Raw genomic sequence first — 57,671 nt, forward strand, 5'->3', positions numbered from 1 at the left:
GGGGCTGCTCCTAGTACGAGAGGACCGGAGTGGACGAACCGCTGGTGTTCGGGTTGTGATGCCAATTGCATTGCCCGGTAGCTACGTTCGGAACTGATAACCGCTGAAAGCATCTAAGCGGGAAGCAGGCCTCGAGATGAGTTCTCACTTTGACTTAGAGTCAACTGAAGGGCCGTTGAAGACTACAACGTTGATAGGCGAGATGTGGAAGTGCTGTGAGGCATTAAGCTAACTCGTACTAATTACCCGTGAGGCTTAACCATACAACGCCAAAGTGGTTTATAAGCGACAGAAGTTAATAGACTAAAGTAGACAGAAGAATTTAATCGCTTTTTCCAGATTTATATTAATGAAGGATACTTCATTAATGAACAGAATTTCCTGATGACCATAGCGTTTTGGAACCACCTGACCCCATGCCGAACTCAGAAGTGAAACAAAACAGCGTCGATGATAGTGTGGATTACCCATGTGAAAGTAGAACATCGTCAGGGCCTTATTAAAGAAACCCGTTGCAGCAATGCGACGGGTTTTTTGCTGTTTGGGGCATAGAGATTTGAGATCTAAAAATCTCGCGAGGTAAACTCGCTCCTACCATAGACTCGCTCCCACCACAGTATAAACATGTATCGTGGGAGACGGTTTACCCGCCGATTTGTGAATTCATAATATTCTCTGGGAAAGTATTTATTGATCTCAAATTATCTTACTTTTTAATGTACTGTCCCGGTGGTTTGCCAAAGACTTTTTTAAACGCATTGCTAAATGCGGCGGTAGATTCAAAACCCAAATATTCAGCTGCTTGTTGCTGAGAGTATCCATCTTTCAACAGCTCAATTGCTTTGATAGCTCTTAATTTCTGGCGCCAATCACTGAAGCCCATCATAAAACATTTGTGGAATAAGCGGTTGAGTGTGCGAGTTGATGCGCCGACTTGATCACTCCAGGCCTCCAAGCTTATTTTGCATCCTGGATTTGTATGTAGCTCGGTCACAATGGGTAAGATCCGAGCATCCTGTGCACTTGGAATAAAAAAGTGGCACGTTGTAGCTGATGTTAATCTATCAATAAAGACCGTAATAAATCGCTCTGTTTTTTCATCTAAGTGGTACTCTTCCTGCCAAGTACAGATCTCCAGTATAAATTGCTTCAGTAGTTCATCTACCGCAATTAGCTTCGCTTTATTCCCTAGCAACTCGGTGTATTTATTGTCGATATAGACACTACGAAAATCTCCACCGTAGCGACAATACGTCTCATGTGGAAGGCCCAGAGGTAGCCACAAAGCTTGGTCGGGAGGGATCACGAAAGTGCCTTCAGGAGTTACAATTGTGATGACTCCATTGCTTGTATATGCAAGCTGCCCCCACTCATGTTGGTGCCGTTGAACATGCTCCCACTCCGCTTTTTTTACCGCTCTTGGCAGGATTGGCCGGCCAAGGGTTGGCTTTAAGAAGCGCTTATATTTGGGCTGAATACGCCAAGGAGAAGTTGTCTGTTTTGATAAAGAACTTGGCATAATTATGTATATCAGAAATTAACGTGTGGCCATATTATAGCCATAACTTTTTAATAGTTGTGCTTTATGTGGAGATAATCATGAAGAATGCTTCTCAAGGATGGCAAAGTCCTTTTAATTTCTTAGTGCTCGCTACCGTAGTTATGGCCGTTACATTCGCAGGCTGGATGGCCATGCTCAATAACTTTGCGATTGAAGCCGCAAACTTCAATGGCGCTAATATGGGAATGTTGCAATCCCTGCGTGAGATCCCCGGGTTTTTAGCGTTTACAGCGGTATTTGTTTTATTGGTGTTAAAGGAGCAAACCTTCGCACTGATCAGCTTGTGTTTGCTGTCGCTTGGCGTCGCCATTACCGGCTTGTTGCCTACTATTTATGGTTTGTATGCAACTACAGTGTTAATGTCGATAGGTTTTCACTATTTCGAGACGCTGAATCAATCTCTCAGTTTACAATGGTTCAATAAAGATGAGGCACCGGCCAAACTAGGTATCTTGCTCTCTATTAAATCCATCGCTTCTCTGATCACCTATGCGGTAATATGGCTGGGTTTTAGCTACTTCTCCGCAGACTATCAGTGGATGTATCTGCTTATTGGAGGGGTTGGCTTTATCATTGCGCTATTTATGTTTATCGGCTTTCCAACCTTTGAAATGCATACTACGCAGCATAAAAAGCTCATTTTGAGAAAAGAGTACAGCCTATATTACGCCTTGATTTTCTTCTCGGGTGCGAAACGACAAATATTTATGGTGTTTGCGGGTTTCTTAATGGTGGAAAAATTTGGTTTTGATGTTGCACAGATCACCGCGCTTTATATGTTGAATCATTTGATAAACATATTTATCGCCCCCAAAATTGGTCAAATGATTGGGCATATTGGTGAGCGTAAAACACTGACAATCGAATATGTGGGACTCATTTTTGTATTTATTGGTTATGCATTGGTAGAGTCAGCAAGCTTTGCAGCAGCGCTTTATGTCATCGACCATCTGTTTTTTGCGATGGCCATTGCACTCAAAACTTATTTTCAAAAAATTGCTCGGCCAGAAGATATCGCAGCAACAGCTGGGGTTAGCTTTACTATTAACCATATTGCAGCAGTAGTGATCCCAGCAAGCTTTGGCTTAGTATGGTTATACGATCAATCCTTAGTGTTTTACTTTGGTGCTGCACTTGCGGTGTGCTCATTGGTGTTGAGTCAATTTGTGAATACAGCCAATGTGCAGGAAAAGCTGGCTAAATCCGTGTGATGCTCCAGCATCACACGAATAGTGACATTGCAGTTTAGATACTGCGACCACACCAAACAACACGCCCTGCAATGCCGTGACTGTCGGCATTATCAGCGGTGATCTCCCAGCTCGGGTAATCAGGGTTATCACTGATCACTTTGAGCTGAGAGTGCTTTTGTTGCACTCGCTTAGCCATGAGACCCTCTTCTGTTTGAATGATATAAACCGCATCTTTACTGGGTTGATTCTGTGAAAGGTCAACGAGTACCATGTCGCCGTCTAGCAACGTGGGCTGCATACTATCACCACGGATAGAGACAAAGGCGAGCTTCTCTGAATACACGCCAAGATGGGAGTTTAGCCAACGACGGTTGAGTGCAAACTGCTCGGTAACTTCTTCATGACCAATTACACTGCCCATACCTGCACTGGCCTCAATATCAAGTTTAGGTATGAGGGTAAGTTCATCTTTAAGCTGACCTTGTGGTTTATCTAAGGGTTGTTCACCGGTGAGTAACCAGTTTAGATCAACGGCAAATAGGCTATAAAGGTGCTCAAGATATATCATTGAAGGGCGACTTAAGCCGCGACAAATACGGTAAATATGGGAAGGGGATTTACCTGTTAACTGGGCAAATTGGCGCTTATTGCCGCCTGCAAATTGCTCGACTAAGGTTACAAATCGTCTTGAAAATGCCGTACTCATCTCTTAATTATTCTCTTTATAGCGCCTAAACCCGCAAGCATACTGAGCTAAGCCTTATCTGTACAGTCTCGCTGCACTAGTTGGACATTTTATAAACGAGCATAATCACGGATGAATAAATGGCGTAAAGAGGAGAAGTATTTTCTATTTTCATTAGACTAAGGTCGTAGTGAGTTACGTTGTACGAAATTTGTCCATGCTGGTAGGCTAAGAATCGCAAGTTAACATTTATTTAAACTCGGCACGACTTGCTTTAGCCGACATACAACATGGAAAAAGGTAATGAAATATACAAATTTATTAATTGCACTTCCGCTCTTGGGCGCGATGGAAGTTGCACTGGCGGTTGACTGTAGCAACTTAACACAATGGCAATCACAGCAGGTATATACAGGTGGTGATGCTGTCACCTATCAGTCAGCTAAATACACCGCGAAATGGTGGACACAAAACCAAAACCCAGCGCAAAATTCTAATACTTATGATGTCTGGCAAGCAAACGGCAGTTGTGATCCTGTAACGCCATTGCCCCAGGTTTCGGTCACCTCTCCAAGCAGTAACGCACGAGTGTTAGTGGGTTCATCAGTTAGCCTAGCGGCGGCAGTAAGCCATCCGCAAGGCACGGCAATCGACAGTGTTGAATTCTATCTCGATGGCACGCTTGTCGCCTCTGACAACAGTGCACCTTATGAGGTGATGTGGCAAGCGCAGGGACTAGGTAATCGCGCATTAACTGTCTCTGCAACTGATGTGTCTGGGGCACGAGGAGAATCGAGTGCGGTGAACTTCAGTGTCGTGTCTGACGAGGTTCCTCCTGGCGATCCTAATTTTAAAATTGTCGGCTATTTCCCAAGTTGGCAGGGAGCCGTGAGTGATATTCAGTTGGATAAACTCACCCATATCAATTACTCATTTTTACTACCCAATGCAGATGGCACACTGAGACCGCTTGAAAATTTAAGCAAAATGACAGCGCTAGTAAATTCAGCTCATGCCAACAATGTAAAAGTGGGGATTGCCATTGGTGGCTGGAACGGGGGCGACGACAGTGCATTTGAGACATTCGCTAGTTCACAGCAAGGCAGAGCCCGTTTCGTGCAAGAGGTCATTGCGTTTGTAGAGCAGCATAATCTAGATGGCGTTGATATGGATTGGGAATATCCAGATCCCGGTGCTTCAGCAAATAACTATGCATTACTGATGAAGGAACTAAGCGTTGAGTTACGCGCCAGAGGTAAATTCTTGACGGCAGCTGTGGTGGCGCTTGGCTATACCGGTGGTGGCGTGTTGGAATCTGTATTCCAAGATATCGACTTTTTAAATTTGATGGCGTACGACGCGAACAATACTGATCATGCTTCTATGCAATACGCCAAAGACTCAATAGCTTACTGGCAAGGTCGTGGGCTCAGTAAAGAAAAAACGGTATTAGGCGTACCATTTTATGCAAGACCTACTTGGAAAGCGTATCGCACCTTACTGCAGGAGAACCCTGCCAATGCCTGTCGCGATAGTGATGGTAGCAGCTACTACAATGGTATCCCGACGATCCGCGCAAAAACGCAGTACGCTAAGCTCAATGCCGGTGGCATTATGAATTGGGAGCTATCCCATGACAGTAATGGCCCTGCGTCGCTATTAACAGCGAAATGGGAAGTTGCTAATGGTGTAACACCAAGCTATCAATGTCAGTAAATTATTACTTATAACTCAGCTCGGCGGCGAGTGAGAGCTGGCCGTTGAGCATATAGAGAGTTTGACTGAGAAATAGGCTAACTACATATTTTTATAATATCTAGCCTATATATGGTGGGAAATGATTATAAACAGCGCTCCATCACGCTGCAGGTAACAGCTGGCGAACTTGGACGTTGACACCAGTAATCGTTATTAGTCGTTTCACACATAACGCCGGTTTCTGGTCCTCTACCACCGGCTGCTTGCGGTGTGAGCTTTGCGGCAAGTTGACTTTGTTGATAGTCTAATTGTTTTAGTTTTTTCTTTGCTAGGGTAAGTTTCATATTATTTTCCTTTGAAATAAGAATGTCTTAATAGACTATTTTACCCTACTGTATAGTTTACTAAATGTACAGCCCAAAGCGGTGACTACCCAGCTGCTGGGTAGTCACCTTATGTTTAAAGCGCTTTAAAACGAATAGCAACGCCGCCGCCGGCAGCCAGTTTTAATGTCAGCTTGTCGGCACTTGTTACCTTTTTGCGGTAAATATTCATTTCATACGGGTTTTGTTTCCATTCGGCTTTATTACCGTCCGCGTAGATTTGCGCTTCAAAGGTTTTACCTGACTCAAGGAAATCTAAAGTAATAGGAATTTCTCTCGCTTCCTCATCAGTTACTGCGCCCAAGAACCAATCGTTACCACTATATTGTTTATGCTTGCGCTCCTTTCTGGCAAAGACAACATAGTCACCCACTTCTCCTGCAAGTGCGATACTGTGTTCCCAGTCAGTGGGGACGTCTTTAATAAACTGAAAAGCATCTGGCTTTGCTAAGTAATTTTCTGGCAAATCGGCCGCCATTTGAATTGGACTATAAAGCACAACATAAAGCGCTAATTGTTTGGCGAGGGTGGTTTGTGGGCGGTTGGTTTTATCGCCAAGGCCGTTGAAGCCCATGTCAAAAATACCCGGAGTAAAGTCCATTGGGCCTGCTAACATGCGGGTAAAGGCAAGCATTGGCACATGCTCTGGTGGGTTTGGTGGCGTGCCCCATGCGTTGAACTCTTGCCCTCTTGCCCCTTCTCTCGCAATCCAGTTTGGATAGGTACGACGCAGGCCGGTATCTTTGATTGGTTCATGTGTATTGATACTGATCTTGTGCTTGGCCGCAAGTTTGACGTTGTCTAAGTACTCATTTGCCATAAATTGACCGTCGTGCCATTCGAATCTGGCATTGCCCTTGGCATCAATGCGTTTGATGTTGCCACCATCGGCTACGTAACCGGTTTTAACTTGGCGAACGCCTGCTTTTTCGTAGAGTGCGAAAGCCGCCTCCATTTGATTGCGATAGTTGCTGACGTTACCTGAAGTCTCGTGATGACCAATTAGGCGTGCACCTACTCTTTCTCCGTGCTTGGCTACTTCATCAATATTAAAGTCAGCATAGGCGTCGGTAAAGCTAAAGACATCACCGTTGAAGAACCAGTCGCCATCCCAGCCTATGTTCCAACCTTCAACTAATACTCCATCAAAGCCATTGTCAGCGGCAAAGCTCAAATATTCTTTAGTACGCCCTGTAGTCGCTCCATGCTTCTCGCCGCTGCCCCAGGTATTTTTGTTGATATGCATACCCCACCAAATGCCGATGTATTTACCTGGCTCAACCCAAGATACATCACCGAGCTTATTTGGTTCGTTGAGGTTTAAAATAAGGTGGGAGTTCAACAAGTCGGTGGCTTCATCGCCTATTTGTAGGGTGCGCCAAGGTGTATTGAACTTACCATTGGTTTTGACAGCAACGCCATCTGACCAAGGTGTTAGATCGGCAACAAATGTTCCTGGGCGACGTTGGTTTAAGGTCATGCCCGCATAGTCAATTAGAGCCGCTTCATGGACACTGATATGAACTCCGTCTTGATTCTTTAAGGTAAACGGGGTGTGCACATGTGGGGCATCGTGCAGTGGTGTGGTGTTGTATACATATTCATAGCGATTCCAGCCACGAGCAGGGATCCACCACGCGGTACTTTTATCACTTTGTGCAAAGGCGAACTCGGTCAATTCTCTGGTGATATTAAGCGCTTGATTTTGAGCAACCTCATAGCGAAAGCCGACACCGTCATCAAATACTTTTACACGCACAGTATATTGCGGCGATTTGTCTGTCTGCTTAGCAAAGGTGACAGCAAGCTCATTGTGCTTATCTTGGATCACTCGGGCTTCACCCCAAGGCTGTTGCCAACTGCTATCGACGCTATTACGCTGATGTGTGGTGATACTTAAGCCATCGCGCATCGATGCAGCTGTTGCGAAATCAAAACCAAGTTTAGATGGTTGAATAATGGTTTTGTCGTTAAAGCTGATTTGGTAGGACGGTTGGCTGTTATCATCACTCAAGGTAAAAGTGATTTTGCCATCTGGCGAACTCACAGCTAAAGATGCGGCAAAGCTCGTAGTCGTAAACAAGCTTAATCCGATCAGGGAAAGTGACATGGGGCGCATAGTTTTTCCTTCTTGTTGTCGGCACGAAAATTCGTGTTCTTTTGCACATAAGCTAAGCTTACTGTTGTATGCTAACGTTCACGTAAAAGTTGCATACGTATTCATGCTGTAAATGCGATGAATGTAATAATTATTCCGCTCGGTCTAGTGTAGACAAGCTAAGAAAAATAATAAGGATAGGTTGAACTGCTTATGCTAAACCTAACAATTTTTGGGCGTATTGCTGTTGTGATGGCAATGCTACAAGCCGGTCTAGTCAATGCCCTTGAAGTGCAAATAGTCGATGCTGATAAACAGCCGCTCGCGAATGCCGCGGTGTGGTTGCAAGGAGATAGCTTTGATAACAAAAGAACGATGCTAGATTATAAAATGGAGCAAAAGGATAAGGCGTTTGTGCCACATATTTTGATGGTGCAAGCTGGCACACAAGTCTCGTTTCCAAATTTAGATCCCATTCTGCACCACGTCTATTCGTTCTCTGCTGCAAAGCCATTCGAGCTTAAGTTGTATCGCGATGACCCGAAACAAGTATTATTTGATCAAACCGGTGTGGTTGAGCTTGGCTGCAATATTCACGATTGGATGTTGGGTTATATCGTGGTTGTAGATAGCCCATTATTTGCGGTAACGGATAGCAGCGGCAAAGTATCAATCGACCTAGGTGCCAAGCAAGCCAGCGCACTTAAGCTGAATGTATGGCATGAAAGATTCGAAAATATAGACAAAATAGAACAGCATCCGCTCTCTGCTGTGAACAACACTCAAGCAATTACCTATCAAATTAAGCAAACACTGGTTGCCCCACTTCAGGATTTCTCCGATGGCTTCGATGATTACTAAGCTAAGCGCCGCTCTGGCATTATTCGCGATAGGGAAAGCAGGTGCCGTTGAGATTTCTGGACAAGGACAACTGCAAACGACTTGGCAGCATGATGATAATCGTAAAGCTTGGTATCAGCCTGGGTGGGGCGTTACGCGTTTTGGGAAAGGGGAGTCAGATATTACGCTTAGCCGTGGCGCTATTGATTGGCGTGTAGATTTTGCCAGCGCTTGGTCTTTGCACGGGGTAACACAGTATGTGCCAGACCCAGGTGACAAGCTCGGCTTTACAGAACTGTATTTGCAGTATCGAACACTGCCTAAAAATGGTCGCCGCTTTATTGTTCGAGCGGGCGGCTTTTATCCGAAGTTTTCTATTGAGAACCCAGATATTGGCTGGTCATCACCCTATACATATCAGTATTCGGCCATCAACGCTTGGATAGGTGAGGAAGTGCGAGTATTTGGAGGTGAAGTCGCGATTGAGCAGCCGCAGACGCGTCGTAGCCGCGGTCAGGGATTCAAAGGTGTGTTTGGTGTTTTTAAGGGGAATGATCCGGCTGGCACTTTACTCGCATGGCGAGGTTTTACCGTGCATGATAGGCAGTCGGTGTTTAACGAAAGTCTCCCCTTTGCCGCGGTAGAGTCGTTGAACACACCGCAGCTACAACATCAAGCACAGCATGTTGAACCGTTTTCGGAAGTAGATGGCCGATTTGGTTATTATCTTGGATATCATCGCGAATTTTCAAACCGCAGTGAGATCAATGTCTATTGGTACGATAATAATGGCGATCCAAGTAAGATCAACTACCGAACTGGGCAGTATGCGTGGGACACTAAATTTATTAGTGCAGCTTGGCGTTACAAGTTAACCCCGCAGACGCATATACTTGCACAAGGCATGCTGGGTAATACCGCCATGGGAGTCAATCGCGGCGTCGATAATGACTTTAATAGTTGGTTTTTGCTACTCACACATCAGCGCGATGAGTGGCGCTTTTCCATGCGGGGGGAGCAGTTCAAAGTCATCGATAAAGATGATTGGCAGTTCGACCCAAACCAAAGTGATGGCCATGCACTGACCGCTACAGTGAAGTATCGAATTAATAGCAATTGGCTGGTGGGCGGTGAGTTTTTGAGGCTGACAACCACAGTTGCAAACCGCGAGGCTTTTAATGGTAAACCTAAGCAAAGCGATAATGTGTGGCGACTCAGCGCGGAGTATCGTTTTAATTTATAACAATAAGCGTGACGCTCAAGGTGTCACGCTTATTCATGCCATACGATGCGCTAATCCAGCAGACGATTAATGCCGTTTAATGCTGCAACGCGATAGGCTTCGGCCATTGTTGGATAGTTAAAGGTAGTATTGATAAAGTACTCGATATTATTACCCGTTCCTTTTTGTTCCATAATGGCTTGGCCGATATGGATGATCTCGGATGCACGTTCACCAAAGCAGTGAATACCTAATATCTCTTTGGTTTCTGCATGGAACAAAATTTTCAAGCTACCGACTTCAGTGCCTGTGATCTGTGCACGAGCCAAATGTTTAAACTGGGCACGGCCCACCTCATAGGGAATGCGCGCAGCGGTGAGTTCTTGCTCTGTTTTACCAACAGAGCTCATTTCTGGAATGGTGTAAATGCCGGTTGGGATATCGGTGATCAAACGATCATCACAGGCACCATGCACAATTGCATTGGCCGCAATACGCCCTTGATCGAACGCCGCACTGGCTAGGCTGGGATAGCCAATCACATCTCCTACTGCGAAAATGTTGTCCACTTCAGTTTGATAGTGTTCGTTGACTTTAAGCTGGCCACGGCTATCAGCCTTTAGGCCTACGCTTGCAAGGTTGAGTGTTTCGGTATTACCGGAGCGGCCATTGGCCCATAAAATACAGTCAGCACGTACTTTCTTGCCAGACTGTAGATGCACAATAACCCCTTTGTCATGGGTCTCTACTTTCGCAAACTCTTCGTTATGGCGAATAACAATACCATTATTCCAAAAATGGTAACTGAGTGCGTCAGAGATCTCGGCATCCATAAAGGCCAATAAGCGGTCGCGGGTGTTGATGAGGTCTACCTTTGCGCCAAGTCCTTTAAAGATTGAGGCATATTCACAGCCTATGACCCCCGCGCCGTATATCAATACGCGCTGAGGATTATGCTCAAGGCTTAAAATAGTGTCGCTGTCGTAGACTCGAGGGTGGTTAAAATCAACGCCTGGTGGGCGGTATGGACGCGAGCCTGTGGCTATTACAATGGTTTTAGCGGTGAGTAGCTCTTGTGAACCATCTTGGTGAATGACTTGTACTGTATGCGCGTCAACAAAGCTGGCATCGCCTTGAAATAAGTGAATGCGGTTACGACCATAAAAGCTAGAACGCAATGTTGACTGTTTTGAGATCACATCACTGGCATGGTGCAAAATATCTTGAAAGGTATGGCGCTGCGGGCGCTCAGTAAAACGGTAAAGTGGATTCGCTTTATACTCAATTAAACGACTGACAGAATGGCGAAGCGCTTTTGAGGGAATGGTGCCCCAGTGAACGCAGCCACCGCCAACCGCATGCTGGCGTTCGATAACCGCGACTTTTTTACCACTTTTAGAGAGGTTCATGGCGGCGCCTTCGCCGCCAGGTCCGGTGCCTATAATAATGGCATCGTATTGATAGGATTGTGGAACAGTTTCGGTTTTTTCTGCAGCTTTTTTGCTCACGGCCTCACCCCTTTAGTTATTGAGGCCGCTGAACATTATGCCGTTTTCAGTAGCCTCGAATTTAGTGCAATCCAAGCTTGTTTTTGGCTTTCCCAAGCTTGTTCTAGCTCTTTATATTGTTGCATCAGTGCGGAATGTTCGCACTGTGCAAGTACTGCCTCTTTCTTCGCTTCGAGTACCTGCTTTTGTACAGTACAGTAGTTTTGAAGCTTTTTAAGAAGTAAATCATACTCTTGTTGTAACAATGTAAGCTTATCTTGCGCCAAAGGCAATTTTGCGAGACTGACTTTAGTCTTATTCAACAAGGTCTCCGCTTTGGCTTTTTCAATGCGCTCAACCGGAGTGCGTTTTAGCTTACTGGCAAGGCCCAGTGCTGCAAAAGTGCGGATCAGCCATTTAGTTGGGTCATAGTGATACCAGCGAATACCATTACGGTAGTCGCTGGCAAAAATATGATGAAAGTTATGGTAGCCTTCACCGTAAGTGAATAGAGCTAGCAAACCATTGTCTCGCGCGGTATTTTTTTCGGTGTAAGGACGACTACCCCAAATGTGCGCCAGTGAATTGATAAAGAAAGTAAAATGTTGACTGAGTACGAGTCTGAGCACGCCTGCAAGTAACAACATGCCAAACACATTACCGAGTAATAAACCTAGCACTAACGGGATGCCGATATTCGTAAGTAGCACCAACTTCATATAATGTTTATGTTGCCACATCACGATAGGGTTACGTTGTAAGTCTCTGGCGTTATTATAATCACCGTAAGTCTCGCCTTGATAATCTCTCAGCATCCAACCGATATGGCTATACCAGAAGCCTCGTGTTGCAGCGTACGGATCTTTTACTGGGTCGTCGACTTGGCCGTGGTGCACACGGTGATCGCTACTCCAATGTAATATACTGTTTTGTAACGCGAATGCGCCACCCAACGCAAAAATAACTTGAATCATAGGATGGGCGTCATAGGCTTTATGCGCCCATAAGCGGTGATACCCAGCGGTGATCGACAGACCGGCGTAAAACATACAGGCAACAAAAGCTACCCAGTGGCTGGTGGTATAGCCGTATTCAAAGCCATACCAAGGCACCAAAGTGACCGCAGCTAAAAACGATAAGCTAAAGAACAGTACATTGGTCCATAAAATGGGTGGTTTTTTCATCAATTAATCTCAAAATCTAATTTCAGCGTACAACTGTACGCTAAAATAGTATTTCATTCTTGCTGCGTCAAGGTTTAGACTGCGGTTTATTGTTCTTATTTTTCGAAGCGAATTGGGGAAAGTCCATGGCTGGTGTACGCGCCCAACAAAAACAGAAAACCCGTCAAGCGCTTATCGAAGCGGCATTTAATCAACTAAGTGCTGAGCATAGTTTCTCGAATTTAAGCCTACGTGAAGTCGCAAGAGAGGCGGGTATCGCACCTACTTCTTTTTATCGACATTTTAAGGATATGAACGAGCTCGGGCTGACTATGGTAGATGAAGCGGGTTTAACCTTGCGACAATTAATGCGCCAAGCAAGACGTCGCATCGCTAAAGGTGGTAGCGTGATCAATACTTCTGTGCACACCTTCATGGAATTTATTGAGCAGTCGAGCAACCAGTTTCGTTTATTACTGCGTGAACGTTCGGGTACGTCACCTGCGTTTCGTGCCGCCGTGGCTAGAGAAATCAAACATTTTATCTTAGAGCTTGCTCATTACCTTGAAACAGAAACGGGAGTAGATACCCATCACGCCCACATGCAAGCTGAAGCAATGGTCACCTTAGTATTTAGCTCTGGTGCTGAGGCTTTGGATCAAGACCCCCCACAACGCGCTGAACTGACCGAGCGTTTGAAGTGGCAGTTGCGGTATATCGCAAAAGGTGCCTCTGGTTATGCAAAACATCCAGAACCAATAAAAAAATAGCCTAAATTGGCTATTTTTTTATTGGTAATTAAAATTCAAAAATACCCTGCTCACTTCATATCCTATCTGTGTTCACTTCTGATCTTGAAATGTATTTTCTAAATTTGGCGTTATTGTGATTTTATTTGCCAATAAATCGAGATTTAAACTCTGTTTTTGGGATAATTTATGCTTGATTGTCGCTTTTAAAGCATGTTAAAACATAACCAATTCATCAACAGGAACACTTAGCTCAATGAAAATGACTGTGCGTATTTCACTCTTTCTTAACCTCCTACTGGTAAACCAGAGGGGTGGGGTGTAATTGCGCGAATTGAGCGACATTTACTGTAGACACCCCGCACTTGCGGGGTTTTTTTTGGCTGAGGATAAGGGTATGCAAGATAAAGTCTGGATTTTCGATACAACATTAAGGGACGGTGAGCAGGCGTTAAAAGCCAGCTTAACAGAAGAAGATAAAATACAACTGGCGCATACCATTAGTCGTCTCAATGTGGATGTCATGGAAGTGGGTTTTCCAGTATCAAGTCCGGCTGATTTTCGTGCGGTACAACGCATTGCTGCCGAGGTAAAAGGTCCAGCAATTTGTGGCCTTGCGCGTGCGGTTGGTAAAGATATCGACGCGTGTGGCGAAGCCCTTAAAGGTGCTGAGCAGCGTCGCATTCACACTTTTATTGCAACCAGTCCTCTGCACCTAGAACATAAGTTAAGAATGAGTCTAGATGATGCGACTAACATGGCGATTAAGGCCATTTCTCAAGCCAGAAAGTACACTGATGATGTTGAGTTTTCGTGTGAAGATGCCGGCCGTACGCCACACGCTGATCTGTGTCGTATTGTTGAAGCAGCGATTAATGCCGGTGCATCCACGATTAACTTGCCTGATACCGTAGGTTACGTCACACCAGACGAGTATGCAGCGATGATTTACCATATTCGTAATAATGTGCCTAACATCGACAAAGCCAGACTAAGCGTCCATTGTCACAACGATTTAGGACTTGCGGTGGCAAACTCAATCGCGGCGGTACAAGCCGGTGCAAGACAAATCGAATGTACCATCAATGGTATTGGTGAGCGTGCAGGTAACTGCTCACTAGAGGAAGTGGCGATGATCATGAAGATGCGCCAAGACCACCTAAAAGTGCACACCGATATTCGTAGCGAAGAGATTTATCGCGCGTCGCGCCAAGTTGCTAAAATCTGCAATATGCCGGTGCAGCCAAACAAGGCAATTGTGGGTGAAAATGCCTTTGCACATAGCTCAGGTATTCACCAAGACGGTGTATTAAAAGCACAAAACACCTATGAAATCATGGCACCAGAAACCGTTGGCGTACCGAGTAACCAGTTAAATATGACTTCACGCTCTGGCCGACATGTTATTGAGCATCGTCTTACCGAGCTTGGCTATCAGAAATCGGATTACGATATGGATAGCCTGTATGAAAGCTTCTTGGCGTTAGCCGATCAAAAGGGCACGGTTTACGACTATGACCTTGAAGCGATGATTTATTTCAACCAAATCAAAGATAAAGACGAGCGCTACCAATTACAGTTCGTCAATGCATCTTCTAACTCTCAATCTATCGCGAGCGCGACAGTAGGAATTGCCTTGAATGGTGAGCTTAAGCAAGAAGCGGCAACCGGTAACGGTCCTGTAGAAGCGGCATTTGTAGCCATTGAACGTATCACTGGCATGGCGGTGGAAGTGGTGGAATATAACCTTGATGCGACGGGTAAAGGGGCAAGTTCACTGGGCCAAGTCGATATTATTGCCAAGTTTGATGGTAAGCAATATCACGGTGTGGGACTTGCAGCCGACATTGTTGAAGCGTCAGTGAGAGCCATGATCCGAGTATATAACCTAATTGATAGAGCACAAAAAGTGTCTAGCCTAAAACAACAAAGGAAAGCAGGATGAGTCAAACAAACTACAAAATCGCAGTACTAGCTGGAGATGGAATTGGTCCAGAAGTGATGCAAGCCGCTGAGCTGGTATTAGATAAAGTGGCGACTAAGTTCAACTTTGTTTTAGAAAAATCACCACAAGCGATTGGTGGTGCGGCCATAGACCAATTTGGCGAAGCCTTACCCGCGGCGACATTGGCCGCATGTGAAGCCGCTGATGCGATTCTGTTTGGCTCTGTGGGTGGGCCTAAGTGGGAGCACTTACCGCCAAATGAGCAACCAGAACGGGCATCCTTATTACCGCTTAGAAAGCACTTTCAGCTATTTTGTAATCTGCGTCCTGCGCAGCTATTACCCGCATTGAGCGCTGCCTCTCCGCTACGCAGTGACATTAGCCAGCAAGGTTTTGATATTTTATGCGTCCGTGAGCTTACAGGCGGGATTTATTTTGGCGAAAAAGGTCGCCAAGGTGAGGGCGAAAGCGAGTCAGCGTTTGATACGCAAACCTATTCGCGCAAAGAAATCGAACGCATCGCCCGTTTTGCTTTTGATGCAGCGAGACTTAGAAGCAATCATGTGACGTCTGTAGACAAAGCCAACGTGCTGGCAACCAGTGTACTGTGGCGTGAAGTGGTCAATGAAGTCGCGAAAGAATACCCAGATGTGGCGCTTGATCATATTTATATCGACAACGCTGCGATGCAGTTGGTAAAGCAACCAAGCCAGTTTGATGTGCTACTGTGCGACAACCTGTTCGGTGACATCCTTTCTGATGAATGTGCAATGATCACGGGTTCCATGGGGTTATTACCATCGGCAAGTCTAAATCAATCGGGCTTTGGCTTATATGAGCCAGCAGGCGGCTCAGCACCAGATATCGCCGGGAAAGGGGTGGCAAACCCAATCGCACAAATTTTAAGTGCCGCGCTGATGCTACGTTATTCATTGGGGCAAGACGAAGCGGCACGCGCAATTGAAAAGGCAGTAGCAGAGGCGGTGAAATATGGTGTAGGTACACCGGATATCTATCCTCAAGCAGGGTTTACTACTATGGATGTCGCGCAAGCGATCGTCGACAGGGTTTAATAAAGGTAAGAGCAAGTGGCAAAAACATTATACGATAAAATTTGGCAATCCCATGTGGTTGCTAAATTAAATGAGCAAACCGATCTCTTGTACATTGACCGTCATCTAGTACACGAAGTCACTTCACCGCAGGCATTTGCGGGATTAAGAGAGCAGAACCGTCCGGTAAGATGTCCAGAAAAAACCTTTGCGACAATGGATCATAATGTCTCGACCAAGAGCCGTTCGATTGATGCTGCCAGTGAGGTGAGCAAAAACCAGCTACAGGCGTTGGCACAAAACTGTGAAGAGTTCGGCATTGTACTTTACGATTTAAATTCGATTAACCAAGGCATAGTGCACGTAATGGGACCTGAGCAAGGGATCACTTTGCCGGGTACAACGATTGTATGTGGCGATAGCCATACCTCAACGCATGGTGCATTTGGTGCGCTGGCTCACGGTATTGGTACATCAGAGGTTGAACATGTGCTGGCCACGCAAACATTACAGCAGAAAAAAGCCAAATCGTTAAAAATTCAAGTGAATGGCGTCTTGCGTCCGACCGTGACTGCAAAAGACTTGATCCTCGCTGTGATTGGGCAATTAGGCACAGCTGGTGGCACTGGCTATGTGGCTGAGTTTTGTGGGACGGGGATCGAAGCGCTGTCGATGGAAGCGCGGATGACGCTGTGTAATATGAGTATTGAAATGGGGGCGAAAGCTGGCTTGATCGCACCTGACGAGAAAACCTTTGCGTATTTACGTGGTCGCCCATTTGCACCTCAAGGCGAAGACTTTGATGCTGCGGTGCACTACTGGAAAACCTTGCATAGCGACCCGGATGCTGAATTTGATCGTGTCGTGGAGCTGGATGCTGACAGTGTACAACCTCAAGTAACGTGGGGGACAAGTCCAGAGCAAGTCATTGGTATTAATGACTTAGTACCGAACCCTGACGATGAACCTAATTTAGTCAAAGCGGATGCGATGCGCAGCGCGTTGAAATATATGGGCCTCACAGCAGGACAAAGGCTAAGCGATGCCAAAGTCGACACCGTATTTATTGGCTCTTGCACCAATAGCCGTATTGAAGATTTGCGTGCGGCGGCACAACTGGTGGTGGGTAAGCACGTAGCGGCAGGCGTTGAAGCGCTAATCGTCCCAGGATCTGGATTAGTAAAGCAGCAAGCCGAACAAGAGGGCTTAGCCGATATTTTCAAAGCTGCGGGATTTGAGTGGCGAGAACCGGGCTGCTCTATGTGCTTGGCGATGAACGATGATCGGCTTGGCGCAGAAAAACGCTGTGCATCGACCTCAAACCGTAACTTTGAAGGGCGTCAAGGGCGAGGCGGTCGTACGCATTTGGTGAGTCCAGCAATGGCTGCCGCAGCGGCAATTGCAGGTCACTTTACTGATATTCGAGGAGAGGCGTCATGAGCGTGTTTCATCAGGGCCTAGTTGCGCCATTAGACAAAAACAATGTTGATACAGACCAAATTATTCCCAAGCAGTTTTTAACTTCAACCAGCCGCGACGGGTTTGATAAAGCGCTGTTTTATGATTGGCGCTATCTTGACGATGGCCAGCCAGATCCGAATTTTGTACTTAACTATCGACAATATCGGGGCGCGTCAATCTTGTTAACGCGTGACAACTTTGGTTGTGGCTCGTCTCGTGAGCATGCTCCTTGGGCACTAAAACAATATGGTTTTACCGTGATCTTAGCCGAGAGCTTTGCCGATATCTTTTTTAACAATTGTGGTAATAACCAAATGCTTTGCATTGCGTTACCAGCCAGCACGTTAGATACGCTCTTCGATGCATGTGAGCAACAATCACAAGTGCATTTGAGTATTGACCTAGAAGCGCAGCAGATAAGCGGAGCGGGTATTGCACCAATTGACTTTGAGGTGCGAGAAGACATCAAAGCACGCCTCTTGAGTGGCCTTGACTTTATCGGTGAGACCGAATTATTAAATGCCCAAATTGATGCCTTTGAGCAGCAGCTTGCTACGACAAGACCTTGGCAATAATAGCTGTTTACTCAATTTGGTCGAATAATTTTGCCACAAAGCCAGAAGCTGATTAAGCTCTGGCTTTATTTGTTTTAGGTGTCTCCAATGAAAAAATTAACTTTAGCGCTACTCGCAACCTTGAGCTGCGCAGCCTTCGCGCGTCCTGCCCCGCTGGTTTCCATCCCAAGCCATGATGCATTTTTTGACGCTATTAAAGCGCATTGTGGTAAAGCCTACGAAGGTAAAGTAACGGTGGATAATCAAGGTCCAAGCAGCTTTAGCGATGCGCGTCTTGTGATGCACGTTCGTAAATGTGGCGACGCTGAGCTTCAAGTCCCATTTCATGTAGGAAAAGATGCTTCAAGAACTTGGATCATCACCAAAACAGGGAGTGGTTTGAGCTTAAAGCACGATCACCGCCATGAAGATGGCAGTGACGATGTTTCTACTATGTATGGGGGTCATACCCTAGATGCGGGATTTAATACCGTGCAGTCGTTCCCTGCTGATGAATACTCAAAACAGTTATTTGTCCAACAAGGGATCCCACAATCAATTGGAAATACATGGCAGATGTATATCTATCCAGAGCAGTTTACCTATCGTTTAGTGCGTGAAGGGCGAGAGTTCCGAGTGGACTTTGATTTAACAAAACCGATAACCGCACCAAAAGCGCCCTGGGGATATAATACCAATTGAATTAATTCTCTAATCAATTTGAAGGGTGAAATATAATATTAGCTTCGTTAAAAATTTCTCATTTAGAACAACTAAATAGCAAAATTTTTGCCTTGCCACTAAAGCTATTTCCCCGCTTCAAGATAGATCATTTACTTAATACAACTGGTATAAAGACTAAACCCAGAGCGGGTTACAGAAAAAGATTTATAGCGCTAACAAAAATGTGTGGCTATTTGGCCACACACTTTACGTCTACTGTTAAGTCATTCTGGTAAGGTCTTGGCTCTAATGGCATCTTATCAAAGCCTTGGACGCCACCGAGTAATGTCAATTGTGGGTTACTACCTTGGCATAAGCGTTTGGCATGGCGCAGCAAAAAAACGCTTTGTTGCCTAAAATGCGCATAACTATCTGGCTTAATTGCCAGTCGAAAGTGGTCATCGTTATACGTGGTTTGCTCATAATGTACTTTATGGTCAAAGTCATAAAGTTTTTCAGGTTCGCCTCTTGGAACCGGTGTGTATTGGCACGCTGAGAGCAATGTTACGCTTACAATTAGGGAACTTAGCTTTAATGAATTTAGTCTCAATGATAACTTACGCATAACCATCCTTTTAGTCTGCTACATTACTAGTATATCACATGGGAGTTTAGTCACTTGCTTAACCAACTTAAAAAACTATTTCAAAGTTTGCAGGAGTCGTCACCGAGACAAGAAATCGACTTTAATACCGCGCTTGCTGCATTACTGGTCGAAGTGATGCGAGCGGACGGCAAACTACAACAGTCGGAATTCGATAAAATTGCGGAGTTACTCAAAACACGTTGTGAATTGCCTGAACCACAAGTCAGTGCACTGATAACACAAGCGCAGCAATTGGTGGAACAGGCAGTAGATATGTATTCTTTTGCCAAGCAAGTGAACAATCACACCAGCGACATTGAGCGCATCGAGGTCATTGAGCTGTTGTGGCACGTTGCTTATGCTGATGGTGAGTTAGACAGTCATGAAGACCATATAATTCGGAAAATAGCCGGGCTGTTTTATGTTGCCCACCCTGATTTCATTGCTGCGAAGCTACGAGTACAACAATCAGCTAGTGTATAATCCTCTATTCTAGTGAGCTAAAAACTCCTTTTGGCAGCTGTGTACAGCCTCTTTTATCATAAAGTTAACCAAGGTTGGTGAGATTTTATAAAGCTTCGCAATTTCTTTTTGTTTGAATCGACCAGTACGATAAAAGCTAATGATATTTTGATGGCGAGTTGACAGTTTTTGGATTGTTGAGTCCATGCGTCTATCCAGTTGCGCCGACTCGACTTTGTTTTCGATATCTGAATCTGTGTCTGACATGTACTCTACATGCGTTGCCTCAAGGGCAACTAAGCTTTCTCGACTTTGCTTTCTAAGCATATCGATTGCAATATTCCTAGCCACTTGGAAGCAGAAACTCGTTGTGTTATTGATTTGCGCATTTTGTGTATGTGACATGCTGCTAAGACGGATAAAAGTGTCCTGTAACGCATCTTCGGCAAGATAGGGGCATTTTAAGATACTGTTGAGATACGCGAGTACCTTCCCTTTGTTGTCTGAAATAACGTTAGCCCACTTGATAGCAAACTTGGACACAGATCACACTCCTATGTTAATTATATTTTACCATTGCAAATGAAAACACTTATCATTTGCTGTGCGATCTTATTTTCTGTTATGGGTTCATGTCAAGTTAAATTAATACTTTTACGCAATTTTTTGCACCATATATTAACATTATATTGTCATTACAATTACTGAGAAAGTTGCTAGCAGATTACGGTCAACATGGGCTTTATCTCTACAAGGTGAGCTTGGTGCTCTCTAACAATGGAAGTGGTTAAGTTAACAAAATGAAAACTAACTGTGTGACTGTTCGTTAGGGAGCGGTAATCACAATGTGCTTTGTTGGGTGCTTGGAAAAAAGAGTCGGCTTTGAGCTGCTCTTAATATTGATGGTGTTGGTATGATGTTAAAGGGATATCTGTCTTGTATAAGAGCAACCTGAGCAATCTACTTTTATTAAAATTAACTCACACCGAAAAGTCAGATAAGTTACCCTGTATTTGATAACAATCAAACTCGGTCATGAGCATGAAAGTATTCGAAAAAATTTATCATAGAGCTGCCGAGCGCAAAGGCTCTGAGGCGGCGCTAAAAGCTAAGCTTAACCAACCATTGAGTGCCGAATCACTATTGGCATTAAGTGATGATCAATGGCTAGAAGAATTTACTCGCAAGATTTTCCAGAGCGGGTTTTATTGGGCGGTGGTTGATAATAAGTGGGATGGCTTTAGAGAAGTATTTTGGCAATTCTCAATTGAGAAGTTGCTTATGATGTCACCTGAAATGTATGAGCAACGTAGTCAGGATGAACGGATCATTCGTAATGCTAAAAAGGTAAAAAGTATCGCTGACAATTGCCATATGATTTTTGCAGTGCAACAACAGTATGGTCGCTTTAGTGATTTCGTCGCACACTGGCCTGAAGACAATATCGTAGGTCTGTGGCTGTACTTGAAAAAGCATGGTTCGAGACTCGGTGGGAATACTGGGCCTTACGCACTTCGTGTGTTAGGTAAAGATACGTTTTTACTGAGTAAAGACGTCGAAACGGTGCTACGTGCCGAGAAGATCATAGACGGAGGCTTACAAAGTCAGAAGTCACTGCAATCGGCGCAGCAGTTTTTCAATGAAATGCGTCAATATAGCGGGCTTAGCTTACAAGAGTTAAGCCAAATTGTGTCAATGAGTGTTGGTGATAATATTCGCTAGGCGCTAAAAATAGAGATGATCGCATGGTATTTTTTCAGCCCTATCAGGGTTCTGCTCTGCTCTTTAAGGAGCAACCAGCAAGATTTAATCAGCCCACATTACTACTATCTAATACGCCGTTGCTAGTTAAGCTTGAGCTAAAGGAATACGACACCACAGCGCTTGCTGAGCTGTTAAGTGGTCAGCGCCCTTTAGGCAATATTGAACCTACGAGCTTAGCCTACAGTGGTCATCAGTTTGGGCAATTTAACCCGTTACTTGGTGATGGCCGAGCGCATTTAATTGGCGGGGTGAAGCTCGATGACGGACGTCAATACGACCTGCACTTGAAAGGCTCTGGAGCGACGCGATTTTCTCGCGGTGGTGATGGCTTTTGTGCGCTAGGACCTGCGGTACGTGAGTTTATAATGAGCCAAGCTATGGTTGGCTTGGGGGTTCCAACTACGGAATGCCTAGCTGTTGTAACCACTGGACACCATGTTTATCGTCAAGGTGAAGTACCTGGCGCAGTTGTATGTCGTGTGGCAAAAAGTCATATCCGCATCGGTACCTTGCAATATCTGGCTACACAGCAAGATAAAGATGAGCTATGGAGCCTACTTAACTTGCTGGGCGAGCAATTATTTGAGGGATTTAAAGTTGAGACCGAACAGGATGTACTCGAATTGTTTCGTGAAGTGTGTGAGCAGTTGGTTGACTTAGTCGTCGAGTGGATGCGGGTTGGCTTTATTCATGGCGTGATGAATACCGACAATATTTTACTCAGTGGTGAAACGATAGACTTTGGCCCTTGTGCAATGATGGAAAAGTTTGATTTTAACGCCGTGTTTAGCTCTATCGACCGCCAAGGCCGCTATGCGTTTGGTAATCAGCCAAACATCATGAATTGGAACTGTGCGCGACTTGCCGAGGCCTTATTGGTGTTATGGCAGGATGAGCAAGCGGGAATTGAAGCATTTAGTCAAATTTTGGCGGAGTTTTCTGAATCGTTTAATCGCAAGTACAAAGATATGTGGGCGGCTAAGCTTGGTATTGATGAATGGAGCGACGCAGACGACATTCTCCTTAGTGATTTACTCAAGTTGATGACGGAGCACGAACTAGACTTTACCAATACCTTTGCGGCACTAACTAATAGCTTGCTTGGTCATCCAAACAAAGCTTTATCCGTGCCAACGGAGTTGGAGAGCTGGCAGCGACAATGGGCGCAAAGGCGTGCTCTCGATGACGTTGCGGCTAACTTGATGAGCCAAGCTAACCCGATACTTATCCCCCGTAATGCGTTGGTGGAGGCTGAGATTGCACTATTTAATCGCCAAGGCATGAGCCAAACGCTAGAGGATTGGCTAACTGCGTTGACGTCGCCCTATGATTACAAAGACTATCCTGAATCGTGGATCAGCGCGTCTACACCGGCCCACTATCAAACTTTTTGTGGAACCTAAATGGCAGAACAGCAGCTTTCTTGGCAAGAAATTAAACGTAAAGTCCTTGAGCACAAACGGCCGCTTATTAAGGCACATATCATCGCCTTGTTTGCCGCGTTGGTGAGTGTCCCTATCCCTTTGATGATGCCGTTGCTGGTCGATGAAGTCTTACTAGACACACCAGGTAGAGCAGTGGCTTGGATGAACTCGGTATTGCCCGAGCAATGGCATGGCCCCAGTGGCTATATCGTGGTTATTTTGTTGGCTGTAATAACCATGCGCTTGGCCAGCTTGGTGCTAGGGGTGATGCAGTCACGCCAGTTTACTATTATTGGCAAGGACATTAGTTATCAAATCCGTGAGCGCTTACTTACGCATTTACCTAAAGTTCAACTTAAGGAGTACGAAAGCCAAGGTGGTGCAGCAATTAGCTCTCGCTGTATTACCGATGTGGAAACCTTGGATAAATTTATCAGCCAAACCTTGTCACGCTTTTTAATCGGTTTACTCACAATCATTGGCACTGCGGTGATTTTGCTTTGGATTGATTGGATGTTGGGACTGGTGATCCTGTTGCTCAATCCGGCGGTCATCTATTTTTCTCGGCAGTTTGGCAAACATGTTAAAGAGCTGAAAAAGGAAGAGAATGCTGCATTTGAGGCACTACAAACCTCACTAGTCGAGACGCTAGATGCTATTTCTCAACTAAAAGCCGTTCGTCGAGAGGGTAACTACTTTGCACAAGTTAAAGTAGCTGCCAAAGATCTCAAACATTACGCGGTGCAGTCACAATGGAAAACGGATGCGGTTAACCGCTTAAGTTTTACCGTGTTTTTGGTGGGGTTCGAGTTTTTCCGTGCTGTCGCTATGTTTATGGTGGTGTTTTCTGATTTAACGGTCGGCCAGATATTTGCGGTATTTGGTTACCTTTGGTTCATGATGGGGCCTGTGCAGGAAATTCTTGGTATTCAATATGCGTACTATGGTGCCTCGGCGGCACTTAGTAGGTTAAATCAGGTTTTTAATTTTGCGACAGAAGCACAATATCCCGCTACGAAAACCGTCTTTGATTCATCTCAGGTTGATATCAAATTTGCCAATATAGACTTCGCTTACGTTGCAGAGCAACCCGTGCTCAAACAGGTATCTTTGCATATTCCAGCAGGGAAGAAAGTAGCGTTAGTAGCGGTGTCTGGAGGTGGTAAATCCACTTTGGTGCAATTGCTTTTGGGATTGTATGAAAAACAAGGCGGCGAGATTCATATAAATGACACGCCAGTAGAGCAGATTGGATACGAAGCTGTGCGAGATAATATAGTGACTGTACTGCAGCAGCCGATACTCTTTAATACCAGCATCCGTGAAAATCTAGCAATGGGAAGAGAGGTATCTGACAAAATACTGTGGCAGGCACTCCGAGTTGCAGAGCTAGCCGATACCGTACTTGCGCTAGCCGACAAGTTAGATGCGCAAGTCGGTCGCAACGGGATTAAATTGTCCGGAGGACAGAAGCAAAGGTTAGCCATTGCTAGAATGGTTGTTGCCGATCCTAAAGTGGTGGTGCTGGATGAAGCGACCTCAGCACTTGATATTGAGACTGAGGCAAAAATTCATCGCAATTTACAAGCGTTTTTGGCAGACAGAACGACTTTGATTATTGCACATCGACTGAGCGCAATAAAACAAGCCGACTTAATTTATGTGTTAGATGATGGCGAGGTGTCCCAGTATGGAGAACATAAGGAGTTGTTAAAGGAACAAGGTTTGTACCAAATCTTATTTGGCCATCAAAATTAATTCATAAATAGCAAAAATTCCTTATGTAACGTTAAGTAAACATTAATGGACGAGCTAATATTATCTATGCAACGTAATCAGTAGACGCATTTTCTGGTAGACTATCCGAGTCAATACTCAATGCGTTAACTAACAGAGATGGGAAGGAATGATGAAAATTAAAACTTTGAGCTTACTAGTTGCGATGGCAGTAACAGCCAATGCAAATGCAAACACCACTGAACCTACTGAAGGTGTATATCTTGGTGTATTCGGTGATTACTATGATGCTGACTGGCAAAATCACCGTGATATGGCTGGCTTAGACGTAGAAGAGTCTACTGGTTGGGGTGCTGAAATCGGCTACCGTTTTGATAAATATTGGAGTGGTCGTCTTGAGTATGCAGACATGGATTTTGATCTTGGTGGGATCAGTAATGGTTCACTAGACGCAGAGCGTTATGGTATCGATGGTTTGTATCACTTTGATGGTGGCCCATTCTATGGTCTAGTGGGTATCAAAAAGATGAATCTGGACGTAATTTCAGATAACACTTTTGCTAACGTTGGTGCTGGTGTTCGTCACTACTTCACCGATCACTTGTTCGTGAATGCAGAAGCGGCAGTTTACCAAGGCTTAGAAGCAGGTTTTACTGATGTTGGCGGTAAAATTGGTATCAACTACTCATTCGGTAGCACGGCTAAAACGGAAGAAGTTGCACCTGCTCCGGCACCTGTAGTTGCAGAAGCACCACAAGACAGTGATAAAGACGGTGTAGTGGACAGCGAAGATAAATGTGCCAATACACCAATGACGGATGCTGTTGATGCGTCTGGCTGTACTTTGTACGAGACTAAAGAAGACAAAGTAAGCCTGCTAGTCCGCTTCCCGCATGACGATGCTTCTTTCTCACAGCAATATGTTGATGATATCAACGCGGTTGCTAAGTTCCTGAAAGAGCATAAAAATGCAGATGTTGTGATTGAAGGTCACGCGTCAGCTGTGGGTGATGCGGATTACAACCAGAAGCTTTCTGAGCGCCGCGCGAAAAACGTTGCTGAGAAACTCGTTGATATGGGTGTAGATTCAATGCGTATTACCACGGTTGGTTACGGTGAAGAGCGTTTGAAAAATCCAGCAAACACGCTAAAAGCACATGCGGAAAACCGTCGTGTAGAAGCGCACGTTTCTTCTAAAGAGAAAGTAAAAGTTAAGCGTTAATTTTCAACTTAGCTTATGCAAAAAGGCTCCTTCGGGAGCCTTTTTTAATCCCACCAAGCGTACCTTTTCGCAAAATTAAAATGATTCTCGTTTGACTAATATTCATCAAAATATACTTGTTTCGGTATGCTTATTCATTGTATTTATAGTGACTATAAGGCGAGGTATCGCATGCAAGATTTTCATCTATACTCAAAGACCTTATAATTGTTCATTATATTTTATGGTCAAGGGAATGGTTCAGCCGATTGCATCAATAATCGCAGCCAGATCATTTACTTGTCTGTCCACGTCACCAAGAGGGCAATATTGTGCTTCAAGAATATCGTAAACACGTAGAAGAGCGTGCCGCGCAAGGTATCGTGCCTAAGCCGTTAGACGCGCAGCAAACTGCTGACCTTATCGAATTACTAAAAACTCCACCTGCAGGTGAAGAAGAGTTCATCGTTGATCTATTTATCAATCGTGTACCGCCAGGTGTAGATGATGCCGCTTACGTAAAAGCAGGCTTTTTGGCTGCAGTAGCGAAAGGCGAAGCTGAATCACCACTCATTTCAAAAGAGTATGCAGCTGAACTACTTGGCACTATGCTTGGTGGTTACAACATCGCGCCTATGATCGACCTACTAGACGACGCAGCACTTGCACCTATCGTTGCTAAGGGTTTATCTCATACACTACTGATGTTTGACGCATTCTACGATGTAGAAGAAAAAGCAAAAGCAGGCAATGAGTTTGCTAAGCAAGTGATTGAGTCATGGGCAAATGCAGAATGGTTTCTTGAGAAGCCAGCCGTTGCAGACAAGATTTCAGTGACTGTATTCAAAGTAACGGGTGAGACAAATACAGATGACTTGTCTCCAGCACCAGATGCTTGGTCTCGTCCAGATATCCCATTACACGCACTGGCTATGCTTAAAAACGAGCGTGACGGTATCAACCCTGATAAGCCAGGTGAAGTAGGTCCAATTGCACAACTGGAAGAGCTTAATGGTAAAGGTTTACCGCTAGCGTACGTAGGTGACGTTGTTGGTACAGGCTCATCTCGTAAATCTGCAACTAACTCCGTACTTTGGTTCATGGGTGATGACATTCCATTCGTACCAAACAAGCGCGTTGGCGGTGTGTGTCTAGGTGGTAAAATTGCGCCAATCTTCTTCAATACCATGGAAGATTCAGGTGCACTACCGATTGAGCTTCCAGTTGACGAACTAAATATGGGCGACCAAATCGACATCTTCCCATACGAAGGTGTGGTTAAGCGTCACGGTACTGACGAAGTTATCTCAACGTTCTCACTGAAATCAGACGTAATTCTTGATGAAGTGCGTGCTGGTGGCCGTATTCCATTGATCATCGGTCGTGGTCTAACTGATAAAGCTCGTGCTTCACTAGGCCTAGAAGCTGAAGATATCTTCCGTAAGCCTAAGTTAGTGGCTGATTCTGGTAAAGGCTTTACGCTTGCACAGAAGATGGTTGGTAAAGCATGTAACATGGCAGGTGTACGCCCAGGTCAATACTGTGAGCCAACAATGACAACAGTAGGTTCTCAGGATACTACGGGTCCAATGACGCGTGATGAGCTTAAAGATCTTGCTTGTCTTGGCTTCTCTGCTGACCTTACAATGCAGTCATTCTGTCATACCTCAGCTTATCCTAAGCCAATCGATGTAAACACACACCACACACTTCCTGATTTCATCATGAACCGTGGCGGTGTATCACTACGCCCTGGTGACGGTGTTATCCACTCATGGCTAAACCGTATGCTACTTCCAGATACAGTAGGTACAGGTGGTGACTCACATACTCGTTTCCCGTTAGGTATTTCATTCCCAGCCGGTTCAGGTGCAGTAGCGTTTGCAGCAGCAACGGGCGTAATGCCGTTGGATATGCCTGAGTCAATCCTTGTTCGTTTTAAAGGTGAAATGCAGCCGGGTATCACATTACGTGACCTAGTACACGCTATCCCTTACTATGCAATCCAGCAAGGTCTATTGACGGTTGAGAAAAAAGGTAAGATCAACGAATTCTCTGGTCGCATCCTTGAAATCGAAGGTGTTGAGCATTTAACGGTTGAGCAAGCGTTCGAACTATCTGACGCATCTGCAGAGCGTAGTGCGGCAGGTTGTACTGTTAAGCTTTCACAAGCGTCTATCGAAGAGTACCTAAACTCTAATATCGTGATGCTTAAGTGGATGATCTCTGAAGGCTATGGTGATGTACGTACCATTGAGCGTCGTATCACTAAGATGGAAGAGTGGCTAGCGAATCCTGAGCTAATGACTGCTGACGCGGATGCAGAATACGCGCACACCATTGAGATTGATCTTGCTGATATCAAAGAGCCAATCCTTTGTGCACCAAATGACCCTGATGACGCTCGTCTACTTTCAGCGGTAACTGGTGAGAAGATCGACGAAGTATTCATCGGCTCTTGTATGACTAACATCGGTCACTTCCGTGCAGCTGGTAAACTACTGGATAATTTCGGTGGTCGTCTACCAACGCAACTATGGGTTGCTCCACCAACGAAGATGGACCGCGATCAGTTAACTGACGAAGGTTACTACGGTATTTACGGTCGTGTAGGTGCACGTATCGAAACTCCAGGATGTTCACTATGTATGGGTAACCAGGCACGTGTTGCTGATAAAGCAACGGTTGTTTCTACCTCGACTCGTAACTTCCCTAACCGTTTAGGTACAGGTGCAAACGTATTCCTTGCATCAGCAGAGCTTGCAGCGGTAGCTGCTATTCTTGGTAAACTACCAACACCTGCTGAATATCAAGAGTATGCAGAGAAGATCAATGCAACGGCTGCGGACACTTACCGTTACTTGAACTTCCATAAGATGCCTCAGTACACTAAAAAGGCAGACTCAGTGATCATTCAACAAGCGGTTTAATTACTCGCTCTAGAATACATTGAAAGAAAAAAGCCAGCGCATGCTGGCTTTTTTTATGCACATAAAACGCTCATCTTAAATGGTGTTATCAAGCATTATTTTAAACCTAGATAAGTAATCTATTAAAGTGGCTATAAGTGGGTTTTTATTGCGTTTTGCTTGTTAAAATCCCGTTTTTTTAAACAGTAATTTTCTCTGGTTTTATTAGAATTGTCGGCAAATTCTCATCAATGGGCGAGAGGATCATGACAACAGTAAACAACCAGAATTTATTACAACTACGCTTTTTACCGCAGTCACATATCGACGCAGTTAAGCCTTTCTTCAATCAACTCCCAGATAACCCTTATGCCGATGGTGCATTCAGAAAGCGCCGTTACTCTGTGGTTAAATTCACTGACGGTGAAGTAACATTGCAGCCGACGAAAGCTTTCGTGCAAGACGACTCAATTAATACTTTCCAAGGTAATATTGAGCGTGTTTACGAAAACCTTGAGCAGGACATGTTAAACACCGATGGCTTTAAGCATATGCTTGCTGAATTTAAAGCCATGACGGGAATTGCAGACGATACCAGCATAGAGGTGCATCAGTTTCGCATGTTAGCGATTGAAAGCGATACCCCTCCTGCGCCAGAAGGTGTGCACCAAGATGGCTTTGACCATGTCTGTGTCTGCGGTGTTTCTCACGAAAATATCGCCGGTGGCGAGCTATTGGTATATGAGCACAAAGAAGCTGAGCCCTGTTTCAAAATGGAAATCAAAGATGGTTTATTTGCACTGGTGAATGACCGTGAAGTGTGGCATAACGCAACACCGATGAACAAGCTAGATGCCGAGCAAGTTGGTTATCTAGACTGCTTCGTATTTACAGCCTAAGAGGGTAGTATGGATTTAAATCAAGTGCGTCGTCAGTTCCCTGCGCTTATGCAAAGTATTGGTGGAGCCGCGCCAATTTTCCTTGATGGTCCGGGTGGCTCTCAAGTACCGCAATCCGTGTTGAGCGCGATGTCTGCTTACCTTGGTTATTTTAACTCTAACTTAGGTGGTGCATTTTTCTCAAGCGATAAGACCGTCAGTTTGATGAGTGAAGCGCGCCAAGCGGTTGCGGACTTACTCAATGCGCCAAGTGCAGATCAAATTGTATTTGGTGCCAACATGACTAGCTTAACCTTTAGCTTTAGCCGTGCGCTATCTCGCGAATGGCAAGCAGGTGATGAAGTCATTGTGACCAATGCCGATCACTATTCAAACGTTTCTTCATGGCGTCAAGCTGCCGAAGATAAAGGTGCGACGGTACATGCGGTGCGTATTAATGAAACCGATTGCACGCTTGATCTTGCGCATTTTGAATCACTACTAAATGCCAAGACTAAGTTAGTTGCGGTGACGTATGCATCGAATACAACGGGCTCAATCAACGATATCAAACGCATTGTGGAGCTTGTGCACCAAGTTGGTGCATTGGTATATGTTGATGCTGTGCATTATGCACCTCATGAGCTAATCGATGTACAAGGTTTGGATTGCGACTTCCTTGCGTGCTCTGCTTATAAGTTCTTTGGTCCGCATGTGGGCATTGTTTATGGTAAGCGTGAGCATTTAGAAGGTTTTACTCCGTATAAGGTGGAGCCGGCAAAAGACATTATCCCAGGCCGCTGGGAAACTGGTACGCAGAGTTTCGAAGGACTAGCGGGTGTTGTTGCGGCGATTGACTACATTGCTTCACTTAGCGAGATGAGTGTAGATGCACCACGCCGTGAGAAACTGGTTGAGGCGTTTGCACGCACAAAAGCGCATGAGATGCAGCTTAGCCAGCACTTCTTAACGCGTTTAGCCGAATTTAAAAAGATTAAACTTTTTGGTATCGAGTCACGTGAGCGACTCGCTGAGCGTACACCAACGTTTGCTTTGACATTTGATGGCATCGAGCCACGTACCGTGTCGGAATTCTTAGGTAAAAAGCACATGTGCGTATGGGATGGTAATTTCTACGCCCAAGGGCTTTGCGAGCAGCTAGGGGTGATGGATAAAGGTGGGGTTGTTCGCATCGGTTGTATGCATTACAACACCATAGAAGAACTAGATAGCTTGTTTGATGCATTTAGTGAGTTGTTAGCATAATACAAAGTGGGAGCTACGGCTCCCACTGCTCATTTAGGTTTCTTGCCCTTCAATAAATGCATTGAGCTTAGCAATGCGATGGCTCATACCTTCAATGAGCTTATCTTTGATTTTTTCCCGGATCACATTGGGCAAGCGTGTTAATGCATCTGGGGTTATCGCCAATATGATGCTGTCTTTTAACGCTTGTGCGCTAGTGCTGCGTTCTCGGTTAGTGATAAATGCACCTTCACCTAAAAACTCTCCAGGACCAACTTTACCTAAATCATGGGCCGCATCTTGTTTAAAAATCAAAAACTCACCGCTTAATACAATATACAGGCGATTGTCTTTTTCAAAGCGTTTGAAAGCATGACGCTCTTGTTGCACCAGATATAAGTGACCAAAAGACTCAAGCAATACCTGGCGCTCGGCAAGCGTAAACTCTTTAAAAAACGCTAAGCGATTGATGATCTCTAGTTGTTTAAACAGTGGGACATTTTCAAGTAACTTCATGCAAACTATTCACAAATCAAACTTATTCTTGAATATTGCGTTCTTTTAGCTTTCTGGTCAATGTATTGCGTCCCCAACCTATCTTTAACGCCGCATCTTGCTTATGACCATGACAGGCATTGAGTGCGGATTTGATCAGTCGTGTTTCTAATTGTGCCTGTACATCGGGCCAAATATGGTCTTTTCCTTTACGTAACTCTGAGTCTAACCAAGTTTGGAATGCGTCCAGCCAATTGCCATGCTCTAAGGCGTCAATCTGTTGTGGCTTTTCTAGCTCTTCGGGAAGATCCGCAGGGGTGACAAGTTCACCCGGGGCCATTACCGTTAACCAACGGCAGGTGTTTTCCAATTGTCTAACGTTGCCAGGCCAATGATACGCCTGCATTTTTTGCAGAGCATGTTTGGAGATGATTTTTGGCTCGGCTTTTAGCTCCTTTGCGCTTTTTGCAAGGAAGTGGTCGCACAGGGCGGCGATATCTTCAGGGCGCTCACGTAAGGCTGGAAGTTTTAACCTGACGACATTTAGACGGTGAAACAAGTCTTCACGGAATTTACCTTGCTTGACCAGTGTCTCTAAGTCTTGATGGGTAGCCGCGACGATACGGACATCGACCTTCACACTGTTGTGGCCACCAACCCGATAAAACTCACCATCGGCGAGTACGCGCAATAGGCGAGTTTGTACGTCCAGTGGCATATCACCGATCTCATCTAAAAATAGAGTGCCACCATCGGCTTGCTCAAAGCGGCCACGGCGCATGCTGTCAGCACCGGTAAAAGCGCCTTTTTCATGGCCGAACAACTCAGACTCGACGAGATCTTTGGGGATGGCGGCCATATTGAGCGCGATAAAAGAAGCCTCTTTGCGCGGGCTGTGATTGTGCAGCGCGCCTGCCACAAGCTCTTTACCCGTGCCTGATTCGCCGTTAATCAATACACTCATGCTTGAAGCGGAAAGTTTACCGATGGCGCGGAACACTTCCTGCATCGCTGGGGCTTCACCAATAATGTCGGGGCTATTGGCTTTTTCACTTTGGCGCTTTTGCTTTTTAGTTTGCTGGCCTGCACGAAATGCACGTTGCACAAGGGAAACGGCCTCGTTTAAGTCGAAAGGTTTGGCGAGATATTCAAACGCCCCTTTTTTAAATGCGTTGACCGCAGAATCCAAGTCCGAGTGCGCGGTCATAATGATCACCGGCAAGTTTGGGTAGAGCCCTGCAATTTTATCTAACAAGGCCATGCCATCGATACCTGGCATACGTACATCTGAGATCAGCACTGCGGGTTGCTCATATTCAAGCGCGGTCAATACATCTTGACCACTGGCGAAGCTCTCGGTTTCAAACTCAGCTCGCTTTAATGCCTTTTCTAAAACAAATCGGATTGAAGCGTCATCATCGACTAACCAAACTGATTTCATTGCACGTTTCCTGTTTCGGTGTTGTCAAAGGGAAGGTAGATACTGAACTCAGTGTGTCCTGGCCAACTATCGCATTCGATAAATCCTTGGTGTTGCTCTACCAAAGTTTGCGCGATAGAGAGCCCAAGTCCAGAGCCTCCTTCTTTATTCGTGATCATCGGAAAGAACAATGTCTCTTTTACCTCATCGGCGATCCCTGGACCGTTGTCGCTGATACGGATGAGTAATGCTTTTTTCAATAGTCGCTCACCATGATGAAGACGGTGTTTAATACGCGTTGTTATGGTGATCGTACCGTCATGCTGTAGCGCTTGTTGAGCATTGCGTAGCATATTCAGCAGAACCTGCTGAATTTTGGCTTGATCTATCACGATAGCCGGAATACTGGGATCATAATCTTTTACCAAGGTGATATCGGCATCGCGCTCCAAGGTGGTTAACTTTATCACCGATTCTAACGCCTGATGGATATTACACGGCTCTTTTTGTGGTAACTGATTGGGTCCAAGCAGTTTATCTACCAACTCGCGCAATCTATCTGCTTGCTCAATAATGAGCGTGGCACATTCTTCCCGTTCTTGTTGATCAGTTTCATACTGCAATAATTGCGCCGCACCGCGGATCCCACCAAGTGGATTTTTTATTTCATGGGCAAGACTGCGAATGAGGTTTCGAGCTGCTTGAAATTGGTGCATTTGATTGGATGCTTGGTCATAACGCAGGGCATCATCAACACGGCGACATTCCACTAAAATGAACGCCTCTTCTGCAAGGTAAACTCGTCTGGCATGCAGACTTAGTGTCGCAACACGATTATCTACAAATACCACGTCTACCCTGTGTTGCTGGCAGTCTACACCATCTTGTAGCACGTATTTAGAGAGCCGTGGCAAGTCTATATGATGATGATTAAACACACTATCAACCGCCAGCCCAACAAGCCGTTTAGTGCTGAGTCCCAGTAGTTCACTACTGCTGTAATTGGCATAGTGGATCATTAAATTTTGATCGAGCACTAAAATCGCGGTTGAGAGAGATTGCCAAACTTTATCCAAGTCAATCGAGTTATGTTGATCCATATATGTTCACCGTGCACCAATGTGGTGCAATGAGAATAGCATAGCTTTGCATCCATTGGATTAAATTATTACCTGAGCTCAGAAACTAGGGGTTTTCGAACTCGTATCCTAAACTTGGTATTAATAAAGCATGCCAACTTTAAGGTGCCCACATTATTAATGCTTTGTTTCAAAAAATACATCTAGCTTGTGCTTGCGGGGGGAGCCTTTTTGTCACGTTCTGCATGAGTGGTTGTGACTTTCAAGGCGCTAGGTATGTTACCGAGTATACGGGTTGCTTTCCTCCTCACACCGCTAATTTACATCGGGCTACGAATGGCGAGAAAACCACCCTTACAGGCGTAATGCGGGTCGTTCAACCTAACTGGCGAGATAAATATCTACTGCAAACAAAGGCTGAAGTCTACTATCAAATCCAGGTGGGTGAGCAAAGGTTGTGGATTGAACACAACGAAATGTCGAGTTTGGCCTCCTCAATAGCAGGAGGGATGAGTATGGTGTGTTTGCAACTACTGGTTAAAAGTCAGTGTAGGTAAGCAATATCGCTCTAATTATTCACGGTATTGCGGTGCAAAAAGAACTTATGAGCATCGCTTTGGGCGACTAACATACCTTTTTGATTAAACACTTTCATAACCAAAGAGTGCTCGCCACGATTGATACCACGCAAAGAAAACTGAGTATTACTTTGTTTTGGCCCTGTGGCTGTTCCGTTGAGAAAGAGTTGCACGCTTAGTCCTTGGGTAAATCTTGGCTCTATGGTGCCAGTTACGTATACACTGCCACTATTATCACGGATTGTTTGCTCATGCTCAGGAGAAGTGATTTTAGCTGTATATTGAATCGTTGGTGTTGTATCCGTTTGTTCGAGAATTTTAGTATCAACACTTGGCATGGTTAAAGCGCTGGCGTTGAGTTTGACTTCTTTTGAACCTGGTTGCGGTACATCCGAATAGACCCAATGGCCGTTTTTGTCTTTCCAGCGATAGATTTTTGGATTGGACTCTGCTGCAGCATCAATGCTTGTTAGGGTTAGCGTCATGCTAACCGACATTATAAGAAACCACTGACGCACCACAACTCTCCACAGTAAACTACTGTTCATACTTTAGTATAGTGTTGTTGGAATTGCGAGTTACAAATGAGTAACTCCGATAATAAATTTATTCGAGATATTTAATTTAACCTTTTGAATTAAATTAAAAAAGCCCGTAATTACGGACTTGAGAACACATATGATTAAGAGTGCCAGAAACGCATAATGAGTTTTGGCTCTACAAGCTCAATACCGCGGTACTGAGCGTAGTAGTCTGTTAGCGATTAAACGCTGTAGTACATTTCGAACTCAACTGGGTGAGTTGTCATGTTTAATTTTTCAACTTCTTTCGACTTAAGTGTGATGTACGCATCGATTAGGTCGTCAGTGAATACGCCACCTTGAGTTAAGAACTCACGGTCAGCATCTAGAGAAGCAAGCGCTTCGTCAAGTGATGCTGCAACTGTTGGGATTTCTGCTGCTTCTTCCGCTGGTAGGTCGTACAAATCTTTGTCCATTGCATCGCCAGGGTGGATCTTGTTGCGGATACCGTCAAGACCAGCCATCAACTGCGCTGCGAAAGCTAGGTATGGGTTAGCCGCAGGATCTGGGAAGCGTACTTCGATACGACGACCCTTTTCTGATGGGATCACCGGGATACGGATTGATGCTGAGCGGTTACGTGCTGAGTATGCAAGCATAACTGGCGCTTCAAACCCTGGTACTAGACGCTTATAAGAGTTTGTTGCTGGGTTAGTGAATGCATTGATTGCTTTAGCATGCTTAATGATACCACCAATGTAGTAAAGCGCTTCTTCAGATAGACCGCCGTACTTGTCGCCTGCGAAGATGTTCTTGCCGTCTTTAGCAAGTGATTGGTGGCAATGCATGCCTGAACCGTTATCACCAACGATTGGCTTAGGCATAAAGGTTGCTGTCTTACCGTATAGGTGAGCCATGTTGTGGATAACGTACTTCATCTCTTGGATTTCGTCTGCTTTAGTTACCATAGTATTAAAGCGAGTCGCAATCTCATTTTGACCAGCAGTTGCTACTTCGTGGTGGTGCGCTTCAACAACGTGGCCCATCTCTTCAAGTACTAAACAAGTAGCTGCACGCCAATCATTAGACGAATCTACCGGTGCTACTGGGAAGTAACCACCTTTTACGCCAGGACGGTGACCTGTGTTACCACCTTCGTAGTCTTTGTCTGAGTTCCAAGCCGCTTCTTCAGCATCAATTTTGTACATTGAGCCAGACATGTCAGTTTTAAATTTAACATCGTCAAACAAGAAGAACTCTGGCTCAGGACCGAATAATACGGTGTCTGCAATACCCGTTGAACGCATGAACTCTTCAGCGCGTTTAGCTACTGAACGTGGGTCACGCTCGTAACCTTGGTGTGTGTTTGGTTCAACCACGTCACAACGGACGATAAGGGTTGTTTCTTCTGCGAACGGGTCTAGCTTAGCACTTTCTGCGTCAGGCATAAGTACCATGTCAGATTCGTTGATGCCTTTCCAACCAGCGATAGATGAGCCATCAAACATTTTGCCGTCTTCAAAGAAGTCTTCATCGGCTTGATGATGCGGGATCGATACGTGTTGTTCTTTACCTTTTGTATCTGTGAAACGTAAGTCAACAAATTTTACGTCGTGCTCTTTAATAAAATCTAAAACCGATTGTGACATGTGTCCTCCGACTCGTTGGGTTATTTTTTGCTGCAATGTACTGCAATTGCACCTTGATAAGCGTTAATCGTGCCAATTGTTTAACTGTTTGATTTTTAGTGATTTATTTAAATTCACTGATCTGTGAACGGATGTTTTGCACTAAATTGGTGCGTAAGTGTTCCATGGTGGTGCGTAATATTTTTCCTGACAACGACACTTTCCATTTCTGTTGTAGTTGATATTGATTAAATGCTCAAGGTATCAAGATATCGAATAGCTAAAAATTGCTCGAGTATATTCAGTTGTCTGCACTAATGGTGGTCTGGTATTGAGCAGAAAATTGAAATTAATTTCTAAATTTATAGAAAAAATACATTCTAAATATTGCATATAAAGCACCTTTCTTTAGGTATTTAATCGAAACTTTTCTTTGCTCATTAACTGCTTCTTAGATTAATTTTTACATCTTTTGTTTATATACGCTAACACCAAAGAGCCCGCATTTTATAGGCGACTTTTTGTTCACCATTTATTTGTCTGTATTTAGGTGAATGATACTGCATGTGAGGAAGTTGTATGTACATTATGCAATTTTGTATTTCTCAATTGTGTCCTGTGTGTTAATTGTGTTAATCGAGTTAATTTTTGTTTTGTTTTTTGTGTTGATCGGTTTCATTTTTTGGGTACTATGTACCTGATATTAATAAGTTGAGTCTAATGTTAAAGGGGCTACTTGATGCACTCTAATAGGCTAAATTTTCGTTTGTTACTGTTGATATGCAAGGAAGAAGTAAGGTGTTTTCTCGAGAGTCATTAGCATTAAGATTTGTTATTTTAGTATTTATTCCCCTCATTATAATCATCTCTTATTTTTACTTAGACGAGAGAGAAACTTTACCTCTGGATAATATAACATTAAGCGATAGCGCTTTGAGTAACAAAGTGAGTATCTCTAGAGATAAGTACGGAGTTCCAAATATAAGCGCGAAAAGTGATCATGATGCTTTTTTCGCTATGGGATATGTTCAAGCTCAAGATCGGCTTTGGCAAATGGAGTTACAGCGCCGATTAATTAAAGGTACTTTGAGTGAGGTCTTTGGAGCATCAACAATTGAGCGTGATAAATATATGCGTACTTTGGGGCTTGCTGATGCTGCAAAAGAGGCGCTAAAAAGTTTAGGGAAGCGGGAAAAAGGCATCTTAGTTGCCTTCTCTGAAGGAGTGAATGCGTATATCAGAGATTCTGAAAACCTACCAATTGAGTTTAGGGTTTTTGGTGTCGTTGCTTCAAATTGGTCTCCTGAAGATTCATTAATGGTAGGTAAGCTACTTTCTTACTCTCTGAGTTTTGCTGCTAATTATGAACGCGCCAGAGTACAAGCTGCCGCTAAATTACCAGTGGACTATTTACACTCAATCTATCCAGAGCTTAATGATCAGCAATCTTTATCAGAGGATATATCACGTGTCGCTAAATTGGATGAGACGTTAAGCCAGTTAGCGAGTATCGAAGAAGCTTTATTGCTAGAGCATGGGATTGGAGGCAAATTTGCCGGGAGTAACGCTTGGGCAATTTCTGGGGAGTTAAGTGCTTCGGGCGATGCGATGTTGGCGAATGATCCTCATCTCTCTTTCCAAATGCCTTCATTATGGTATCGAGCGTCTTTGTTAGGCGGCGAAGTAAACGCATCAGGTATGACCATTCCAGGATTGCCTGTAATTGTATTTGGACATAATGCTCATATTGCTTGGGGCGGTACTAACATGCCCGCGGATACGCAAGATTTGGTCATAGTGGACCTTAATCGAGGAGGGAATTCTGCAGGAGAGAAAATTGTTCAAAGGGTAGAGGAGATCGCGGTTAAGGCTGACTTCCCAGCTCAATTTAGAAAAGCCCCAGAGACTATAAAACATACGGTTGCACAATCAAAATATGGGCCTATTCTAGATTATAGTGCTGGCGCGTCTCATGGGTATGCACTGAGATGGACAGCTTTAAATGACAGTGATACTTCTATTTCTGCCTTGATCGACCTGAATTATGCTTCTAATTGGGAAGAGTTCAGGAATGCGCTCCAGCTTCTTATCACGCCGACAATCAATTTTGTTTATGCAGATCGCCTAGGCAATATAGGCCTCAATAGCGCGGGTAAAGTTCCGCTTCGCAAAAAACATTCTGGAGCCATACCTGTTAATCAGTATGAGTTTGAATGGACTGGGTACATTCCTTGGGAAAGTATGCCAACGGAATTCAACCCTAAAAAAGGCTATATCATTAATGCCAACCAAAAACATGTCTCTGAGGATTATCCTTACTTCATTTCTATGGACTGGGCTCCTTCATATAGAGCGGAACGTATAGCATCTCTTATAGAAGGTGAGTTAAAGCGAGGACACAAACTTTCCATCGATACTTTCCGGAGTATTCAAGGTGATGTACTTGACTTAGGAGCGATAGATCTACTCAACCTTCTTAGAAATGACTATCCAAATCTGAAGCCTTTACTTGGTGAACTACTACATTGGGACGGAGATTATAAATCTGACCCTGACGTTGGTGCTATATACCAAGTCATGATCAGAAATTTAAAAGTCAAATTATTCCATTCACAAAGTCTTGCTACACAATTTGGTGGCGGGCTAACCGCATCTAGTCTAACCGACAAACAGTTATTGCTCGCCTTACAAGACCATGAATTATGGTGTTCTGACACTTCAGAAAAATGTACAGATGAAATTAGGGATTCCTATCAAGCGACTTTAGTTGAACTTGAGCGTAAGTTTGGCGCTAGGCCGTGGTCATGGGGAGAGCTTGCGCCGAGAACTTTCGCGCATCAACCCTTTAGTGAAGCGGACTTTTCGAGACGAATTTTTGAGCGGCAGATCACTGGAGCTGGTTCATTAGATACCGTGAATGCCGCCGGTTATCGGTTTGATAGTGCTGATGGATATGAGCAGATATTTGGTGCTGGGTTTCGCCAAATTATGGTGTCGAGTAAGCAGGAAGGGTTTAAGTCTTGGTACATCAATTCAACGGGTCAGTCCGGCAATATCATGAGCCCACACTATGATGACATGATCGACTTATATGAAAGTAATCAATTAGTTACTGAAACACCGCAATAAATATAATAATTAATAAAAAGGAATTGTAATGAGGTTACTCTCCGAATTAGGAAAGACGGCGCCTAACTCTGTCTTTATTTCACTGTTGAGCGGCGCGATCGCAGGCCTTATCTACGCGTCGCTAGTTCCAGTTATTCTAATCGCAATTGAAGAGTTTAGCTATGTATTAGACGGCACCGCAGATTTTGTTGAGGTGCTGGGCGTGCAAATAGCACATCCAAATTTAGCGCTGTTATTTTTAGGTATTTGCGCTGCGATTTTTATTTTGCAATCAGTGTCAATGATTGCATTACAAAAGTCAGCATTAATGCTTGCGAGTAATATCCGAAAAAGATTGTTTGAAAAGATTCTAGGGGCTCCAATCGAGAACCTTGAATCAGTTGGAACTTCTAAATTACTCGTTGTATTAAGTACAGATATCAGTCGAATTATGATGGGGGCGCAAGCAGTTCCTGGTCTGTTAGTCAGTTCAGTTATTTTGTTAGGTGTATTTTTATATATCTACTTTTTAAGTATGGGGGCATTTCTATTTTTATTGGTTTGTTTAGTTGTTTCAGTTATTACCTATCAAATTCCTATCATCTATTCCATGAGGTTTTTTAATAAATCAAGACAAGAAACAGATGAACTTCAAAAATCATTTCGCTCTTTACTAATGGGAGCGAAAGAGTTGAAAGTTAATAATGTTAAGCGAGAGTCATTTATTAAAAATGAGTTGCTTAAAGCTGAAAATGAAATGCGTGAAACACTTACTAAAACGTATAACTATACAATCTTTGCTGAAAACTATGGGATGCTATTAACCTATCTAATTATCGCCGTTTTGGTTTTCTCTTTTGTTAATTACTACTCGATTGGTCATGGTGAATTACTGGGTATAGTTATGGTTCTGCTATATATATCCGGCCCAATTCGATGGATATTGCAATCAATAGCTCCAATTTATAGAGCTAATGCGTCATATAATAAAGTAGATCTGATTCTTGCATCTTTGTCTAAGGAGGTAGAGAGTGAATTAACCCCGGTTAGTAACTGGGAAAAAGTAACTTTCGATAATACTTGCTTTTCTTATAAAAAATCTAATTTTGAAGTTGGCCCAATTTCTTTTAGTTGTAGACGCGGAGAAATAACTTTTATTGTTGGAGGGAATGGCTCGGGTAAATCAACCTTCTGTAAGGTCGCTACACTTCATTATAGGGCAACATCAGGAAATATTATCTTTGATGATGTGAAAGTTGATGAAAGCAATATTGATAGTTATCGCCAGTCAATAAGTGTTATCTATAGTGATTATCACTTATTTGAAAAGCTGCATGGAATTGATTTAGAAAATAGTGATGTTATAGATGAAATTAATTATTGGTTAGTGAAGCTTAACCTCGATGAGAAGGTGTTTTTAGAAGGAGATGGATTCTCTACTTTAGAACTTTCAGATGGTCAAAAAAGAAGGTTAGCATTAATAGCTAGTATTGTAGAAGATAAAGATTTTTATTTATTTGATGAATGGGCTGCAGATCAAGATCCTCAATTTAGAGAGATTTTTTACAAAGAAATCCTACCTATTTTAAAGTCAAGAAATAAGTTGATTATAGTTATAACTCATGATGATAGATATTATAACTTATCAGATCAGCTCGTTCATTTAGATAAAGGAGAGGTTCAGCTAAGTGCTTCAAGGTTAAATTATGGCGAGGCTAAGGCTGAAAAATCAAATTTTAAAAACTCAGAAAATAATAAGGATAACGCATATGAGGTTTGATTTTTCTCTAGCGCAGAAGGATGTTTACTTCGATCAGCTACATTGTATTGGTAATGCTAAATATAATATTGGTGGATATGTTGATATAAGCTCGGCAAATGTCACATCTTTATTAGAAGCAAGTGATCAGGTTATAGCAAGTAACCCTATGTTTAGTTTGACTATTGAGCATGAGCATGATGGTCCCAAAGCAAGATTTGATAACGCTTTACATATTAAGTCTACGGTGGTTGATTATAGAGACGCTATTGAACCGATTAAGTCAGCGCAGGAGCTTGTGAAAGAAATATTTTCTCAGCCCTTTGATCTTAAGGGAAGATGCCTCTACAAAACTTATATCATTCAACTGACAGATCAAAGGATCTGGTTTGTAGGTGTAGCGCATCATTTGCTGATTGATGGCTGGGGGTTTGCGCTATGGGCTGAGGCACTTTCAAAAGCTTATGAATCAAAAGAATATCAGGTTAATGAGCACGCGCAGCAAAACTATTTTGAACAAGACTCAGTATACTTGGAGTCAGAACGGTATCAGAAAGATAAGGAATTTTGGAAGTCTTACTTGCATTGTTCTAAAAGGAATATACTTATTCCAAATAGGAAATTGGAATCGAAAAGCTCAAGTGAGAGAGTTGTTTTTTCAGTAGCGCGAGATAAGTATGAAAGCTTATTTTCAAACAAAGGGTTTCTAGCTAAGTCCCCTGGTACTGTATTTTTGTCTCTTGTTTTTATAATGTTCTCTAGACTATATAGAGAGCGTAATTTTAATGTAGGGTTACCAGCTCACAATCGAAAATCAGCGAAACAAAAGAATGATATAGCTCTATATACAAGTGTTAGCCCTATATCGCTAGCTTATACATCAGACACCTCATTTGATCAGTTTCTTAGCTATGTAGCTTCTGAGCAAAAAAAAATATATCGACATCAGAAATACCCAATTGGTCATATTGTTTCTGATATGGGCCCTGAAGCAAGAAGTGGTCTCTATGATGTGTGTGTGAACTTCTTAAAATTAAATAATAGTTGTCGCTTTGCTAAAGCGCATGCATCTTACCATTATATCGAAAACCCTTTCCAAACTACTCCTTTTAACTTAACCATTTGGGACAATGGAGAAGTGCAGCCTGTTGAACTACAGGTGGATTATCACATGGGGTACTTTTCAAAAGAGGAAATTGCACAGCTTTTAGAAATACTTTTTTCTCTTCTAGAACAAGTTTCAAATAATCCAGAGGTAAAACTCTCTGAATTAATGCTTACATCTGAGAAAAATAAATCGTTATCTCTGTCCGACACTGGACTTGATGAGGAAATACAACCATTTATTACCTTATTTTTGGAGCAAGTGCGGAAATCTCCGAATACCGTAGCTGTGTCGTGTCAAAACAGAGAACTTACTTATGAAGCCTTAGATCTTTCTTCAACGCGGCTTGCATTGAGATTCAAGGAAATCGGGGTCAAAGCCGGTGATCTCGTAGGGCTAATGCTTCATCGCTCAGAAAGAATGGTGGAAGCGATTGTAGCGCTGAGTAAAATTGGAGCTGGTTTTGTGCCGATGGATCCGAGCTATCCAGTTAGCCGCCTAAAGCATATGGCACATGACAGTAATATTTCATTGCTTGTCATCGATAGTGATTTCTCTGAGTTAGCATTTGAGCTAACAGATAAGATTTATATTGTAGAGTCACTTTGTGAAAATACCGCTGTTGAAATTGGCTCGACTACCGTAGCCAAAAACGATAGCACTGCTTATGTTATATATACCTCGGGCTCTACAGGTACGCCAAAAGGCGTTGAAATTTCGAATCTATCTTTGGCTAACTTTTTGCTCTCAATGAGGAAAAAACCAGGAATCAGCCATGGAGATAGATTATTAGCCGTCACTCCATTTAGTTTTGATATATCTATTTTAGAACTATTACTTCCGTTAATAAGTGGAGCGACGGTCAAAGTATTTCCTTCACGTATAACCCATGATCTGCAAGGTTTGGTTGATGAAATTAACAAACCTGATACCAGCATCGTACAGATGACTCCTAGCGCATGGAAGTTGGTATTAGCTTCTGGCTGGCAAGGTAAACCTAGCTTAAAGGCGCTTGTGGGAGGAGAAGCTCTGCCACAGCATTTAGCAACTGAGCTAACAAGCAAGGTTGATGCGCTTTGGAATATGTATGGGCCAACTGAAACAACAATTTGGTCAAGCTGTATCCGAGTGGAAGAGAGTTGGAGTGTAAATTCAATAGGCCATCCAATCGCTAATACACAGATGGCAATTCTAGATAGCCAGCATAGCTTCATGCCTGTGGGTTGGACGGGTGAGTTATACATCAGTGGTAAGGGGTTGGCAAAAGGCTACTTTAATCAACCTGAGCTAACTGCTAGTCGCTTCATTAGTTGTAATGGAGAGCGTTGGTATAATACGGGAGATTTAGCGAAAATACAGGCAGATGGTAGTGTTGAATTTGTAGGACGAATAGATACTCAAGTTAAATTCCAAGGGTACAGAATAGAACTAGGTGAAATAGAGTCAATACTGAAAAAGTTACCGAATATCTCTGACGCAGTTGTTCTAATCAAGACATCTGACTCTGGTCATCAGTGTTTATGTGCTTACTATATCTCTGAAAATGATGAGTTATCCTCTGAACATTTGAGAGCCGCCGCTTCTGAATACCTTCCATTACATATGCTTCCAAGCCATTGGCAAGCACTTAAAGCGTTTCCTTTAACACCAAGTGGCAAACTAGATAGTAAGTCGCTTTCACTACCTTCGAGTTTTGCACAAGTAAGCACAACTGAAAATGAAGATCGTTTGATACAGGAGCTGGCAGCCGTTATTTGCCATCACCTTCAGATACCTCACCTTGATGCAGAGACAAACTTTTTTGATGCAGGAGCAAGATCCCAAGAAATGGTTGAGCTTGTGCCAAAGTTGAATGAAGCATTGAGTTTGTCACTAACTGTTGTCGATATGTTTAGTTATCCCTCACTTAACGCGCTGGCTCAAGTCATTGATGCCTCTGCGACCCGCAACTCCGAGGCAAAAAGCCGAACAGAGCAACTTCAATCAGGCAAATCAAGGCTTCAAAGAAGATTGAATACAAGGAAACAAGTCAATGAGTACTAATCAAAATTATCATGGTGCTGAAATCGCAGTCATAGGTATGTCTTCGCGATTCCCCAAAGTGAACTCGACACAAGAGTTTTGGCAATTGTTGCGAGAAGGCCGGTGTGGATTGTCAACATTCTCTTCTGAAGAGTTAGAGCGTGCAGGTGTGGATAGTGAGCTGATATCGCAAGACTCTTATGTTCCAGTTAAGGGGGTTGTGGAAAATGCGATGGCCTTCGACGCAGAGTTTTTTGGATATAGTGAGCGTGAAGCTATTTTAATGGATCCTCAATTGAGGCTCTATCATGAGACTGCTTGGCAAGCTCTTGAAGATGCTGGTTGTGGGAGAGAGACGTTAAATGAGAGGTTGCTGGGCGTTTTTGGTGGAGCTTCAGCAAACCCATTATGGACAGCTCAATTTAGCCAAGCCGCTTCTGAAGGTGGTGCACAAGCTTACGAGATAATTAATCTCGTTAGTCGAGACTTTTTTAATACTCGTTTGGCATACAAGTTCAATCTAAATGGCCCTGCTGTGACTGTACAGTCAGCTTGTTCAACAGGCTTAGTTGCAATTCACCAAGCTTGTCAAAGTCTGTTAAGTGGGGATAGTGATATTGCGTTAGCTGGAGCTGTTTCATTATCTACCAACCCAGCTTTAGTTGAACCAGATATACAAGGATATGTTTATCAAGAGGGAATGATCCTCGCTCCTGATGGTCAATGTAGGCCATTCGATGAAAGTGCTCAGGGGACGGTCTTGAGTGATGGAGTCGGGTTTGTCGTTTTAAAGCGACTACATGATGCAATTACCGATGGTGATCAAATTCATGCTGTTATTAAAGGTTCAGCAATTAATAACGATGGTAATAATAAAGTAGGATATACCGCACCAAGTGTTGCAGGCCAGCGAGATGTGTTAAGTACAGCACTACAGATTGCTGGTGTTGAGCCACAAGGCATCGGTTACATTGAAACTCATGGAACAGGAACAAAGCTGGGAGACCCTATAGAGGTGCAGGCTTTGAACCAAGTATATGGCGTTAATAGATCAACGCCTTGTTTAATTGGCTCAGTAAAAAGCAACTTTGGCCATTTAGATACCGCAGCAGGTATCGCTGGGTTTATTAAGGCGGTACTCGCTATAAAGCATGGCGGGATTCCAGCAAGCTTGCATTACAAGGATGCAAATCAGAAGTGCCAGTTTTCTGAATCTGGGCTAATGGTATCGGATCACTTCCAGCAATGGCCATCAGCAGGGGTAAAACGTGCCGGCGTCAGCTCGTTTGGGATTGGTGGAACAAACGCGCATATTATTTTAGAAGAGTATCGAAAACCCGCAATGGAATCAGTGCAACAAAGTGCTGCCTTTATTCCTGTTACTGGTCATTCTAAAGAGAGTCTACAACGTAACTTAGCCGCAATGCAGAGCTGGTTGCGGTCAAATACTAACGATTCACTATCTGCTGCTTATACTATGTTATTTAAGCGTTCAAAGCAGAGTATTAAGTCTGCACTTGTTCATGATGCCGACAATCAATACATAGCGACAGCGTTTAATAAGGAGCTGCACCCTGAATCACTGGTATTCATGTTTAGTGGTCAAGGCTCTCAATACTCTAAGATGGCACAATGGCTATATAAGAATGATACAAAATTTAGAGAAGTAGCAGAGTTATGCTCTACACACATAGATGAGCTCACAGGTGTTAATGTATGCGAATTACTTTGGGGAAATACTGAGCAGATAGCAAGTGACGAACAGTTACGAGCAACAAAACTTGCGCAACTTACACTGTTCACCGTTGAGTTTGCAATTGCTCAAAGTCTAATTGATAAAGGGTATCGGCCTAGTGCGTTAATTGGGCATAGTCTTGGTGAGTATGTTGCTGCGACAGTTGCTGGGGTATTCAGCCTTCAAGACGCGATAAAGGTGATTAGCGCTAGAGCCCAAATTATGTCTCGTGCTACGCCGGGGAAAATGATTGCAGTGAACGGCAGTTGGACTCAGTTTGACACCTCAAAGTGGTCGAATGTATCAATTGCGACTATTAATTCTGAAAAGAACTATGTTGTTGCTGGAGCAGTCCAGGATATTGAGATATTTATTTCAGATGCACGAAGCAATGGATTAGAAACTACAGAGCTCAATACATCAAGTGCATTTCACTCTTCATTAATGGATCCACTGTTAAGTGACTTTGAAGCTGAGTTCAAAGGGATTCAACTGAATACTCCCAATATGCCGATTATCTCAAATGTGACAGGTGATTGGGCAGGTGAGCAGGAACTATGTGATGTCTCTTATTGGGTTAAGCACTTGCGTCATACGGTTCAATTTCACAAAGGTATCAGCACGCTGTTGTCAGGACCAAGTCGAGCTTTTGTTGAAGTTGGTCCAGGTAATACGCTAGCCAACATTGTGTCACGCCATGGGCAATTAGAAAGTCAGAGTTTAGTCCTGCATACCACCCGCGCAAAAAGAAACGAAAAGAATGAACATACAGCATTCAATAAGTGTTTAGGGCAGCTTTATACGCTTGATATTGAACCTGATTGGAGCAGGGTACTTCAAGGTTTTAACAAGATCGCCGACCTTCCTCCTTATCAATTTGATAGCAAAGTTTATAAAACTCAGTTTTCAGGTTTTAGAGAAACGGCAGAAGAGGATGTTGAAGGATTTTATAAGCAACAGTGGAGTAAACAAGCGCTATCACTCCTATCACAGGATAGTGACAATAAAGGTAATATACTCGTTCTCGATGATAACAGTCATTTTTCCCAAAATATTATCAAGCAGTTAGAGTTGGAAACAGCAAGCACAATAACGACTGTTAGGGTTGGAGAAGTATTTAAGCGAGAGGATGAAAACCGCTACATTATGAGAGCGGAAATATTTGAAGATTATGAAAAGCTAGTTGCGGAATTAACGCGGTTAGTGACATTACCGACAAAAATTATCTCATTTTGGCCAAGTTTAAGCACTATTGACAACTATCATAGCATCCTCACATATCTCCATTTAGCAAGAGCATTCTCAAATGTCTCTTACCAAGATGAGATGAGTTGGTTTGCGATAACAACAGAAGCTTGTAACGTTACAGGTATAGAGTTGCTTAAACCCGAACAAGGGCTGGTGTACGGCACACTGAAAGTAATTTCTCAAGAGCATCAGAACATCTCAGCGCATCAAATTGACTTTGATAGTTCAAGTTTTAGTCAGTCTCAGTTACTTCCAATAATACGTTCTAAAAAATTGTCCACTGTAAGTGCGGTGCGAGGCAGAAATCTTTGGCAACCAGAGTTTCTAAAAATTGGCAAGGAGCTAGAAAAGAGCAGTTCACCTGTAGTTATTCGTGATAATGCGACTTATGTAATTACAGGTGGATTCGGAGGTGCAGGACAAGAACTTGCTCGTTATTTAGCGTCAACATATAAAGCAAACTTAGTGTTAGTGAGTCGAACAGACCGTTCATCTTCTCCTCTTATTGCTGAATTGAACTCCTATGGTGCCAATGTAACTTGCCTTGAGGCGGATGTAAGTACACCGCGATCAGCTCAAATAATTTGGGACAAAGCCGTCACTGAGTTTGGCCAAGTTAGCGGTGTATTTCACCTAGCGGGACTGCCAGGTGAAACGATGGTGATGAACCAAACAAATGAAATTGTGCATAAGGTACTAGCTGCAAAGCTGGGAACCGCCAACGCTTGGGTTGATATTTGCGAGCGTGAAGAGATGGAGTTCGTCGTACTATTTTCTTCGGTTACGGGGATTTTAGGTGGCATGGGTCAAAGTGACTATAGCTCAGCCAATGCTGGTTTGGATTGTATAGCAGAAGCAGCTCACAGTAGAGGTATAGATAGAGTTTTCAGTATTCGCTGGGATGCTTGGAAAGAAGCTGGAATGGCTGTAGAGGCATTAAATGGCAGAAGACGGATTACAGCGCATCAAACTCATCCACTGTTGGGCGATCAAATTATCAATGAGTCAGGCCAGACAGTCTACTGTAAGCAATTTCATACAGAGAGGGATTGGCCGCTTGCTGAGCATTGGGTTATGGGTTTACCAACGATTCCTGGTGCAACCTATTTGGAGATGGCTGCAGCTGCATTTCAGCATTCAACCCCTTCAAAGCACATCACTTTAAAAGACGTATACTTTTTATCTGGTGCAGCCCTATCTGCAGGAGATTGGTCTGATTTATATACCAACCTAACAGTCGATGGCAATGGTACTCAATTCGAAATTACGAGTTATCAGCCGAGTAATGAGTTGTACCAAATTCATGCGAAAGGGCAGGTAAGTGGAGTTTCGAGCGCGCAGCCAGAAAGCATGTCGATTAATGAGCTAATTAATTCAATTCAAGGAAGAGTATTCGACAATGTTTCTGGTGCTGCAGACCTTGGGGCTCAAGCTCTTGGTGTGAGCCGAAATGCAGAGCAGCACGATCAGTTGATGAAGTATGGTGAGAGATGGAACTGTTTTGAAAAGGTGTGGATCGGCGAGCGCTCAGGCCTAGCTAAAATGCACTTACCTGCACAGTTCGATACTGATATTAATGACTACAGTTTACATCCTGCCTTACTGGATTGCGCAACCTCTTATCTGAGAGCTTTTATTGATGGTGGCGTCTATATACCAATTAGCTATGCAAAGCTTACCCAATATTCGAAGCTAGAAGGTCAGTTTTATAGTTTTGTCGAGTTGCAGAGTCAGGACAGCAAATCGGGAGTCATGAGCTTTGATATTTGTTTACTCAGCTTAACAGGAGAGCAGCTAGTAGCTATTTCAAATTTCACGATGAAGAAAATTGAAACAGACTTAGCTAGCTCTTCAAGTAAGGTAAGCAATATACCTCTTAGTGAATTTGTATATAAACATAAAGCGATGCCTGCAGGCATTGATAATAGTACTGCAATGAGTGTTATCGAACAGACATTAGCTCACCGTCAGCCAGTAACTTTGTATGCAGCATCGGATTTTATAAAGCGCTATGAAAACTCCGCAGATGGTGACACTGGTTTATTCGACCTGAATGACGCGTTACCACAACAAACACGACCTAGACCTGATTTAGAAGTGGATTTTGTTGCAGCAAAAACTCCCACTCAAAAATCATTAGTGTCAATTTGGGAGCAAATGCTTGGATTAGAAAAAATAGGGATTCAAGACGACTTCTTTGAGCTTGGTGGGGACTCTCTCGTTTTGATGCAGATCCATAAAAAAGTACAACAAACATTTGATGAAAAAATAGCGGTTGTTGAACTGTATAACTATCCGACAATTCAAAAACTCGCCGAATATATAGACTCTTCATCTAACGAAGATGACGATACTTTATCTCAGGTTTCTTCTCGAGTTGAGAAGAAAAAAGCAGCAGCCCTTCGCCGCAGAAAAAAACAACAAAAGGACTAACAGAAAATGAAATCAACAGAAGAATTAAAAGAATATTATCAGGATGACATTGCCGTTATTTCAATGGCTGGTCGCTTCCCCGGTGCAAACAGTGTCGAAGAGTTTTGGCATAACCTTGAAAATGGTGTCGAGTCAGTCAGGTTTTTTAGTCAAGAAGAGCTATTGAACTTAGGGGTTGATCCTGCACTTTTAGAAAACCCGAACTTTGTTGGTGCTGAGGGGGTACTTGAAGGCGTTGAGAATTTTGATGCTGAATTCTTTGGTTTCTCGCCTAGAGAAGCTGAATTGTTAGACCCACAGCATCGGATCTTCCTTGAGGTAATTTGGGAGCTGTTAGAAAGAGCGGGTTATGGTGCTGAAGAAGGCGACAACATCATTGGTGTTTATAGTGGAGCCGGTGCTAGTTCCTATCTGTCGAGAAACTTATTATCACACCAAGACTATGTAAGGGACGTTGGGACCTTTAAAGTCTCTCTCTCAACGGGACAAGACTTTGTCTCGACAAGAGCAAGCTACAAGCTTGGCTTATCTGGACCTAGTATCAATATTAATACTTTATGTTCGTCTTCAGCTGTTGCTGTTCACTATGCGAGGGAAGCGTTGCTTGCATATCAATGTGACATTGCGGTAGCTGGAGGAGTTACAATATCAAACTCAAGAGAAGATGCTTTATTTTACCAAGAGGGCGGCATAGGGTCCTTTGATGGTCACTGTAGAGCCTTCGATGCGAGGGCTGCCGGTACAGTTGCTGGGAATGGTATTGCGCTTGTTGCTTTGAAACGCATGGAAGATGCACTAGAAGATGGCGATCAGATCCTTGGCGTACTAAAGAGCAGTGCAATTAATAACGATGGCGGGGACAAAGCAAGTTATACCGCGCCAAGCCCTGAAGGGCAATCGAGGTGTATTACAGAAGCTCTTGAAAGCGCAGAGATAGATCCTGCGACGATTAGCTATATAGAAGCACATGGAACAGGTACTAACTTGGGGGATCCGATAGAAGTATCTGGTTTGACTAGAGCATTTCAACGCTATACGGATAAAAAGCAATTCTGTGGCATTGGTTCTGTGAAAACAAATATTGGGCACCTCGTATCAGCGGGGGGAGTTGCCAGTATGATAAAGACGTTGAAGGGGATGGAGCATCACAAGATACCTGCAAGTCTAAACTTTGAACAACCTAATCCAAAAATTGATTTTGCTAATAGCCCATTTTTCGTTGTTGATAAAACGATCCCGTGGGAACCAAGTGCAGGTGACAAGTTAAGAGCTGGTATTAGTTCATTTGGCATTGGTGGAACGAATGCACATTTAATCGTAGAAGAAGCGCCTGAGTTACCTAAGTCTGATTCAGCTAGTGGACTTCATCTAATCGTGTTGTCTGCAAAAACAGCATCCTCATTAGTAAAAACGAAAGAAAACCTGCTTGAGCACTTGAAGTGCTGCCCAGAGCTAAATATTGCTGACGTTGCTTACACGTTACAAGTCGGTAGGAGAAATTTTAAACACAAGTTTGTCACTGTTGTCAGTTCAATAGATGAATTAAAGAATAAGCTGACAGGAGACGACAAGCGATTCACGATCCAAAGTGCCCAGAACAAAACAGAGCGAGATATTTGTTTTATGTTCCCCGGTCAAGGTAGTCAGTATGTCGGTATGGCGAAAGCTTTATATGAAAATGAAGCTGAGTTCAAAAAGCATTTAGATCAGTGCTTTGAATTAATACACACGCATTGCTCTTTGTCCTTAAAAGAACTTTTGTTTTGTGAGAATTCAACTGCTGCCAGTACACAACTTAAACAAACTCAGAATGCTCAATTAAGTTTATTTAGTGTTAGTTATGCACTAGCTAAACTGCTAATAAGTTGGGATGTAAAACCACAAAGCATGATTGGTCACAGTATCGGTGAGTATGTTGCAGCGTGTTTGTCCGGTGTATTTACTCTGGAGAATGCAATAAGACTCGTTGCAAAGCGTGGTGAGCTCATGGCGGGTATGCCACATGGCAAAATGTTGTCGATTCCAATCGCTGCAAGTGAAGTGTCTAACTGGGTAAGAGAGGGAGTTTGGCATTGCGTTCAAAATAGCGAACATTCACAGGTTTTGGGAGGGCAGCCTGAAGCAGTTGACGCTTTATTAGCTGAACTAAATGCAGCAGGAATTGAAGCTTCTCTGCTACATACATCTCATGCGTTTCACAGCGGGATGATGGCTGCTGCACTTCAGCCATTCATAGAGTTTGCAAGCACAATACCGATGAATAAACCAACTATCCCGTTTATCTCAAATGTATCGGGTGATTGGGCTGAGGAAGAAGTTTGCAGCCCAGAATATTGGGCTAAACACCTGCGTCAAACTGTGAAATTTAACGATGGATTAGAGACATTATGGTCTGAGGATACTAGCCGTGTGTACGTTGAAGTTGGCCCAGGGACTACCTTACGATCATTTATAAAGACGTTGAGCAATAACCAAGCTCATGTTGCAAGTACATTACCTAAACCTGCAGAGCAAGAGTTGACTCTGGAAAGTATCGCATTTACGCGTGCTGAAATATGGGCAGCGGGGATCACACTACCTTTTGAAGAGTATTATTCTACGCAAAAGCGCCACAGAGTTCGTCTTCCTACCTATGCATTTGAGCCAAAGAGATATTGGATTGAACCTGCAGCAACAGGTAAGCAGTTATTTAAACCTGATTTAATTTTAACGAAAGATTCTGATATGCCCAGCACCACAAAACCGCTTGTAGAGGGGGCATTACGTTGGGAGTTAAAAGCGGTTGAACAACATACGACGTTGTCAGACGCACAATTGGCAGCTATCAAGGCGATGCAACAAGGTGTTACAGAGCAGCTTGCGACTATTCTTGGTAGTAGTATGGATGTCAAAGGTGAAGGCTTAGAGTTAAAGTTTGCAAATATAGAGTCTCAAATTGATGGTAGTAGTGATGACCTTGCATTGGCTTCCAATCATAGCCGTCCAAGTTTTGCGCCTGATTATGTTGAACCAAGAACGGAGCTTGAATCACTACTAGCGCAGCAATGGCAAGAAGTTTTGGGGTATAGCCCAGTTGGAATAGAAGATAATTTCTTTGAAATGGGTGGGCATAGCTTAATGGCGGCTGCCTTAGTAACCAAAATGCGCAAGCAGTTTGAATTTGAGATACCACTTCAGGAGTTATTGCAATTACCAACTATTTCTGCACTTTCCGAATTAATTGAAACTCGGATGTGGTTACTTGAGCAAGAAAATAGTGAGGCCGATACAACTGAACCTGTTGAGGTGCTTGAACTATGAATGTTGAGGCACTTTTACAAGAGCTTCGGGCTCATCACGTTAAATTAAATATCAAAGGTGACAAGCTGGTTTGTGAATTACCAAAAACGGGAATTCCTGATAGCCTGAAGACGACACTGATAAGTAATAAAGAAGCGTTGAAGTCGTTTTTAAATAAGCTTTATAAAGATAATAAGAAACGCCACACGATTCAAAAGGTCGATAAAGCTTGTGAAATACCACTGTCATTTTCACAGCAAAGCTTGTACTTAGCGCAAAAGTTTGCGTCAGGCAACGAGTATTACAACAGTCACTTCTTATTCGATATTAGTGGTGAGATTGATTTTTCCTGCTTTCAACTTGCTGTGCGCAAGTTGATAGAGCGGCATGAAATATTGCGGACTTGTTATGGCGAAAATTTAGGAATGCCGTTTCAGTTTGTAATGCCAATGGAAAGTATCGACATGACAAAAATCTGCGAGCTTGTTTCCGTGGTTCATAAAAACGATGAAGAAATAGAAGCGCAGATCAGAACAAGTATAAATATCTATTTTGATTTGGAACGTGATGCTCCTATCAGAGTTAAATTATTTAGAACGAAAGAAAGATATTTAGTGTTGTTTGTTATACACCACATCGCAACAGATGGATTTTCCGGTGGTGTTTGTAGTAAAGAGCTATGTCAATTGTATCTTCATGCGGTTGAGAAATCAGATGAGAGTTTGGCTCCATTAGATATTCAGTATGCAGATTATGCATTTTGGCAGCGTTCCCCTGAATGGATGGAAATGCAAAAAGAAGGGATTGAATATTGGCTTGAAAGGCTAGAGGGGGCGCCAAAAGTAAATCAACTTCCATATGATTTTCCACGCCCACGTCAGTTGGATTATAGCGGTAGGACACAGCAGTTTAAGCTTGATTCCCTGAGGCTGGCTAAACTGAAAAAACTTGCTGCACGAGAAGAGACAACCTTGTTCATGCTGTTACATGGCCTGCTTGGTGTGCTAATCGCTAAAGTGAGTGGTCAATACGACAACACTATAGGTGCACCCATTGCAAATAGGCTGAATCCTCAGCTGGAGTCATTAATAGGCTTTTTTGTTAATACCTTACCAACAAGAGTACAAATTGATGCTAAACAAAGCTTAATTGATATTCTTCGACAGAATAAAACGAATCTATTGAATGACTTTTCGCATCAAGAAGTGCCAATCGATGTGCTTATTTCTGAGAGGGCGGGAGAGCGCTTGGTAGGCGGTTCAAATCTATTTCAGGTGCTATTTGTGATGCAAAACACGCCTGAGATGATGCTTGAGTTCGCTGACACAAAAATGGAGCTGAAAAACTTTGATGCCCATACTGTGCGATTTGATATAGAGCTTCACATCACGGAGCTTAATGATGAGCTCAATATTAGTTGGATGTATGCAACAGCACTTTTTAAAGAAGAAACGATTAAGAGTTTGCATGACAGCTTCATACTGCTCATTGATACCTTTTTAAATAATCCCGAAATAAATTGTTCAGATTTCTCGATAGTTAATAAGAAGCAACAAATACAGCTAGAGAAATTACAGACGAAAGAAGCGGTTCCTCTTGCTGGTGCCTTTGTGCAAGAAGCATTTGAGAGCACGGCTAGAGATTACCCAGAGAGTATCGCGTTAGTTGATAAAGAAGAGACAATTAGTTATGGCAGTTTAAACGCGCAAGCGAATAAATTAGCCCATTACTTAATTGAGACTGAGAATGTTAAACCTGGTGATTTAGTGGCATTTTTAGTTCCGAGGGGCATAGATCAAATCATAACGTTGATGGCCATATTGAAAGCGGGTGCAGGCTATATTCCAATCGACGAAGCATTACCTTTAGAGCGTATTGATCAGATATTACAAAATTACCCAAATAGCTTGTTGATATATGGAGACTGCTCTCAGGCGTGCATCAGTGAGCACAATAATAAAAGGCAACTGTCATCGCTAATTTTGAGTAATTACCCAGTTACTAATCCGGTGCTCGAAGTGGGGCTACTAGAGTCGCCCTGCTATGTTTTACACACCTCAGGCTCTACAGGTAAGCCAAAAGCGGTACAGATGTCACATAAAGCGCTGTTGAATTTGATTGTGACCATTGGGGTTGCTCAACCTCTTTTAACGAAACAGCCTACTTGGTTGCAATACGCATCAATCGGTTTTGATATGAGCTTTACTGATATTTTTATGGCACTTAGTAACCATGGTAAGTTGGTACTAACTCGTCGAGAGTGTATGAGTGACCTAGACTATCTTAGTAAAACGATTGTGGATCATGATGTCAGCGTTTTAAATTTGCCACACTCAATGCTGCACATTTTATTGAGTTATTGGGTAGAAAGTCACGTCAATCCAGCGCAACTGAATTGTGTGATATCTACGGCTGAGCAACTAAAAATAACTCCAGCGATCAGAAAGTTCTTTTCACGCAATAATCGAATACAACTTGTTAATCATTATGGTCCTACAGAGACACACGTTGTGACTGCATTAAATCTCTCAAAAGTACCAGAGACTTGGGCTGATATACCTAATATTGGGTCGCCAATAGCGAATGTGAGCTGCTTGGTACTTGACGAGTTTGGCTATCAAGTACCTGTAGGCGCTATGGGGGAGTTGTATATCACAGGTGCATGCTTGGCCGATCAGTATCTCGGAGAGCCTGAGCTGACGAAGGAAAAGTTTACTGAGCTACCTCATTATCCTCATTTGGGTGAGCGATTTTATCGTACGGGAGATTTGGTTCATTGGACGTCAAATGGCAACTTAGAGTATTTAGGTAGAAGCGACCAACAGGTGAAACTGAGAGGCTTCCGAGTTGAACTAAGTGAAGTGGAGACTACCTTAGCATTGCATCCAGACGTAGATATGGCATCCGTAAAATGTGATGAATTCAACGGAGATAGCAAGCTAATTGCTTACTTTACTGTAAAGGGAAGAACACCTTCACAAACTGAGCTAAATGAATTTTTGCTTTCCAAGCTACCTTACTACATGTGTCCAAGCTTATTTATCGAAGTCACTTCATTTACATTTAATATCAACGGAAAAGTAGACAAAAATGCGTTGCCTAAGGCTGATTTCTCGGTACTAGAAAGTCACTATAGTGAACCTGAAACTCCGACAGAGTACCGCCTTCAAGGTGCGTGGCAATCATTGCTCAATGTTGAGAAAGTAGGCCGTAATGATAACTTCTTTAACTTAGGTGGGCACTCGTTACTTGCATCACAACTCTCTGCTGGGATCCAGCAAGAAACCGGCATAAAACTATCAGTAAAAACGATTATGGAAGCCCCTATTTTGAGGGAGCAAGCGCGCTTATTCGATGAGCTAAATTATTTGCAGAATGTTGAGAGCTTAAAGGCTGGACAAACAATCAAGGAGGAGGGGGTGCTATGAAAGAACTTAAACTATCACTAGAAAATTATCTACATGAAGGCGTGGTTAAGTTAGAGGGCGTGTTTTCTCAAAACGATATTGAGACCTTAGAAATGCACCTTCGAGATCATATTGGTGTTGAAAAACGGGGGGTTGTCTATGAGCAAGATGGAGTTACGGTACGCGGCATTCATGGTATTCACTTGTACCATGAGTTTTTCTCCACATTAGTAAAACAGGAAAAATTACTTGGTATCGTTCGGAAAACCCTAGGTGACAACTGCTATGTGCATCAATCCAAAGTAAATGTTAAGAAAAAAGGGGTTGGGGAATTCTGGCCATGGCATCAAGATTTTGTGTTTTGGCATAATAATGACCATATAGAGAAAGAAGAACTAGTCAATATCGCCATATTTCTCGATGATGTGGACTTTATTTCTGGTCCTTTGTGGTTTATTCCAAACTCGCATACGCAAGGGAACCTCTGCCAAAATATAACGCTTGAAGCTCAGCCTGATAAATCATGGTCGAATGATGTGGCTTCAGCGCTTACTTTCCAAGTGCCAATTGAAGAAGTTGACAAGCAAATTCAGATGAATGGTGTTGCTCCCGCAATAGGTAAAAAAGGCGATGTCATCGTTTTCCATCCACAAACTATTCATGGTAGCCCTAATAACTTAGGGCCAACGGATAGACGGTTGCTTATTCTGACCTACAACAAAGTGAGTAACGTAAGCAAGTCTCTTTCAAGCCGGCCTGAGTTTTTGTGCTCACCAGTCACTTATTAAGGAGTATGATAATGGTGAAGGAATTAATTAATGATGCTGCGTCGGC

General features: G+C 43.4%; 39 protein-coding genes and 2 rRNA genes (1 of these 41 running past the window's edge). 28 read left to right on the forward strand and 13 right to left on the reverse strand.

Going from position 1 to position 57,671, the window contains the following annotated elements:
- Together DS891_RS22890 and rrf are read left to right on the forward strand one after the other, a co-directional pair.
- Positions 1-263, forward strand: a 23S ribosomal RNA gene (locus DS891_RS22890); the annotation flags it as partial.
- 117 nt (positions 264-380) lie between these two features.
- A 5S ribosomal RNA gene (gene rrf / locus DS891_RS22895) occupies positions 381-494 on the forward strand.
- 212 nt (positions 495-706) lie between these two features.
- On the opposite strand, the gene DS891_RS22900 is transcribed toward rrf, so the two are convergent.
- Complete coding sequence (locus DS891_RS22900) at positions 707-1,519, reverse strand: helix-turn-helix domain-containing protein (protein ID WP_174171022.1); 813 nt, start codon at positions 1,517-1,519, stop codon at positions 707-709.
- Between the two features lie 80 nt (positions 1,520-1,599).
- Here DS891_RS22900 and DS891_RS22905 point away from each other — a divergent pair, with 80 nt between their 5' ends.
- Positions 1,600-2,772, forward strand: coding sequence for an MFS transporter (locus DS891_RS22905; RefSeq protein ID WP_174171023.1), 1,173 nt, complete (start codon positions 1,600-1,602; stop codon positions 2,770-2,772).
- Between the two features lie 34 nt (positions 2,773-2,806).
- Here DS891_RS22905 and DS891_RS22910 read toward each other — a convergent pair whose 3' ends face one another.
- Complete coding sequence (locus tag DS891_RS22910) at positions 2,807-3,460, reverse strand: S24 family peptidase (protein WP_010604302.1); 654 nt, start codon at positions 3,458-3,460, stop codon at positions 2,807-2,809.
- A gap of 282 nt (positions 3,461-3,742) precedes the next feature.
- Between DS891_RS22910 and DS891_RS22915 the strand changes: the two genes are divergently transcribed.
- Positions 3,743-5,155, forward strand: coding sequence for a glycosyl hydrolase family 18 protein (locus tag DS891_RS22915; protein ID WP_174171024.1), 1,413 nt, complete (start codon positions 3,743-3,745; stop codon positions 5,153-5,155).
- Between the two features lie 125 nt (positions 5,156-5,280).
- Here the strand turns inward: DS891_RS22915 and DS891_RS22920 are convergent, their stop codons facing one another.
- Both DS891_RS22920 and DS891_RS22925 read right to left on the reverse strand, forming a co-directional pair.
- Positions 5,281-5,481, reverse strand: a complete 201-nt coding sequence (locus DS891_RS22920; protein ID WP_010604304.1) for a hypothetical protein — start codon at positions 5,479-5,481, stop codon at positions 5,281-5,283.
- A 115-nt stretch (positions 5,482-5,596) separates the two neighbouring features.
- Positions 5,597-7,630, reverse strand: a complete 2,034-nt coding sequence (locus DS891_RS22925) for a glycoside hydrolase family 97 protein (RefSeq protein WP_174171044.1) — start codon at positions 7,628-7,630, stop codon at positions 5,597-5,599.
- A gap of 201 nt (positions 7,631-7,831) precedes the next feature.
- Between DS891_RS22925 and DS891_RS22930 the strand changes: the two genes are divergently transcribed.
- Both DS891_RS22930 and DS891_RS22935 read left to right on the forward strand, forming a co-directional pair.
- Positions 7,832-8,479: a methylamine utilization protein gene (locus DS891_RS22930; protein ID WP_174171025.1), complete on the forward strand. Its 648-nt coding sequence runs from the start codon at positions 7,832-7,834 to the stop codon at positions 8,477-8,479.
- Entirely contained in the window at positions 8,460-9,701 is a 1,242-nt protein-coding gene (locus DS891_RS22935) for a hypothetical protein (protein WP_174171026.1), read from the forward strand. The genes DS891_RS22930 and DS891_RS22935 overlap by 20 nt, the downstream gene beginning before the upstream one ends.
- A gap of 50 nt (positions 9,702-9,751) precedes the next feature.
- Here the strand turns inward: DS891_RS22935 and sthA are convergent, their stop codons facing one another.
- A complete protein-coding gene (sthA, locus tag DS891_RS22940) occupies positions 9,752-11,188 on the reverse strand; it encodes a Si-specific NAD(P)(+) transhydrogenase (RefSeq protein ID WP_102055852.1) in 1,437 nt (478 codons plus the stop codon).
- A 35-nt stretch (positions 11,189-11,223) separates the two neighbouring features.
- Entirely contained in the window at positions 11,224-12,351 is a 1,128-nt protein-coding gene (locus DS891_RS22945) for a fatty acid desaturase (RefSeq protein ID WP_174171027.1), read from the reverse strand.
- A 125-nt stretch (positions 12,352-12,476) separates the two neighbouring features.
- Between DS891_RS22945 and fabR the strand changes: the two genes are divergently transcribed.
- From fabR to DS891_RS22975, 6 genes are all read left to right on the forward strand, one after another.
- Positions 12,477-13,100 (forward strand): HTH-type transcriptional repressor FabR, encoded by a 624-nt coding sequence (fabR, locus tag DS891_RS22950; RefSeq protein WP_010374371.1) that lies wholly within the window; start codon positions 12,477-12,479, stop codon positions 13,098-13,100.
- A gap of 376 nt (positions 13,101-13,476) precedes the next feature.
- Positions 13,477-15,024: a 2-isopropylmalate synthase gene (gene leuA / locus DS891_RS22955; RefSeq protein ID WP_174171028.1), complete on the forward strand. Its 1,548-nt coding sequence runs from the start codon at positions 13,477-13,479 to the stop codon at positions 15,022-15,024.
- Entirely contained in the window at positions 15,021-16,097 is a 1,077-nt protein-coding gene (gene leuB / locus DS891_RS22960) for a 3-isopropylmalate dehydrogenase (protein ID WP_174171029.1), read from the forward strand. The genes leuA and leuB overlap by 4 nt, the downstream gene beginning before the upstream one ends.
- Before the next feature lie 15 nt (positions 16,098-16,112).
- Positions 16,113-17,516, forward strand: a complete 1,404-nt coding sequence (leuC, locus tag DS891_RS22965; protein WP_174171030.1) for a 3-isopropylmalate dehydratase large subunit — start codon at positions 16,113-16,115, stop codon at positions 17,514-17,516.
- Positions 17,513-18,112: a 3-isopropylmalate dehydratase small subunit gene (gene leuD / locus DS891_RS22970; RefSeq protein ID WP_010604312.1), complete on the forward strand. Its 600-nt coding sequence runs from the start codon at positions 17,513-17,515 to the stop codon at positions 18,110-18,112. Before leuC ends, leuD begins: the two co-directional genes overlap by 4 nt.
- Before the next feature lie 87 nt (positions 18,113-18,199).
- On the forward strand, positions 18,200-18,793 hold the full coding sequence (locus DS891_RS22975) for a hypothetical protein (RefSeq protein WP_174171031.1): 594 nt from the start codon (positions 18,200-18,202) through the stop codon (positions 18,791-18,793).
- Positions 18,794-19,004: 211 nt separating this feature from the next.
- Here the strand turns inward: DS891_RS22975 and DS891_RS22980 are convergent, their stop codons facing one another.
- Positions 19,005-19,379 (reverse strand): hypothetical protein, encoded by a 375-nt coding sequence (locus tag DS891_RS22980; RefSeq protein ID WP_010604314.1) that lies wholly within the window; start codon positions 19,377-19,379, stop codon positions 19,005-19,007.
- 54 nt (positions 19,380-19,433) lie between these two features.
- Here DS891_RS22980 and DS891_RS22985 point away from each other — a divergent pair, with 54 nt between their 5' ends.
- Positions 19,434-19,883, forward strand: a complete 450-nt coding sequence (locus DS891_RS22985; RefSeq protein ID WP_010604315.1) for a TerB family tellurite resistance protein — start codon at positions 19,434-19,436, stop codon at positions 19,881-19,883.
- Between the two features lie 9 nt (positions 19,884-19,892).
- On the opposite strand, the gene DS891_RS22990 is transcribed toward DS891_RS22985, so the two are convergent.
- Positions 19,893-20,405 carry an RNA polymerase sigma factor gene (locus tag DS891_RS22990; RefSeq protein WP_010604316.1) on the reverse strand — a complete coding sequence of 171 codons (513 nt, stop codon included), beginning with the start codon at positions 20,403-20,405 and terminating at the stop codon, positions 19,893-19,895.
- 498 nt (positions 20,406-20,903) lie between these two features.
- Between DS891_RS22990 and DS891_RS22995 the strand changes: the two genes are divergently transcribed.
- The 7 genes from DS891_RS22995 to DS891_RS23025 all read left to right on the forward strand — a co-directional run bounded on the left by DS891_RS22995 (position 20,904) and on the right by DS891_RS23025 (position 31,041).
- Positions 20,904-21,584, forward strand: a complete 681-nt coding sequence (locus tag DS891_RS22995; RefSeq protein WP_174171032.1) for a DNA-3-methyladenine glycosylase I — start codon at positions 20,904-20,906, stop codon at positions 21,582-21,584.
- Positions 21,585-21,607: 23 nt separating this feature from the next.
- On the forward strand, positions 21,608-23,029 hold the full coding sequence (locus DS891_RS23000) for a YdiU family protein (RefSeq protein ID WP_174171033.1): 1,422 nt from the start codon (positions 21,608-21,610) through the stop codon (positions 23,027-23,029).
- Positions 23,030-24,808, forward strand: a complete 1,779-nt coding sequence (locus DS891_RS23005; protein WP_174171034.1) for an ABC transporter ATP-binding protein — start codon at positions 23,030-23,032, stop codon at positions 24,806-24,808.
- A 151-nt stretch (positions 24,809-24,959) separates the two neighbouring features.
- Positions 24,960-26,009, forward strand: a complete 1,050-nt coding sequence (locus DS891_RS23010) for an OmpA family protein (protein WP_174171045.1) — start codon at positions 24,960-24,962, stop codon at positions 26,007-26,009.
- Between the two features lie 311 nt (positions 26,010-26,320).
- Positions 26,321-28,918 carry a bifunctional aconitate hydratase 2/2-methylisocitrate dehydratase gene (gene acnB / locus DS891_RS23015; protein ID WP_174171035.1) on the forward strand — a complete coding sequence of 866 codons (2,598 nt, stop codon included), beginning with the start codon at positions 26,321-26,323 and terminating at the stop codon, positions 28,916-28,918.
- A gap of 245 nt (positions 28,919-29,163) precedes the next feature.
- Complete coding sequence (locus DS891_RS23020; protein WP_010604322.1) at positions 29,164-29,796, forward strand: 2OG-Fe dioxygenase family protein; 633 nt, start codon at positions 29,164-29,166, stop codon at positions 29,794-29,796.
- Positions 29,797-29,805: 9 nt separating this feature from the next.
- Positions 29,806-31,041, forward strand: coding sequence for a cysteine desulfurase-like protein (locus DS891_RS23025; RefSeq protein ID WP_174171036.1), 1,236 nt, complete (start codon positions 29,806-29,808; stop codon positions 31,039-31,041).
- A 33-nt stretch (positions 31,042-31,074) separates the two neighbouring features.
- On the opposite strand, the gene DS891_RS23030 is transcribed toward DS891_RS23025, so the two are convergent.
- The 5 genes from DS891_RS23030 to glnA form a co-directional block, all read right to left on the reverse strand.
- Positions 31,075-31,536 carry a cyclic nucleotide-binding domain-containing protein gene (locus DS891_RS23030; protein ID WP_010374445.1) on the reverse strand — a complete coding sequence of 154 codons (462 nt, stop codon included), beginning with the start codon at positions 31,534-31,536 and terminating at the stop codon, positions 31,075-31,077.
- Between the two features lie 22 nt (positions 31,537-31,558).
- The gene (gene ntrC / locus DS891_RS23035) at positions 31,559-32,956 is read right to left on the reverse strand and encodes a nitrogen regulation protein NR(I) (protein WP_174171037.1); all 1,398 of its coding nucleotides are present in this window, start codon (positions 32,954-32,956) and stop codon (positions 31,559-31,561) included.
- A complete protein-coding gene (gene glnL / locus DS891_RS23040; protein WP_174171038.1) occupies positions 32,953-34,035 on the reverse strand; it encodes a nitrogen regulation protein NR(II) in 1,083 nt (360 codons plus the stop codon). The genes ntrC and glnL overlap by 4 nt, the downstream gene beginning before the upstream one ends.
- 547 nt (positions 34,036-34,582) lie before the next feature.
- Positions 34,583-35,089 carry a DUF4124 domain-containing protein gene (locus tag DS891_RS23045; RefSeq protein WP_010604328.1) on the reverse strand — a complete coding sequence of 169 codons (507 nt, stop codon included), beginning with the start codon at positions 35,087-35,089 and terminating at the stop codon, positions 34,583-34,585.
- Between the two features lie 266 nt (positions 35,090-35,355).
- Positions 35,356-36,762 carry a glutamate--ammonia ligase gene (gene glnA, locus DS891_RS23050; RefSeq protein ID WP_010604329.1) on the reverse strand — a complete coding sequence of 469 codons (1,407 nt, stop codon included), beginning with the start codon at positions 36,760-36,762 and terminating at the stop codon, positions 35,356-35,358.
- A gap of 924 nt (positions 36,763-37,686) precedes the next feature.
- Between glnA and DS891_RS23055 the strand changes: the two genes are divergently transcribed.
- The 8 genes in view from DS891_RS23055 to DS891_RS23090 are tightly spaced (at most 28 nt apart) and all read left to right on the forward strand, a layout consistent with a single transcriptional unit that may run on beyond the window.
- Entirely contained in the window at positions 37,687-39,870 is a 2,184-nt protein-coding gene (locus tag DS891_RS23055; protein ID WP_158299088.1) for a penicillin acylase family protein, read from the forward strand.
- A 28-nt stretch (positions 39,871-39,898) separates the two neighbouring features.
- A complete protein-coding gene (locus DS891_RS23060) occupies positions 39,899-41,629 on the forward strand; it encodes a cyclic peptide export ABC transporter (RefSeq protein WP_010604331.1) in 1,731 nt (576 codons plus the stop codon).
- A complete protein-coding gene (locus DS891_RS23065; protein ID WP_174171039.1) occupies positions 41,619-44,756 on the forward strand; it encodes a non-ribosomal peptide synthetase in 3,138 nt (1,045 codons plus the stop codon). Before DS891_RS23060 ends, DS891_RS23065 begins: the two co-directional genes overlap by 11 nt.
- Positions 44,746-50,151 (forward strand): type I polyketide synthase, encoded by a 5,406-nt coding sequence (locus tag DS891_RS23070; protein ID WP_174171040.1) that lies wholly within the window; start codon positions 44,746-44,748, stop codon positions 50,149-50,151. The genes DS891_RS23065 and DS891_RS23070 overlap by 11 nt, the downstream gene beginning before the upstream one ends.
- 6 nt (positions 50,152-50,157) lie before the next feature.
- Positions 50,158-53,451, forward strand: coding sequence for a type I polyketide synthase (locus DS891_RS23075; protein ID WP_174171041.1), 3,294 nt, complete (start codon positions 50,158-50,160; stop codon positions 53,449-53,451).
- Entirely contained in the window at positions 53,448-56,858 is a 3,411-nt protein-coding gene (locus DS891_RS23080; protein ID WP_174171042.1) for a non-ribosomal peptide synthetase, read from the forward strand. Before DS891_RS23075 ends, DS891_RS23080 begins: the two co-directional genes overlap by 4 nt.
- Positions 56,855-57,625 (forward strand): phytanoyl-CoA dioxygenase family protein, encoded by a 771-nt coding sequence (locus DS891_RS23085; RefSeq protein ID WP_010604336.1) that lies wholly within the window; start codon positions 56,855-56,857, stop codon positions 57,623-57,625. The genes DS891_RS23080 and DS891_RS23085 overlap by 4 nt, the downstream gene beginning before the upstream one ends.
- An 11-nt stretch (positions 57,626-57,636) precedes the next feature.
- Positions 57,637-57,671: the 5' end (the start) of a non-ribosomal peptide synthetase gene (locus DS891_RS23090; protein ID WP_174171043.1), read on the forward strand. Its footprint extends 6,589 nt past the window's final position; the window shows 35 of its 6,624 coding nt (coding positions 1-35); it begins with the start codon at positions 57,637-57,639; its stop codon lies off the right edge, out of view.

It is taken from the genome of Pseudoalteromonas sp. JC28, assembly GCF_013319255.1.
GTDB lineage: Bacteria > Pseudomonadota > Gammaproteobacteria > Enterobacterales > Alteromonadaceae > Pseudoalteromonas.

Coding starts and splice junctions, on each gene's coding strand:
- DS891_RS22975 (WP_174171031.1), top strand. CDS start 18,200: ATGAAAAAATTAACTTTAGCGCTACTCGCAACCTTGAGCTGCGCAGCC.
- DS891_RS22995 (WP_174171032.1), top strand. CDS start 20,904: ATGAAAGTATTCGAAAAAATTTATCATAGAGCTGCCGAGCGCAAAGGC.
- DS891_RS22905 (WP_174171023.1), top strand. CDS start 1,600: ATGAAGAATGCTTCTCAAGGATGGCAAAGTCCTTTTAATTTCTTAGTG.
- DS891_RS23030 (WP_010374445.1), bottom strand. CDS start 31,536: ATGAAGTTACTTGAAAATGTCCCACTGTTTAAACAACTAGAGATCATC.
- DS891_RS23080 (WP_174171042.1), top strand. CDS start 53,448: ATGAATGTTGAGGCACTTTTACAAGAGCTTCGGGCTCATCACGTTAAA.
- ntrC (WP_174171037.1), bottom strand. CDS start 32,956: ATGAAATCAGTTTGGTTAGTCGATGATGACGCTTCAATCCGATTTGTT.
- DS891_RS22980 (WP_010604314.1), bottom strand. CDS start 19,379: ATGCGTAAGTTATCATTGAGACTAAATTCATTAAAGCTAAGTTCCCTA.
- glnL (WP_174171038.1), bottom strand. CDS start 34,035: ATGGATCAACATAACTCGATTGACTTGGATAAAGTTTGGCAATCTCTC.
- DS891_RS23020 (WP_010604322.1), top strand. CDS start 29,164: ATGACAACAGTAAACAACCAGAATTTATTACAACTACGCTTTTTACCG.
- DS891_RS22920 (WP_010604304.1), bottom strand. CDS start 5,481: ATGAAACTTACCCTAGCAAAGAAAAAACTAAAACAATTAGACTATCAA.
- glnA (WP_010604329.1), bottom strand. CDS start 36,762: ATGTCACAATCGGTTTTAGATTTTATTAAAGAGCACGACGTAAAATTT.
- DS891_RS23045 (WP_010604328.1), bottom strand. CDS start 35,089: ATGTCGGTTAGCATGACGCTAACCCTAACAAGCATTGATGCTGCAGCA.
- DS891_RS22930 (WP_174171025.1), top strand. CDS start 7,832: ATGCTAAACCTAACAATTTTTGGGCGTATTGCTGTTGTGATGGCAATG.
- leuA (WP_174171028.1), top strand. CDS start 13,477: ATGCAAGATAAAGTCTGGATTTTCGATACAACATTAAGGGACGGTGAG.
- DS891_RS23075 (WP_174171041.1), top strand. CDS start 50,158: ATGAAATCAACAGAAGAATTAAAAGAATATTATCAGGATGACATTGCC.
- DS891_RS22900 (WP_174171022.1), bottom strand. CDS start 1,519: ATGCCAAGTTCTTTATCAAAACAGACAACTTCTCCTTGGCGTATTCAG.
- leuB (WP_174171029.1), top strand. CDS start 15,021: ATGAGTCAAACAAACTACAAAATCGCAGTACTAGCTGGAGATGGAATT.
- DS891_RS23005 (WP_174171034.1), top strand. CDS start 23,030: ATGGCAGAACAGCAGCTTTCTTGGCAAGAAATTAAACGTAAAGTCCTT.
- DS891_RS22925 (WP_174171044.1), bottom strand. CDS start 7,630: ATGTCACTTTCCCTGATCGGATTAAGCTTGTTTACGACTACGAGCTTT.
- fabR (WP_010374371.1), top strand. CDS start 12,477: ATGGCTGGTGTACGCGCCCAACAAAAACAGAAAACCCGTCAAGCGCTT.
- DS891_RS22945 (WP_174171027.1), bottom strand. CDS start 12,351: ATGAAAAAACCACCCATTTTATGGACCAATGTACTGTTCTTTAGCTTA.
- DS891_RS22910 (WP_010604302.1), bottom strand. CDS start 3,460: ATGAGTACGGCATTTTCAAGACGATTTGTAACCTTAGTCGAGCAATTT.
- DS891_RS22915 (WP_174171024.1), top strand. CDS start 3,743: ATGAAATATACAAATTTATTAATTGCACTTCCGCTCTTGGGCGCGATG.
- DS891_RS23000 (WP_174171033.1), top strand. CDS start 21,608: ATGGTATTTTTTCAGCCCTATCAGGGTTCTGCTCTGCTCTTTAAGGAG.
- DS891_RS23060 (WP_010604331.1), top strand. CDS start 39,899: ATGAGGTTACTCTCCGAATTAGGAAAGACGGCGCCTAACTCTGTCTTT.
- DS891_RS23065 (WP_174171039.1), top strand. CDS start 41,619: ATGAGGTTTGATTTTTCTCTAGCGCAGAAGGATGTTTACTTCGATCAG.
- DS891_RS23010 (WP_174171045.1), top strand. CDS start 24,960: ATGAAAATTAAAACTTTGAGCTTACTAGTTGCGATGGCAGTAACAGCC.
- DS891_RS23085 (WP_010604336.1), top strand. CDS start 56,855: ATGAAAGAACTTAAACTATCACTAGAAAATTATCTACATGAAGGCGTG.
- DS891_RS22935 (WP_174171026.1), top strand. CDS start 8,460: ATGGCTTCGATGATTACTAAGCTAAGCGCCGCTCTGGCATTATTCGCG.
- DS891_RS23025 (WP_174171036.1), top strand. CDS start 29,806: ATGGATTTAAATCAAGTGCGTCGTCAGTTCCCTGCGCTTATGCAAAGT.
- DS891_RS23070 (WP_174171040.1), top strand. CDS start 44,746: ATGAGTACTAATCAAAATTATCATGGTGCTGAAATCGCAGTCATAGGT.
- leuD (WP_010604312.1), top strand. CDS start 17,513: ATGAGCGTGTTTCATCAGGGCCTAGTTGCGCCATTAGACAAAAACAAT.